General features: G+C 36.2%; 68 protein-coding genes and 1 other RNA gene (1 of these 69 cut by a window edge). 8 read left to right on the forward strand and 61 right to left on the reverse strand.

Annotation, left to right across the window (positions count from 1 at the left end; all coding sequences use genetic code 11):
- Positions 1-85: 85 nt before the first annotated feature.
- The 7 genes from COL05_RS24545 to COL05_RS24575 all read right to left on the reverse strand — a co-directional run bounded on the left by COL05_RS24545 (position 86) and on the right by COL05_RS24575 (position 4,253).
- Positions 86-268 (reverse strand): DUF3921 domain-containing protein, encoded by a 183-nt coding sequence (locus COL05_RS24545; RefSeq protein ID WP_000376898.1) that lies wholly within the window; start codon positions 266-268, stop codon positions 86-88.
- Between the two features lie 61 nt (positions 269-329).
- Complete coding sequence (locus COL05_RS24550) at positions 330-1,469, reverse strand: THUMP domain-containing class I SAM-dependent RNA methyltransferase (protein ID WP_000521234.1); 1,140 nt, start codon at positions 1,467-1,469, stop codon at positions 330-332.
- A 181-nt stretch (positions 1,470-1,650) separates the two neighbouring features.
- Positions 1,651-2,041, reverse strand: an RNA gene (gene rnpB, locus COL05_RS24555) — RNase P RNA component class B.
- An 87-nt stretch (positions 2,042-2,128) separates the two neighbouring features.
- A complete protein-coding gene (gpsB, locus tag COL05_RS24560; protein ID WP_098670489.1) occupies positions 2,129-2,464 on the reverse strand; it encodes a cell division regulator GpsB in 336 nt (111 codons plus the stop codon).
- 97 nt (positions 2,465-2,561) lie between these two features.
- On the reverse strand, positions 2,562-3,116 hold the full coding sequence (locus COL05_RS24565; RefSeq protein ID WP_098670490.1) for an SLOG family protein: 555 nt from the start codon (positions 3,114-3,116) through the stop codon (positions 2,562-2,564).
- A 56-nt stretch (positions 3,117-3,172) separates the two neighbouring features.
- The gene (locus COL05_RS24570) at positions 3,173-3,628 is read right to left on the reverse strand and encodes a CotD family spore coat protein (protein WP_098670491.1); all 456 of its coding nucleotides are present in this window, start codon (positions 3,626-3,628) and stop codon (positions 3,173-3,175) included.
- 154 nt (positions 3,629-3,782) lie between these two features.
- Positions 3,783-4,253, reverse strand: coding sequence for a YppG family protein (locus COL05_RS24575; protein ID WP_098670492.1), 471 nt, complete (start codon positions 4,251-4,253; stop codon positions 3,783-3,785).
- A 177-nt stretch (positions 4,254-4,430) separates the two neighbouring features.
- Between COL05_RS24575 and COL05_RS24580 the strand changes: the two genes are divergently transcribed.
- Positions 4,431-4,622, forward strand: coding sequence for a YppF family protein (locus COL05_RS24580; protein ID WP_098670493.1), 192 nt, complete (start codon positions 4,431-4,433; stop codon positions 4,620-4,622).
- 24 nt (positions 4,623-4,646) lie between these two features.
- Here the strand turns inward: COL05_RS24580 and COL05_RS24585 are convergent, their stop codons facing one another.
- Positions 4,647-4,991, reverse strand: a complete 345-nt coding sequence (locus COL05_RS24585; protein ID WP_098670494.1) for a YppE family protein — start codon at positions 4,989-4,991, stop codon at positions 4,647-4,649.
- Positions 4,992-5,006: 15 nt separating this feature from the next.
- Positions 5,007-5,249: a hypothetical protein gene (locus COL05_RS24590; RefSeq protein ID WP_142337651.1), complete on the reverse strand. Its 243-nt coding sequence runs from the start codon at positions 5,247-5,249 to the stop codon at positions 5,007-5,009.
- An 85-nt stretch (positions 5,250-5,334) separates the two neighbouring features.
- Between COL05_RS24590 and COL05_RS32030 the strand changes: the two genes are divergently transcribed.
- On the forward strand, positions 5,335-5,511 hold the full coding sequence (locus COL05_RS32030; RefSeq protein WP_098670496.1) for a phage portal protein: 177 nt from the start codon (positions 5,335-5,337) through the stop codon (positions 5,509-5,511).
- Between the two features lie 242 nt (positions 5,512-5,753).
- On the opposite strand, the gene COL05_RS24600 is transcribed toward COL05_RS32030, so the two are convergent.
- A complete protein-coding gene (locus COL05_RS24600) occupies positions 5,754-6,779 on the reverse strand; it encodes a DUF2515 domain-containing protein (protein ID WP_098670543.1) in 1,026 nt (341 codons plus the stop codon).
- Positions 6,780-6,882: 103 nt separating this feature from the next.
- Here COL05_RS24600 and recU point away from each other — a divergent pair, with 103 nt between their 5' ends.
- Complete coding sequence (gene recU, locus COL05_RS24605; protein WP_098670497.1) at positions 6,883-7,485, forward strand: Holliday junction resolvase RecU; 603 nt, start codon at positions 6,883-6,885, stop codon at positions 7,483-7,485.
- Positions 7,486-7,550: 65 nt separating this feature from the next.
- The gene (locus COL05_RS24610; protein ID WP_098670498.1) at positions 7,551-10,247 is read left to right on the forward strand and encodes a PBP1A family penicillin-binding protein; all 2,697 of its coding nucleotides are present in this window, start codon (positions 7,551-7,553) and stop codon (positions 10,245-10,247) included.
- On the opposite strand, the gene COL05_RS24615 is transcribed toward COL05_RS24610, so the two are convergent.
- The 10 genes from COL05_RS24615 to panB form a co-directional block, all read right to left on the reverse strand.
- Positions 10,231-10,782: a YpoC family protein gene (locus tag COL05_RS24615; protein WP_098670499.1), complete on the reverse strand. Its 552-nt coding sequence runs from the start codon at positions 10,780-10,782 to the stop codon at positions 10,231-10,233. The genes COL05_RS24610 and COL05_RS24615 overlap by 17 nt on opposite strands.
- Positions 10,783-10,785: 3 nt before the next feature.
- The gene (gene nth, locus COL05_RS24620; RefSeq protein ID WP_098670500.1) at positions 10,786-11,433 is read right to left on the reverse strand and encodes an endonuclease III; all 648 of its coding nucleotides are present in this window, start codon (positions 11,431-11,433) and stop codon (positions 10,786-10,788) included.
- A gap of 15 nt (positions 11,434-11,448) precedes the next feature.
- Positions 11,449-12,156 (reverse strand): DNA replication protein DnaD, encoded by a 708-nt coding sequence (gene dnaD / locus COL05_RS24625; RefSeq protein WP_098670501.1) that lies wholly within the window; start codon positions 12,154-12,156, stop codon positions 11,449-11,451.
- A gap of 121 nt (positions 12,157-12,277) precedes the next feature.
- Positions 12,278-13,465 carry an aspartate transaminase AspB gene (gene aspB, locus COL05_RS24630; protein WP_098670502.1) on the reverse strand — a complete coding sequence of 396 codons (1,188 nt, stop codon included), beginning with the start codon at positions 13,463-13,465 and terminating at the stop codon, positions 12,278-12,280.
- A gap of 18 nt (positions 13,466-13,483) precedes the next feature.
- On the reverse strand, positions 13,484-13,987 hold the full coding sequence (locus tag COL05_RS24635; RefSeq protein ID WP_071757495.1) for a cell wall elongation regulator TseB-like domain-containing protein: 504 nt from the start codon (positions 13,985-13,987) through the stop codon (positions 13,484-13,486).
- A gap of 7 nt (positions 13,988-13,994) precedes the next feature.
- Positions 13,995-14,165 (reverse strand): YpmA family protein, encoded by a 171-nt coding sequence (locus tag COL05_RS24640; protein ID WP_000358352.1) that lies wholly within the window; start codon positions 14,163-14,165, stop codon positions 13,995-13,997.
- A gap of 251 nt (positions 14,166-14,416) precedes the next feature.
- Positions 14,417-17,221 (reverse strand): ATP-dependent DNA helicase DinG, encoded by a 2,805-nt coding sequence (gene dinG, locus COL05_RS24645; RefSeq protein WP_098670503.1) that lies wholly within the window; start codon positions 17,219-17,221, stop codon positions 14,417-14,419.
- A gap of 128 nt (positions 17,222-17,349) precedes the next feature.
- The gene (gene panD / locus COL05_RS24650) at positions 17,350-17,733 is read right to left on the reverse strand and encodes an aspartate 1-decarboxylase (RefSeq protein ID WP_000490177.1); all 384 of its coding nucleotides are present in this window, start codon (positions 17,731-17,733) and stop codon (positions 17,350-17,352) included.
- A gap of 12 nt (positions 17,734-17,745) precedes the next feature.
- Complete coding sequence (gene panC, locus COL05_RS24655; protein ID WP_098670504.1) at positions 17,746-18,594, reverse strand: pantoate--beta-alanine ligase; 849 nt, start codon at positions 18,592-18,594, stop codon at positions 17,746-17,748.
- On the reverse strand, positions 18,594-19,430 hold the full coding sequence (panB, locus tag COL05_RS24660) for a 3-methyl-2-oxobutanoate hydroxymethyltransferase (protein ID WP_098670505.1): 837 nt from the start codon (positions 19,428-19,430) through the stop codon (positions 18,594-18,596). The genes panC and panB overlap by 1 nt, the downstream gene beginning before the upstream one ends.
- A gap of 409 nt (positions 19,431-19,839) precedes the next feature.
- Between panB and COL05_RS24670 the strand changes: the two genes are divergently transcribed.
- Positions 19,840-20,229, forward strand: a complete 390-nt coding sequence (locus COL05_RS24670; protein ID WP_098670506.1) for a cupredoxin domain-containing protein — start codon at positions 19,840-19,842, stop codon at positions 20,227-20,229.
- Between the two features lie 26 nt (positions 20,230-20,255).
- Here COL05_RS24670 and COL05_RS24675 read toward each other — a convergent pair whose 3' ends face one another.
- Genes COL05_RS24675 through COL05_RS24705 form a run of 7 tightly spaced genes read right to left on the reverse strand, consistent with a single transcriptional unit; the run spans position 20,256 to position 25,810 of the window.
- Positions 20,256-21,236 carry a biotin--[acetyl-CoA-carboxylase] ligase gene (locus tag COL05_RS24675; RefSeq protein ID WP_098670507.1) on the reverse strand — a complete coding sequence of 327 codons (981 nt, stop codon included), beginning with the start codon at positions 21,234-21,236 and terminating at the stop codon, positions 20,256-20,258.
- Positions 21,221-22,414, reverse strand: a complete 1,194-nt coding sequence (locus COL05_RS24680; RefSeq protein ID WP_098670508.1) for a CCA tRNA nucleotidyltransferase — start codon at positions 22,412-22,414, stop codon at positions 21,221-21,223. The genes COL05_RS24675 and COL05_RS24680 overlap by 16 nt, the downstream gene beginning before the upstream one ends.
- A complete protein-coding gene (gene bshA, locus COL05_RS24685) occupies positions 22,401-23,546 on the reverse strand; it encodes an N-acetyl-alpha-D-glucosaminyl L-malate synthase BshA (RefSeq protein WP_098670509.1) in 1,146 nt (381 codons plus the stop codon). Before bshA ends, COL05_RS24680 begins: the two co-directional genes overlap by 14 nt.
- Positions 23,543-24,247 (reverse strand): bacillithiol biosynthesis deacetylase BshB1, encoded by a 705-nt coding sequence (gene bshB1, locus COL05_RS24690; RefSeq protein WP_098670510.1) that lies wholly within the window; start codon positions 24,245-24,247, stop codon positions 23,543-23,545. Before bshB1 ends, bshA begins: the two co-directional genes overlap by 4 nt.
- 11 nt (positions 24,248-24,258) lie before the next feature.
- On the reverse strand, positions 24,259-24,654 hold the full coding sequence (gene mgsA, locus COL05_RS24695) for a methylglyoxal synthase (protein WP_000684765.1): 396 nt from the start codon (positions 24,652-24,654) through the stop codon (positions 24,259-24,261).
- Between the two features lie 14 nt (positions 24,655-24,668).
- Positions 24,669-25,469, reverse strand: a complete 801-nt coding sequence (gene dapB, locus COL05_RS24700; RefSeq protein WP_098670511.1) for a dihydrodipicolinate reductase — start codon at positions 25,467-25,469, stop codon at positions 24,669-24,671.
- Positions 25,469-25,810: a nucleotide pyrophosphohydrolase gene (locus COL05_RS24705; protein ID WP_001992677.1), complete on the reverse strand. Its 342-nt coding sequence runs from the start codon at positions 25,808-25,810 to the stop codon at positions 25,469-25,471. The genes dapB and COL05_RS24705 overlap by 1 nt, the downstream gene beginning before the upstream one ends.
- A gap of 382 nt (positions 25,811-26,192) precedes the next feature.
- Between COL05_RS24705 and COL05_RS24710 the strand changes: the two genes are divergently transcribed.
- Positions 26,193-27,074 (forward strand): YitT family protein, encoded by an 882-nt coding sequence (locus COL05_RS24710; protein WP_000203308.1) that lies wholly within the window; start codon positions 26,193-26,195, stop codon positions 27,072-27,074.
- Positions 27,075-27,102: 28 nt separating this feature from the next.
- Here the strand turns inward: COL05_RS24710 and COL05_RS24715 are convergent, their stop codons facing one another.
- The 29 genes from COL05_RS24715 to COL05_RS24855 form a co-directional block, all read right to left on the reverse strand.
- A complete protein-coding gene (locus COL05_RS24715; protein WP_098670512.1) occupies positions 27,103-27,744 on the reverse strand; it encodes a uracil-DNA glycosylase in 642 nt (213 codons plus the stop codon).
- Positions 27,745-27,844: 100 nt separating this feature from the next.
- Entirely contained in the window at positions 27,845-28,525 is a 681-nt protein-coding gene (locus COL05_RS24720; RefSeq protein WP_000499536.1) for a zinc metallopeptidase, read from the reverse strand.
- A gap of 104 nt (positions 28,526-28,629) precedes the next feature.
- Entirely contained in the window at positions 28,630-29,418 is a 789-nt protein-coding gene (ypjB, locus tag COL05_RS24725; protein ID WP_098670513.1) for a sporulation protein YpjB, read from the reverse strand.
- A gap of 107 nt (positions 29,419-29,525) precedes the next feature.
- Positions 29,526-30,212: a lipoprotein intramolecular transacylase Lit gene (gene lit, locus COL05_RS24730; RefSeq protein WP_098670514.1), complete on the reverse strand. Its 687-nt coding sequence runs from the start codon at positions 30,210-30,212 to the stop codon at positions 29,526-29,528.
- 25 nt (positions 30,213-30,237) lie between these two features.
- Positions 30,238-30,828 (reverse strand): lipoprotein heptaprenylglyceryl N-acetyltransferase LhaT, encoded by a 591-nt coding sequence (gene lhaT, locus COL05_RS24735; protein WP_142337652.1) that lies wholly within the window; start codon positions 30,826-30,828, stop codon positions 30,238-30,240.
- A 122-nt stretch (positions 30,829-30,950) separates the two neighbouring features.
- Positions 30,951-31,718, reverse strand: a complete 768-nt coding sequence (gene qcrC, locus COL05_RS24740; RefSeq protein ID WP_000554603.1) for a menaquinol-cytochrome c reductase cytochrome b/c subunit — start codon at positions 31,716-31,718, stop codon at positions 30,951-30,953.
- A 43-nt stretch (positions 31,719-31,761) separates the two neighbouring features.
- Positions 31,762-32,436, reverse strand: coding sequence for a menaquinol-cytochrome c reductase cytochrome b subunit (gene qcrB / locus COL05_RS24745; protein ID WP_000932700.1), 675 nt, complete (start codon positions 32,434-32,436; stop codon positions 31,762-31,764).
- Positions 32,437-32,949 (reverse strand): menaquinol-cytochrome c reductase iron-sulfur subunit, encoded by a 513-nt coding sequence (gene qcrA, locus COL05_RS24750; RefSeq protein WP_001290418.1) that lies wholly within the window; start codon positions 32,947-32,949, stop codon positions 32,437-32,439. It lies immediately after the preceding gene.
- 143 nt (positions 32,950-33,092) lie between these two features.
- On the reverse strand, positions 33,093-33,548 hold the full coding sequence (locus COL05_RS24755) for a YpiF family protein (RefSeq protein WP_061677797.1): 456 nt from the start codon (positions 33,546-33,548) through the stop codon (positions 33,093-33,095).
- 153 nt (positions 33,549-33,701) lie between these two features.
- Positions 33,702-34,238 carry a ReoY family proteolytic degradation factor gene (locus COL05_RS24760; RefSeq protein ID WP_098670515.1) on the reverse strand — a complete coding sequence of 179 codons (537 nt, stop codon included), beginning with the start codon at positions 34,236-34,238 and terminating at the stop codon, positions 33,702-33,704.
- Between the two features lie 73 nt (positions 34,239-34,311).
- Positions 34,312-35,574, reverse strand: a complete 1,263-nt coding sequence (locus COL05_RS24765; protein WP_098670516.1) for a tetratricopeptide repeat protein — start codon at positions 35,572-35,574, stop codon at positions 34,312-34,314.
- 350 nt (positions 35,575-35,924) lie between these two features.
- The gene (gene hisC / locus COL05_RS24770; RefSeq protein ID WP_098670517.1) at positions 35,925-37,037 is read right to left on the reverse strand and encodes a histidinol-phosphate transaminase; all 1,113 of its coding nucleotides are present in this window, start codon (positions 37,035-37,037) and stop codon (positions 35,925-35,927) included.
- Positions 37,038-37,157: 120 nt separating this feature from the next.
- The gene (gene aroB / locus COL05_RS24775) at positions 37,158-38,243 is read right to left on the reverse strand and encodes a 3-dehydroquinate synthase (RefSeq protein WP_098670518.1); all 1,086 of its coding nucleotides are present in this window, start codon (positions 38,241-38,243) and stop codon (positions 37,158-37,160) included.
- Positions 38,243-39,415, reverse strand: coding sequence for a chorismate synthase (gene aroC, locus COL05_RS24780; RefSeq protein WP_098670519.1), 1,173 nt, complete (start codon positions 39,413-39,415; stop codon positions 38,243-38,245). The genes aroB and aroC overlap by 1 nt, the downstream gene beginning before the upstream one ends.
- 273 nt (positions 39,416-39,688) lie before the next feature.
- Positions 39,689-40,135 carry a nucleoside-diphosphate kinase gene (gene ndk, locus COL05_RS24785; RefSeq protein ID WP_000415885.1) on the reverse strand — a complete coding sequence of 149 codons (447 nt, stop codon included), beginning with the start codon at positions 40,133-40,135 and terminating at the stop codon, positions 39,689-39,691.
- Between the two features lie 124 nt (positions 40,136-40,259).
- On the reverse strand, positions 40,260-41,222 hold the full coding sequence (hepT, locus tag COL05_RS24790; protein ID WP_098670520.1) for a heptaprenyl diphosphate synthase component II: 963 nt from the start codon (positions 41,220-41,222) through the stop codon (positions 40,260-40,262).
- A gap of 58 nt (positions 41,223-41,280) precedes the next feature.
- Complete coding sequence (gene menG / locus COL05_RS24795; protein WP_001187667.1) at positions 41,281-41,994, reverse strand: 2-heptaprenyl-1,4-naphthoquinone methyltransferase; 714 nt, start codon at positions 41,992-41,994, stop codon at positions 41,281-41,283.
- 29 nt (positions 41,995-42,023) lie between these two features.
- Positions 42,024-42,773 (reverse strand): heptaprenyl diphosphate synthase component 1, encoded by a 750-nt coding sequence (locus COL05_RS24800; RefSeq protein WP_142337653.1) that lies wholly within the window; start codon positions 42,771-42,773, stop codon positions 42,024-42,026.
- Between the two features lie 212 nt (positions 42,774-42,985).
- Positions 42,986-43,555, reverse strand: coding sequence for a GTP cyclohydrolase I FolE (folE, locus tag COL05_RS24805; protein WP_098670522.1), 570 nt, complete (start codon positions 43,553-43,555; stop codon positions 42,986-42,988).
- Positions 43,556-43,675: 120 nt separating this feature from the next.
- Positions 43,676-43,948 (reverse strand): HU family DNA-binding protein, encoded by a 273-nt coding sequence (locus COL05_RS24810; protein WP_001043860.1) that lies wholly within the window; start codon positions 43,946-43,948, stop codon positions 43,676-43,678.
- Between the two features lie 299 nt (positions 43,949-44,247).
- On the reverse strand, positions 44,248-45,726 hold the full coding sequence (spoIVA, locus tag COL05_RS24815) for a stage IV sporulation protein A (RefSeq protein WP_000416519.1): 1,479 nt from the start codon (positions 45,724-45,726) through the stop codon (positions 44,248-44,250).
- A gap of 243 nt (positions 45,727-45,969) precedes the next feature.
- Entirely contained in the window at positions 45,970-46,683 is a 714-nt protein-coding gene (locus COL05_RS24820) for a hypothetical protein (RefSeq protein ID WP_048527031.1), read from the reverse strand.
- Positions 46,684-46,747: 64 nt separating this feature from the next.
- Positions 46,748-46,951: a DUF2768 domain-containing protein gene (locus COL05_RS24825; RefSeq protein WP_001288997.1), complete on the reverse strand. Its 204-nt coding sequence runs from the start codon at positions 46,949-46,951 to the stop codon at positions 46,748-46,750.
- 267 nt (positions 46,952-47,218) lie between these two features.
- Entirely contained in the window at positions 47,219-47,470 is a 252-nt protein-coding gene (locus tag COL05_RS24830) for a stage VI sporulation protein F (RefSeq protein ID WP_000369753.1), read from the reverse strand.
- A 114-nt stretch (positions 47,471-47,584) separates the two neighbouring features.
- On the reverse strand, positions 47,585-48,607 hold the full coding sequence (locus COL05_RS24835) for an NAD(P)H-dependent glycerol-3-phosphate dehydrogenase (RefSeq protein ID WP_098670523.1): 1,023 nt from the start codon (positions 48,605-48,607) through the stop codon (positions 47,585-47,587).
- A gap of 18 nt (positions 48,608-48,625) precedes the next feature.
- The gene (der, locus tag COL05_RS24840) at positions 48,626-49,936 is read right to left on the reverse strand and encodes a ribosome biogenesis GTPase Der (RefSeq protein ID WP_001125893.1); all 1,311 of its coding nucleotides are present in this window, start codon (positions 49,934-49,936) and stop codon (positions 48,626-48,628) included.
- A 124-nt stretch (positions 49,937-50,060) separates the two neighbouring features.
- Positions 50,061-50,246 carry a capping complex subunit for YIEGIA gene (locus COL05_RS24845; protein WP_061677809.1) on the reverse strand — a complete coding sequence of 62 codons (186 nt, stop codon included), beginning with the start codon at positions 50,244-50,246 and terminating at the stop codon, positions 50,061-50,063.
- Positions 50,243-51,136 (reverse strand): YIEGIA family protein, encoded by an 894-nt coding sequence (locus COL05_RS24850; protein WP_098670524.1) that lies wholly within the window; start codon positions 51,134-51,136, stop codon positions 50,243-50,245. Before COL05_RS24850 ends, COL05_RS24845 begins: the two co-directional genes overlap by 4 nt.
- Positions 51,129-51,740, reverse strand: coding sequence for a YphA family membrane protein (locus COL05_RS24855; RefSeq protein ID WP_098670525.1), 612 nt, complete (start codon positions 51,738-51,740; stop codon positions 51,129-51,131). Before COL05_RS24855 ends, COL05_RS24850 begins: the two co-directional genes overlap by 8 nt.
- 116 nt (positions 51,741-51,856) lie before the next feature.
- On the opposite strand from COL05_RS24855, the gene COL05_RS31075 reads away from it, so the two are divergent.
- On the forward strand, positions 51,857-51,991 hold the full coding sequence (locus COL05_RS31075) for a YpzI family protein (protein WP_000513900.1): 135 nt from the start codon (positions 51,857-51,859) through the stop codon (positions 51,989-51,991).
- A 318-nt stretch (positions 51,992-52,309) separates the two neighbouring features.
- On the opposite strand, the gene COL05_RS24865 is transcribed toward COL05_RS31075, so the two are convergent.
- The 4 genes from COL05_RS24865 to COL05_RS31525 all read right to left on the reverse strand — a co-directional run bounded on the left by COL05_RS24865 (position 52,310) and on the right by COL05_RS31525 (position 55,834).
- Positions 52,310-53,359 carry a type 2 isopentenyl-diphosphate Delta-isomerase gene (locus COL05_RS24865; RefSeq protein WP_098670526.1) on the reverse strand — a complete coding sequence of 350 codons (1,050 nt, stop codon included), beginning with the start codon at positions 53,357-53,359 and terminating at the stop codon, positions 52,310-52,312.
- Positions 53,360-53,371: 12 nt separating this feature from the next.
- Positions 53,372-54,520, reverse strand: coding sequence for a 30S ribosomal protein S1 (gene rpsA, locus COL05_RS24870; RefSeq protein WP_098670527.1), 1,149 nt, complete (start codon positions 54,518-54,520; stop codon positions 53,372-53,374).
- Positions 54,521-54,854: 334 nt separating this feature from the next.
- On the reverse strand, positions 54,855-55,532 hold the full coding sequence (gene cmk / locus COL05_RS24875) for a (d)CMP kinase (protein WP_098670528.1): 678 nt from the start codon (positions 55,530-55,532) through the stop codon (positions 54,855-54,857).
- Between the two features lie 128 nt (positions 55,533-55,660).
- Complete coding sequence (locus COL05_RS31525) at positions 55,661-55,834, reverse strand: DUF5359 family protein (RefSeq protein ID WP_098670529.1); 174 nt, start codon at positions 55,832-55,834, stop codon at positions 55,661-55,663.
- Positions 55,835-56,014: 180 nt separating this feature from the next.
- Between COL05_RS31525 and ansA the strand changes: the two genes are divergently transcribed.
- Positions 56,015-56,989 (forward strand): asparaginase, encoded by a 975-nt coding sequence (gene ansA, locus COL05_RS24885; RefSeq protein WP_098670530.1) that lies wholly within the window; start codon positions 56,015-56,017, stop codon positions 56,987-56,989.
- A 37-nt stretch (positions 56,990-57,026) separates the two neighbouring features.
- Here ansA and COL05_RS24890 read toward each other — a convergent pair whose 3' ends face one another.
- Positions 57,027-57,502: the end of a YpdA family putative bacillithiol disulfide reductase gene (locus tag COL05_RS24890; RefSeq protein WP_098670531.1), read on the reverse strand. The gene runs 505 nt beyond the window's last position; the window shows 476 of its 981 coding nt (coding positions 506-981); its start codon lies off the right edge, out of view; its stop codon occupies positions 57,027-57,029.

The following is a 57,502-nucleotide window of genomic DNA, read 5'->3' on the forward strand; positions in this document are numbered from 1 at the left end:
ATTTTGAGGTGGGGGTCTTACTGCCCATTAAAGCGGGATAAATACACGAAAAAAAATTTTCCTTTCGAAAAAGGAAAATTTTCTTCTATATTAATGACTTTAAATACCGTTTATCAATCGCTGTTTCATGTGAAAGAGCTGACAAATATTCTTCTTGTGCTTTTTGTATTTCATCTACAATCACACCTTGACTATCCACTTCTTTTCCGAGCTCATCATACGTACGGTGAATAGCCTTTTGAATCATTGATAATTGGAAACTATCCATATTAGTTCCTCCTTTACGCATTACATAATAGCCAGTATATGCGCGCTGGAGAAGTTTTATACTATGAATTACGCGGTGGACGTTTTCCGAAGTACTGGTAGTAATCTGTACGGATAAATCCGTTAAACAGTTTACGTTTCTTCGATGCATCTTTTCCGTAGCACTTCTCAAATGCTTCGTAACTTGTTAATACATACGCTGACCATGTATCTAATGGACGGAATACTTGTCCCATTTCTTTGTACAATTGTTCAACAAGTGCTTTTTCACTTAAACGTTCTCCGTATGGAGGATTCGTTACAACATAGCCATAATCCTCTTTTGTTGTGAAATCTTTTACTTGCATTTGTTTAAATGTAATTAAATCGCCTAAGCCTACTTCTTCTGCATTATCTTGAGCAACTCGGATCATACGATGATCAATATCTGATCCAATGATTTGTAATGGTTGATCATAATTCGCTAAATCTTCAGCTTCTTGACGAGCTTCACGCCAGTTTTGTTTACCTACCCAGCCCCACTCATCTGATGCAAAGCCACGGTTAAATCCTGGTGCGATATTTTGTCCAATTAATGCTGCTTCAATCGGAATTGTACCTGATCCACAGAAAGGATCAACGAAAGGACGATCTGGCTTCCAGTTTGTTAATTTAATTAAAGACGCAGCTAATGTTTCTTTTAAAGGAGCTTCCCCTTGATCCACACGGTATCCGCGTTTATGAAGTCCAACACCACTCGCATCAATTGTCAATGTTGCAATATCCTTAAGCATTGCAATCTCAATACGGAATAACGGACCATCTTCTTCAAACCAAGTTGTACGTTTATATGTTGTTTTTAATTTTTCAACAACAGCCTTTTTAACGATACGTTGGCAATCTGAAACACTGAATAACTCAGATTTTAAAGATTTACCGATAACAGGGAACTCACCATTCTCTGGGATATAATCTCCCCAGTTTAATGCTTTCGTTTTCTCAAACAGCTCATCAAATGTTGTCGCTTTGAATTCGCCAACTTTAATTTTCACACGGTCCGCAGTACGTAACCATAAGTTCGTGCGACAAATCGCCTTTTCATCTGCTTCAAATGTTACTTTGCTGTTTTCTACTTGGCATTCATAACCAAGATCACGAACTTCTCGGGCAACTAACGCTTCAATACCCATTGCCGCCGTTGCGATTAAAGTAACTTTTCCCATTTGCATTCACCTCTTATGTATATTCAAACAATGATTTAATAGCCGTTTATCCTATTAATCATTACATTTTACAAAAAATTTTCTCATTAACCATTTTAACTCATACATTATAACTTCATACAAATAAAAAGCCCTCCTCTAACAAAGGAGAGCTGAGTTATTTCATAGTTGGTTCATAACGTTCTGTAAGCCATGTTCTGTTCCTTTGTACTGCAAACGGCCCACGCCTCGTACTCCGGTGGCAATCATCTATCTACAGGTTATACAACCTGTCCTTTCCCATCGTTCATTTCCTTGGAAAAGATTCCCCTACCATTATTTGGGTTTCTCGCTCGTGGGGTTTACCTCGTTCCACTCCTATCATTTCTTCAAGGACTTCGTCACTGTGGCACTTTAAAGGTAGTCAAACCATATCCGAAAGGACTTAGGTTTTTTCCCTGCCGTTAAACCAGCCTTACAGCCAGAATACCCTAGCTTATGAATTGGCTAGGCACGAACACTACAGCCATCTCAGGCCGTGCGAGCATGGACTTTCCTCTACAACGTTGGCGTTGCAGCGATTACCCAAACGTTATGACATCCATTAGTATAGTGGAAACAAAAAGATTTTGCAATGTTTTTTTCTATGTAAAATGCTTTAACTTTTTTCCCACTAGAAATTATTCGTATAACTTACTTCCAAATACAGCTTTTTCTAAATTAGATAGACGTTTTAAAATATCCGTATTCGTGCTGTTATATACGGGTTGTGCAACTGGTTGTTGTACAGGTTGTTGTGGAATTTGCGTTGCCGCTAGTTTTTGTTCCTCTAGTTCACGCTTTAAACGAGCATTTTGTTGCTTTAATTGCTCAAACTCCTTGTGGAAAGCTTCATAGTCTTTAATGATCATATCAAGAAACTTGTCTACTTCTTCTTGTTGATAACCTCTCATACCTGTTTTAAATTCTTTTTCTAAAATATCTTTTGCCGTTAATTTAATTTTATCCGAAATCATTTTCTTCACCTCAAATTTTTGCCAAAACTTTCATTAACTAAATTTTTTCAGAAACAATGCTTTTTGTCAATCATATATACGAGTACTATATTACATATTACTCAGCATTATTCCACTGTTCCTCTTCTATTATATCTTGTAAATCAGAAAAAAGAATGAAATAACTGTGATAATTTTCTATTTCTCCTTTTTTCTTTGCTGCTTCTACAATATATTTAGGACTCCCTGGTTTTTCTTCATCATATACAGCTAAAAGGGCATCACTTTTTTCAATAAAAAATTGATTTTTTAATTTAAATTGCTCTGGACTTTCGTACTTCCGTTTCGTAATACTATCAATATGATCTGCTTGAGAGAGAATAAATTCGTAATATTCACGGTTATCTTCCTTCCAATTTTCTTCTTGTTCTAAAAAAGGAGTAAAAATACCTAATTTTAAATCTGGGTATTCTACTTGCATTTCAAAAACAACTTCAGCAGCCCATAATTCGACCCCTAATTGCCCACTTATTATCACCCATTCCAAACCTTCTTCTACAAAAGCAGTTAATTTTCGGTGCAATGCCTTTTTTATACATTCCACCCCTGGATGATCATTTTTAAATATACCAAGTTCAAACGGTTTATACCCCGTTACAGCAATCACTTTCATACCAACACTCCAATTACAAAAAAAGAACTAGCATTTCGCTAGTTCTAACATATCATTTACTTTTTAAATATTCCACCAACGTTTGGTCCAATATTCGGACCTACGTTTGGTAAAAATGGTGATACATTTGGCCCTACCGGTGATACGTTATTCGGTAAGAATGGTGATACATTTGGTCCTGGACCGAATGGAGATACGTGATGTCCGTGATGTCCATGATGTCCTTGACCACATGGTCCACATCCGCCGCCAAATCCACCAACAGATCCACCAACAGATCCTGGATTACCAGGGTCTACAACATTTACATTCGAGTTTGTTTGTGGGAAGAAGTTTTGGTTTTTAATTTGCTGATGATGTACATGTGTTGTATGCGTCGGGAAAATGTGTGGCACCACCGTTGTTGAAAAAGAATGTGTTACGCATTGTTTCGTCGGATGAATGACAGGAGCAGTTGTACAGATAGGTCCTACAGGCTTATGCCCTCCAAAACAAGGATGACAATGATGCATAGTTTTTTCTCTCCTCTCTCGTAAAAAAATCTGATTACACTTTACAGTATGAGAAAAGAGGGAAAGCCGTTTGTTATATATACCCATTTATTACAAGGAAATTTGTCTAGTCCTTACTTCATACACCATACTTTTTATAGACAATCCTCCAAAATTACTTACCAAAAAATCCTCCAACTTGCTTTACAATACCTGTTACTTGATTCATCGCATTCATCATTTGTCCGGCTGTATTCATCATTTTATTTACATCATAGTTCCCATCTGACGTTTTAAATTGGGAAACAAAACTAGAAAACTGACTCGGTTGCTGTTGTTGTTTTTGCTTATTCTGTGTCGGATACGGTTGTTTTGGCGGGTAAAACATCGCTTGTTGATTTCCATAAGGGGATGGCGGCATATAATATTGCGAATTCATATAAGGTTGTTGTTGATTCATATAAGGCTGCTGCGGTTGTTGTTGATTCATAAACGACACTTCAAATGGTTGATAATAATTTTGATTTCCATAATAAGGCTCGAAAGGATACATATTATACCTTAAATATGTATCTGGATTATATTGGTACATATTTTGCTGTGTATATGGATTAGCTTGCTGATATACGTTTGGTTGTTGAAACATGCATTCTCTCCTCCTTCACATAAGTTTCTACATATATAATATGTACCTGTAAAATAATATGTGTGACGGAGTATCTGTCTATTTTTGTCGGAAGTTTAAATTTTTAAAAAATTAAAAAAGAAAACCCTTCCATGCTATGATAATGAAGAAGAAGATTCTCATGGGGGAGGAATCAACATGGTATTAGGGGATTTAAAACAAGCGTTTTCTCAAAAAAAGGGGTATTACACAGAAAATGTAAATGAATTATTAGACTTTGCGAGACATTGGTATCTCGAAGGAAAAATATGCATTTCCGATTACCGAGCGTTAATAAAAGAACTAGAAATAAACGGGGCAACAAAACCTACAACAGTGACAGAAGCATAAAAAACAAGAGGGTTTCCCCTCTTGTTACTTACATTGCTCAATTATATTTTGCAAAGTATACGAAATGGCTTGATGCGTTTCAAAGAATCGCTTACCTTTACCTTTATTTACAAAGCATTGCAACACATTTGTTTGTAAATTATCGTATACTTGATCAATTTGCTGTACATGTATATACTTCGGTTTTTCTTCCTTAATCCATTTATAAGCCAATTCTTTCCACACTGCTAATTCTTCATCTACCATATTTACAAACGGTTTCATATCCTTATAAAAATCGTATTCAACCATTTCTCTTTTTTTCACATTTGCTTCATTATTATACTGCATAAGTTTTTCCGAAGACTGTACTAACGCTTCATACACCATTTTATTCCCACCTTATTATGCACTCACTACGACGTTTTGAAATGCTTTTACCCAGTTCCCTTTTTCTTCGTGATGCACTAATTTATTTTCCATATGCTCAATATGCATTTCTGTTATTTCTATCTTGTTGCATATTTTTTCACTCTTATCCTTCAATGCATGATTCATTCTAATCCCTATATTCATTTCCAGCAAATCGAGAGAACTTAACATTTGATCCATTCTTTTCATTACATCTTCCTTCTGAACCATCGCCATATACAAAACGCCTCCTTCTTTGCTTTTCCTTTGTCATGTAATTTCGCCGAATGATTTCGCACTCCTGCCCACATGACAAAACTAGTTGTTATTCGTCAAAGAAATCATTTTGCATGTCATTTATAGAAATGGTAACAATACAAAAAGGAGGTGCATGAAAATGGCAAAGAATAAAAACGAAAAAAAGAAAAAACAAGACAAACAAAATAAACCCGAAACTGGTAATCCAAAGTTAGATGGTCCAAACTTCCCTGCTACATAAAGTGAAACTTTAATCAGCCCTCACCTAAATTCTTTGCTTTCACTGAATTTTGAGTCAGGGTCTTACTGCCCAGCAAATAGCGGGGTAAAGTGAAAATGTAGCACTTTTACAAAAAGTTTATTTCTGAAGTATCCTTAATCTCTTATATTCATTACATTTTGAGATTGAATCTTTACTCGTTGCAGGATTACTTCACATTAAGAAGTCCCGTCTTCACAAATGAAGACGGGACTTCTTTTTTATTATATCATGAACTCATCTATCCTTTTAACAAAACGATTTACGATAGAAGCAGCATAGATTTGCTCCCTCTTTCTTTTATACCATTCCGTTATATCAACTTCTCCCTTATACTCTTTTAGCAAAAACAGCTCTTTTATTTCCGTATCTCTACAAAACCAATCTCTCATACTGATTTCCTTATGTGCAACAACAGGATAAACCTCTCTAAGGGCTGGTGTACAAGATTTTCTCGCTTCTCTTACATAATGTTCATAATCTGCTCTTGATCCTGTGTGTATCGTTTGTGATGCGAACCTATGGAATAAACGTTTGTAATTCGGATGGAACAGTAACGCCGCTAATTTCTTTCCTAGTTCTATACGCTTTTGTAACGTTTCAAATTGATAAACTGAAAAACCATACATATTCCCTTCGACGGTTGGAAAAATAACGGCACTAATATGAAGCATTTCTTGCAATTTAAAAAGTACCGTATGAAATACATGCTTTTTAAAATATGCATTCTCAATAATTGGTTTTTGAATTTTATTTTGTTCATTTATAATAAGCGCTATCATGAGCCTATTTATATCTTTTTTCTCCCAAAAATATAACCATTCTTTCTCCATAAAAATTGATACGTTGAAATATTGTAACAAGTAGAATAGTGGCGCCTGTCTCCTCTTACTTTCTTCGTATAACAATAGCTGAGGAAATGCATCTAAAAAAATAATCCAATTTGCTTCTTCATAAGTTAGAAACAAATGTTTTTTTACTGTTTGAGGTAAAACAGTAGCATAATATCTCCCTTCTAGATCAGTCATATTCCATCCCGCATTTCTCGAGACCATACTTGCTAAAAAAGCCCATCTAATTTCACTATTTCTTACATAATATTCTTGATAACACTGCGTTCGAGAAATGTTGTCCATATTAGCTATTTCTATTTCCCTATTAATGTTGTAAACGATTGCTTTCTCTTCTTCTGTACAGACCATATTTTTACGATATTGTTTAATTTTTTCATAATCATTCCATGTAAACATAAAGAAGTCATCATACCTTTCTTGAAAAAGGTCACATCTTTTTTCATTTTTTGTTATAATCACCTTTGTAAGTAATTCTTAGCAAGTTGGGAGTGGACACACTATGACCATTCGTTACCCAAATGGAAAACGGTACAATCAAGCTTCACAACCTCATAAAACACCAATTAAAAAACATACTTACAGTAATAGAGGTATGTCCCTTGAAGAGGAATTGAATGAAACGAATGAATATTACTTAACCCATAATATTGCATGCGTACATAAAAAACCTACACCTCTTCAAATTGTAAAAGTGGATTACCCCGCTCGAAGTGCTGCAGTGGTAAAAGAAGCGTATTTTAAACAACCTTCTACAACAGATTACAACGGTGTATATAAAGGGAAATACATCGATTTTGAAGCGAAAGAAACAAAAAATAAAACCAGCTTTCCACTTCAAAACTTCCACCTTCATCAAATTGAACATATGAAGCAAGTAATCGCTCATAATGGAATTGCATTTGTTATTATTAAATTTACACTTTTTGATGAACTTTATTTATTAGAAGCAAAACATATTATTGCATTTTGGAATCGTCAAAATACAGGTGGAAGAAAATCGATTACGAAAGAAGAAATAGAAGAGCATGGATCTTTATTATCATGCGGTTATCACCCTCGGATTGATTATATCCGTGTACTAGACACGGTTTATTTTTCGTGATAGAGTCATCACTAAGGCTCTTTTTTCGACTTTTGGGGAGAGAATGAAAGGTAGGAGAAAGTATAATGTCAGATAATTATCGTTCTCGTACAGAACGAAATCATGTAAAAAATCAAAAGCAAGAAACAAATACAGAGAAAAAACCAAAGAAAAAAGGCTCCTTTTTTAAAAAATTCCTTATAGGTTGTCTACTTCTTGGTATCGTTGGTCTTGTAGCTGGCGTGTCCGCTTTCTTTGTTATGGTGCAGGATGCTCCAAAATTAGAAAAATCAAAACTTGTCAACCCTTTATCAACAAAGTTTCTTGATAAGGACGGGAACTTTTTCTATGAATACGGTGCTGAAAAACGAACCCACGTTACGTATGATCAAATTCCAAAAGTAGTTGAAAATGCATTCCTTGCAACTGAGGATTCACGTTTCTATGATCATAATGGAATTGATTTTAAACGAACTACAAAAGCAGTAATGGAAAATGTCACTGGAGGATTTGGATCTCAAGGTGGTAGTACGATTACACAACAAGTAGTTAAAAACTATTTTCTAACGATGGACAAAACTGCAAAGAGAAAAGTGCAAGAATGGTACCTATCTTACAAATTAGAGCAACAATACTCTAAACATGAAATTTTAGAAATGTACTTAAATAAGATTAACTTAGGTAACCGTTCGTACGGTATTGCAACAGCAGCAAAAAAATATTATGACAAAGATTTAAAAGACTTACAGTTACATGAAGCTGCTATGCTCGCTGGTTTACCCCAAGGTCCAAACATTTATGATCCAACCAAAAAGGAAAATGTTGAACGAGCAACAAATCGTCGTAATGTCGTATTGTCATTAATGAATCGACATGGTTATATAACAAAAGCTGAAATGGATAACGCAACGAAAATCCCTGTAACTGAGGGTCTTCAACCATCTTCAGAAGTAACAGAGATGAAGTATCAAGCATTTTTAGATGCTGTTGTAAAAGAAGTTGAAAAAGAATACCCCGATGTAAATATCGGTTCAGATGGTTTAACGATCCATACAACACTTGATCAAGATGCTCAAGATTATGCTGATAAAATTATGGATGGCAACCTTATTAAGTATCCGAACGATCAATTCCAAGGATCATTCGTATTTATGGATACACAATCTGGAGAAGTTCGAGCAATTGGAGCTGGGCGTAAAGAAAGTAAGTCTACTTTCAAAGGTCATAATATGGCCACTGATTTAAAACGCCAAGTTGGTTCAACAATGAAACCAATTTTCGACTACGGTCCAGCAATTGAGAATTTACAATGGTCTACATATCATCAATTAAATGACTCAGAATATACGTATTCCGATGGTAAAAAAATACGAAATGCAACAAATAGTTACAAAGGTGACGTTTCACTACGTGAAGCTTTGAAAAAATCATTAAACATTCCGGCTTTAAAGACAGCTCAAGCGGTTGGTCTTCCTAAGTCACAAGCGTTTGCTGAAGGTTTAGGTATGACATTTAAAGATGGCAAAACATATGAATCAACAGCAATTGGTAGTAACGATAGTTCTCCATTACAATTAGCGGGGGCATATGCAGCCTTTGGTAACGGTGGGAACTACAATAAACCGCACTTCGTAAAAGAAGTTATCTTCCCAGATGGGAAAAAGAAAAGTTTTAAACCGAAAGAACAACGTGCGATGCAAGACTACACAGCTTACATGGTGACTGACGTTCTTCGTGACGTAGTAAAACCTGGTGCTGGTGGTACAGGTCCAACAGCATACGTTCCAGGTATAGATGTAGCAGGTAAAACAGGAACTCAAAACTTTGATGCAGACGTGATTAAAAAATATGGTATTCCAGCTGATGCAAACAGAGATAGCTGGTTCGCTGGATATACACCGCAATATACAATGGCTGTTTGGACTGGTTACGAAAAAGATGGTCCAGAAAATTACATTGGCGATCGCTCTACTAAAATTGCGCAACAAATGTTCCAAGTAATGATGAGCAAATTCGCTACAGATAAATCACGTTTCGAACGTCCTTCTTCTGTACAAGAATTAAATGGTGAATTATACGTAAAAGGTGCTAAGAAAGATGCAGTGAAACAAATTAAAGTAGATGCACCTAGTGGTCTTAACGTTACTTTCGATGGGGCTAGCACAGTTACACTAAACTGGTCTGGACCAGCAGAAGTTGATGCGTATGCAGCAAGCTATAAAGCAACTGACGGTTCAAGTGGTAGTTTATCAATAAATGGTACGACAGCTACTCTTGGTGGTATTAAACCAGGCGTTACTTACAGCTTCTCTGTAGTAGCGAAAAAAGGTACTGGAACAAGCCCAGCAGTTGGAGCATCCTTCACTGCGCCTGGCGGAACTCCAGATGCGAAGAAAACTGAAGAAGAAGCTAAGAAAAAAGCCGAAGAAGAAGCTAAGAAAAAAGCTGATGAGGAAGCTCAGAAAAAGGCTAATGAAGATAAATTAAAACAAGAAGAAGCTAAGAAAAAAGCTGAGGAAGAGCAGCGTAAACAACAAGAGCAACAGCAGCAAGAACAACAACGAAAACAACAAGAAGAAGCTCAAAAGAAAGCTGATGAGGAAGCTAGAAAAAGAGCTGAAGAAGAAGCTAAGAAAAAAGCTGAAGAAGAAGCTAAGAGAAAAGCTGAAGAAGAAGCTAGAAAAAAAGCTGAAGAAGAAGCTAAGAAACAACAAGAGCAACAACAAAATACAGGTGAAGATACACCACACGCAAACGGAAATGTTGTTACAACAGAGTCTTAATACAAAAAAGAAGTCCTTTTCNNGAAAAGGACTTCTTTTTTGTTATCATTTTCTTTACATATAGCTTTTCTATTTCAATATACAACTGCGCTAACTGAATATAAGAATGATAATTATTCGGTTTCTTTATAATGAACGAATAGCGCTCTATAAAATTCACTGGTTGTACTTCCAACATACTCGTGTAATCTTCCATTTTGTTCAAACTATGAATAGGTTGCTCATTTAACCAATATACAATTGATAACAAATGCGCTGCAAAAAGAATCATTGGGCCTTCCGCTTCTTGCTTATTTCTATTTCGAAATAGTGTAGCAATGTCTTCATGCTTACTTTTCCATACATTCAATAGTACTGGAATACTTTTTTCAATTTCATTCCACGGCTCATATTGTCTTTCCATATCATATATAAAATAAGTATGTTGTATGATTTCTTCAAAAGACTGTTCTGTATAATATGCAATCGAATGTATACTTTCTTTAAAAAATGGTAAGCATCGAAATTCTTTCGGTATTTCTATCACTCGTTCCATCCTTTATTTCCCCTTCATTCGCTTCTTTCCTTCACGACAAATTTCTAGTAAAGGGCATTCTTCACATTGTGGTCGTTGTGCTTTACAGTGATAACGTCCAAAGAAAATCATACGGTGATGTGTAACGCCCCATTCATCCATTGGAACTTTCTTCATTAATGTCTTTTCTACTTCTAACACCGAATCTTTCCATCTACAAATCGCTAACCGTTTACTCACTCTTTCTACATGCGTATCAACAGCAATTGCCGGGATGCCATACGCTACCGAAACAACTACATTTGCTGTTTTTCTCCCTACTCCTGGTAATTTCGTCAACTCGTCACGGTCTTCTGGAACTTTTCCATTATAATCATCCAGCAACATCTGACACAATTTTTGAATGTTTTTTGCTTTATTTCTATACAACCCAATAGAACGTATATCTTGTTGTAACTCTTCTAAAGATACACTTAAATAATCTTCTGGTGTTTTATATTTTTGAAATAAATTTTTCGTCACTTTATTTACAAGTGCATCTGTACATTGTGCAGATAGTGCTACCGCAATTACTAATTCAAAAGGATTATCATGAATTAATTCACAATGTGCTTCTGGATACATATCCGCCATTGTGTCTAAACAATAGCGAATTTGCGTTTTATTTAACATATACTTCCTCCTATATTACTGCTCTAACCAATTATAAAAAGGCACTTTCCCAGTAAATTTCGTCTCTTGTTTTGTCGTTTGCTGCGTTCGTTGTTGATTTGCTCTAAACTTTCGTCCTTGATTTTGGGCTTGATCTACTGTTTTAATACCATTCTTTTTCCACTCAAATAAAATACGATCAATATATCTGAAATTAAGCTTACCACTCATTACAGCTTCCCTAAGGGCCGCTTGAATTAAATTCGGATGATGTTGATCTTGATCTTCCCACATTCCCAACGTCTCACATTCAAATGGAGAAAGTGGTCTTCCAAATTCCCTTTCAAACACTGTATATAAATTTACTTGCAATTGTTTTATTTCTTTTTGTTCTTCCTCTATTGATTCATTCATTAAGAAATGCAATATTTTTTCCCAGAGCGGTTGTAAAGAATAACTTTCACACATCATCGCTTCTGACTTTTGTCCACCTTCTAATGATAAAAAACCTTTTTGAATCAATGCCTGAATGACTTCCATACATTTCATTTCACTAATCGTCATCCGTTCTGAAATCTCTGACGGAGTTGGAAACGAATTGCCCGACTCTAAAAATGTATGTACATGAAGTACAACCATAAATTCAGTTTCATTTAAACCTAATTTTTTATAATGCATCATAAGTAATTTTGGAATTGCAATGCTTCCCTGCTCAAACCATTGTAACATCATTTTCTTTTTCATCACCAAACACCTCGCTCTCTAGTATAACACACCTTTCGCTATTTCTTTTTGCCACAATTCGTCAAAAAAACCTCCCTATTATGTAGGAAGGTTTTTTGTATTGCGTTAATAAAATATACAATTAAGCTTGCACTTTACTTTTCATAAACGTATGAATGCGTTCTAATGCTTTCTCTACTTGTTCAAGAGATGTCGCATATGATAAGCGAACGTTATTTGGAGCACCAAATCCTGTACCTGGTACAAGAGCCACTTTTTCTTCTTCTAATAGAGCTTTTGCCCAATCATCAACGTTTTCGTATCCTGATAAAGCTACGGCTTCTTTTACATTAGGGAATAAGTAAAATGCACCTTGTGGTTTAATGCAAGTAAAGCCAGGGATTTGAATTAATTTATCATAAATAATGTTTAATCTCTCTTCAAATGCTTGACGCATTGTTTCTACAGGTTCTTGTGAGCCTGCATATGCCGCGATTGCGCCGTATTGAGCGATTGAAGTAGGGTTTGACGTACTATGACTCGCTAAGTTCGTCATCGCTTTAATAAGCTGCTTATTTCCTGCTGCATATCCAATACGCCATCCTGTCATAGAATGAGATTTAGATACACCATTAATAATAAGTGTTTGTTCTTTTAATGCATTAGAAAGCTGGGCAACCGAATTATATTCTGCTCCACCATAAATTAATTTTTCATAAATTTCATCTGAAACGATTAAAATATCATGTTCTAAACATACTTCTCCAAGCTGTTGTAATTCTTCTTTGCTGTAAATCATTCCTGTTGGATTGCTCGGTGAATTAATAATAACTGCTTTCGTTTTCTCTGTAATTGCCTCACGCAGCTGCTTCGCTGTAATTTTGTATTCATTGTCTTCAAGACCTTCTACATAAACGGGCTTACCACCAGCAAGCTTTACTTGTTCCGGATAACTTACCCAGTAAGGCGTTGGGATGATAACTTCATCTCCTTCATCAAGTAACACTTGGAATAATGTATATAATGCATGTTTTGCACCGTTACATACAATAATTTCAGACGGATCATACGCAATTCCTTGATCGCGAGTAAACTTCTTCACAATTTCTTGTTTTAACGCTTGTAATCCACCTGTTGGTGTATACTTCGTATGTCCTTCTAACATCGCTTTATGTGCAGCATCCATAATATGTTCTGGCGTATTAAAGTCAGGTTCTCCTGCCCCTAATCCAATTACATCATGACCTTCTGCTTTTAATGCTTGTGCCTTTGCTGTAATTTCTAAAGTTGCCGATGGTGTTAAAGCAGCTACTCGCTTTGCTAATTTCATTTGTAGTTCCCCCTACATCTATTTTTCAATGCTATATCGTTTTAAAAACTGACCATCTTGAAATGCAAGATTGTAGTAACTATAACGATTGTCATCATCAATATATGTAACTTCCCATAGTGGTATATTGTTTTCAACGCCTAATTTCACTTTTAAAATTTCTTTAGGCTTACTTTTGGGCTCTTTACTGTCATCTCCGACTTGTTCAATCGTTCTTTGTAAAGCCTCTTTTTCAGAAATACCTTCACTCTTTTTCCTTACTATAGCTTCCCCTTTTTTCTCAGGCACCCAAACGATAAGTTGTTCTCCTTTTTCATCTGTACCTTGTACGACTGTATATGAAGATTCTCCGTTATAATAATCCACAGATTTTACTTTTGTAAGCTTTGCCTTTTCTTTGGCAATTTCTACAGATTTTGCCTCTTTAGGGATTTTCTTTTCCATTGCTTTATTATAAACATACGCCCCATATATTCCGCTAGCAACGATTACGATAACGATTGCAAAGATCCACTTTTTCATTGTATCACTACGTTCTGTAAATCGTAAATACAGCTGTTTCTTTATCTTTTTCGTCTAATGCTAATCCGAACATGAGGTCCTGCTCTTTTAACGTACGATTCAAACTATCAACAATTTTATACAAGTCAGACGAATATTTAATACGCGTCGTTGATAGGACTTCGATTTTCTTATCCATGAAAAAACTCCTCCGTTACACAAAAATTTCTAATTATAGAAGAACGCAATGCGGTTACAATAAGAGTACATTCTTTACAACCCCTGCTTCATCACCCATCTATTATAGCAGGACATGTACAGCAAAAAAAGGTTTCAAGTCGAAAACCAATACATTTTGTATACAAGAAGTAAGAAAAATAAAATTCCTCCTACCCACATTTTTTACGCCTGAAGTGTAAACGTACTTCAGGCGTATTTTTTCTTCCAATTTTATTCAGTTGGCTGTCCCTTTACTTGCTCTAATAATTCTTCTAGAGGGCCTTCATAGAGCGGGACAATTGGGATTGATTGTAAAAAACGTTTTCCGTAGGAAGCGCTTGTCAAACGACGATCTAATACAAACACCGTCCCGGTATCTGTACTTGTTCTAATAAGACGACCAAATCCTTGTTTGAATCGCAGTATTGCTTGCGGGAGTGCCAACTTAGCAAATACGTCCTCTCCTTGATTTTTTAACCATTCTCCTTTTGCTTCCATCATCGGTTGATGAGGAGGCGTAAAAGGAAGGCGGACAATAACAAGACAACTAAGGGCATCTCCAGGTATGTCTATCCCTTCCCAAAAACTACTTGTTCCTAACAAAATTGATTTATCAAACTCTTGAAATTTACGAATAAGACGACTTCTGCTCTTATTATTCACACTTTGCGTTAATAATAAATATCCTTCTAATTCCTCATCATCTTTCAAATTCGTATATGCTTCTTTCAACATTTCATATGAAGTGAACAAAACAAGCATTCTACCTTCTGTAGCTTTCGCTATTTTTGCAATATGTGCCGACACAGATGCAATATATTCTTCATTACTTGCTTGTTTAATAAAAGGCACATCCGTTGAAACCATTAATTTCATCTGCTCTTCAAAACGAAATGGTGATGGGACCTGTAATGTATTTGGAGCAAAATCATATAGACCTAGCTCTTCTTTTATATAGTCAAATGAATCGTTTACTGTTAACGTTGCAGATGTGAAAATAACACTCTTTTTCTCTGTTAAAAATTCATCAGCAAATCTTTCACCAATATGTACAGGCTGCCCATATAAAACTGTTGAATGAATTGTTCCCTTTGTTTCAGTTTCCATCCATGTCACATATGAATTTTTTTCTAAAATGAGTAACTGTAAAGATTGTGCCATCTTTCTCAACAACTCAATTAAATGCATAAATTCACCTGTAACAACATGCATCTCCCACTCTAATTTACTTTGCAATATTTCAACTTGCTTCTCAAGTGTAGTTAATAATTTTCTTACATCATATACAAAACGATTTGTTAACTCGGTAATACTATCCCATAGCTTACCTTTCTCTACTTCCGTGTTATATCGATAAATGAGTGGCATGTTGCTTATCCCTTGTTCCTGCTTTGTTTGTTTAAAGATGAAAGCACGTAACATTTGGAATAACTCATCCGCATCAAATTTCAATTCCTTCAAACTATGACTTACCATACGGAAAGTTGAGCGAGAGGCTTGTTCAGATTTTTTCATCATTTTATATACTTTTGAAAGTACATCATCTGTTTCTAACGTACCAAGACGAGATAAAACTAGCTGAAAATACATACAGGAAAACTGTTCACCTAATGTTCTACTTGCCGCTTCCTCAATATGATGCGCCTCATCAAAAATAATATGTTCACACGAAGCAAACAGTGGTTCTTCACTTGAAAAATCTTGAAATAATAACGCATGATTTGTAATAACGATATCTGCAAATAATGCTTTATTCTTTGCTCGTTGATAAAAACAACGACTAAACCAGTTACTTTGCATTCCGCCTGGACTATGTACATCACTACAAATACGGTTCCAAAGTAACTTTCCGCCCTCAGGAATATTTAATTCATCACGATCGCCCGTTTCCGTTTGCAATAACCACACTAAAATTTTTGCCTTTGTGAGCGCCATATCATAATTTTTCTCTTCCTCTTGCAAAGCATATTCAAATTTATGTAGACAAAGATAATGTTTTCTTCCTTTCAGAAGAGCTACTTCAAATGAAAATGGCATTATTTTCTGTAATAACGGAATTTCTTTTTCTAGTATTTGTTGTTGTAATTGTACAGTTTGGGTACTTATGATGACAGGTTCTTCTTTTTTCTTTGCAAAATAAATACTCGGAAGTAAATATGCAAGAGTCTTCCCTGTTCCTGTTCCCGCTTCAATTAGTGAAAACCTAGAATCTCTTAGTGCTGTATATATTTCCTTCATCATAATCTGTTGGCTTTCTCTTTTTTCAAACTTCGGCATATTTAACTCAAGTTTATCAATAGTCTTATGCAAGAAAGCATCAAATTTTAATGAGCATGTTTCACTGAGGTTTAAAGAATAATTCCGTTTTCGAAGCGCAATATTTCGATACACTTCATATCCTTCTGCCCCTTCTTTACCATGCATCATTTTCTTTAAAATATTTTCAGAAAGTACATCCGCTATATCACTTTGAAAAACATCACTCAATTCATAAAGCGATTGCAAGGTTACAAGTGGTAACTTCTCAATTTCATTTAAAAATTGTAAAAACAATTCCGCTGTTGCAAGAGCATCACTATCCGCACGATGCGGTTGGTCGTGCTCTAGTTCGTGTTGTTTAGCTAAATCACGTAATTTATAACTATCAGCCGTCGGCAAAAGAATTTGCGCCAACTCAACTGTATCAACTTTTGGACAATGTATCTCTGTATATCCAGCCTGCCTTAATTCTTCCGTTAAAAAATTCCAATCAAAGTGAACGTTATGTGCAACAAAAGCTGCACCTTGTAATAGCTCAACAACCATCGGGGCTACATCTTGAAATAACGGGGCTTGCTTAACCATACTCTCATCAATCCCTGTTAACTCTGTAATAAATGGCGGAATCTCTCTCTTCGGATTAATAAAAGATGAAAAAATCTCTAATATCTCTCCATCTTCCACTACAACAGCTGCAATTTGGGTAATTTTATCTTTCCCATCCTTCCAGGAGTTCCCTGTCGTCTCCAAATCCACAACGACATAACGCTTACTCATATATGTAACACCTCAATTTCTTACCTATCAAACAGAAAATTATATAATGTTACTATACCACGTTTTATCTCATCTTAATGAAAAGATGCACAAAAAAGCTATCTCCGTAATAGAGATAGCCTTCTTACTTATAAAATCGTACCTGCTTTTTCAGCACCTAACATTTCAATAATTTGATTATTATCGTCTAATACTGCAATTTTAGGCTCTTGTTTATGGATATTTTCTTCTGCCACTAGACCGTAGCAAATAATAATAACTTTATCCCCTGGTTGCACAAGCCTTGCAGCTGCACCATTTAAACACACAACACCGCTACCGCGTTCTCCCTTAATAACATATGTCTCTAAGCGAGCACCATTATTGTTATTTACAATTTGTACTTTTTCATTTTCTACAATATTTACTGCATCCATTAAATCTTCATCAATTGTAATACTACCTACATAATTTAAATTTGCCTCTGTTACTGTTGCGCGATGTAACTTCGCTCTCATCATTGTGCGAAACATAGATGCTCCCCCTTATTTAACCGTTACTGTTATATTGTCAATTAATCGTACATTTTCAAATTTAACTGCGATTGCTAAAATGATTTGCCCTTCAATTTTATCCATTACTTGTAGTGAAGGATATGCATATAAATCAGCATAATCTACAGTACCTTGCGTATGCATCTCAATATACTCTTTCACAAGTGTTGTAATGATTTCTGCATTACGTTCCCCTGCCTCAATTCTTTCTTTCGCTATACATAGACTACGGTATAAATGAGGAACTTCTTCACGCTCTTCTTGTGACAAATACACGTTACGAGAACTTTTCGCTAATCCATCTTCTTCCCTTACAATATCTACTGGTACGATTGTAACCGGAATATTAAAATCAGCAACAAACCCTTCAATGACAGCAACTTGCTGTGCGTCTTTCATACCGAAATAAGCACGCGTTGGTAATGTAATATTAAATAGTTTCATTAGTACAGTCGCAACACCAGCAAAATGACCCGGTCTTTGTTTGCCACATAATACATCGGTACGCTTTACAACTTCAACTGTTGTCGTTTGTTCTGCTGGATACATTTCTTCCACGCTCGGATAAAATAAATAATCTACACCGTTTTCTTTTGCTACATTTTCATCCCTATCAATATCACGAGGGTATCGATCTAAATCTTCATTCGGTCCAAACTGTAGCGGATTAACAAACACGCTTAACACTACAATTTCATTTTCTTCTCTTGCCTGACGTAATAAAGTCGCATGGCCTTCATGCAAATAACCCATCGTTGGGACAAAACCAATACTTTTTCCACTTGCACGCAGTTCGTTTGTAATTTGCTGCATCTCTTGCACTGTAGTTACAATTTTCATTATTGGTTTCCTCCGTATAACGCTAAGCATTCTTCCTCTTTCATTGTGAATGAATGTTTTTCTTCTGGAAATTGTCCTGTCTTTACTTCAGTAACATATTGTGAAATTCCTCTCACAATCTCCTCTTGAACAGACGTATATTGCTTCACAAATTTTGGAACACGATTTACGCCATATGAAATAAGATCATGATAAACGAGTACTTGCCCATCTACTTTTTGCCCTGCTCCAATTCCAATCGTCGGAATTGTTAGTTGCTTCGAAATTAATTCTGCTAACTGCATTGGCACACATTCTAACACAAGCGCTATCGCACCAGCTTCCTCACATCTCTTTGCATCTTCTATTAACTTTTTTGCACTTTCAGCATCTTTTCCTTGCACTTTATACCCACCTAGTACTCCTACAGATTGAGGAGTTAAGCCTAAGTGCGCTACAACAGGAATCCCCGCATTTGTCAAGTAATGAATCGTTGATATCACTTCTCCTGCACCTTCTACCTTCAATGCATGAGCACCGCTCTCTTGAACGATGCGACGTGCATTCACCATCGTATCTTGAGGCGACACATGGTACGACATAAATGGCATATCAGTTACAATAAACGTCTCTTTTGCCCCCCGGCGTACAGCTTTCGTATGATGAATCATATCCTCTACTGTTACAGGTACTGTTGAATCATAGCCGAGCACAACCATCCCCAGAGAATCTCCAACTAGAATCATATCAACTTCAGCTTCTTCTGCTAACTTAGCAGATGGATAATCATACGCCGTTAGCATTGTAATCGGCTCACCTTGCTCTTTCATCTTCAAAAAATCTGTTTTTGTTTTCAAAAACTACTCCTCCTTTATGCAGGAGAGAGGAGATGGCCGAAATCATATAAAAAACCCCTCTGGCCATAAAAGGGCAGAAGGGTTGTGTGTTAGTCGGCATTATTCATCCCTCTGTCCCAGTCCGTTATTGGATCAAGGCAGAATCCAAGTTATTATTTTTCGTATTGCTTTGAATGATGGTGCAGTTCGCTCTGATACTGCCCATATTCGAACTAATTATAGCAAACTCCAAAAAGGAATTACTACATTTTTTTGAAAAAATAATTTTTAATTCCATTACGGTATGTGAAATTTTTACACATCACTCTATTATAGAAAGACAAATAGCTTAATTTACATGCATAGTATAACTCTTCAAATAATGATGCAGGTTAATGGAGGAAACATACTTATAAAAGGAGAATTGCGAATGTCTATGAACAAATGGTTATTTCGACTTACCGGTTTTCTTATGATAATTGTAGGGATGATAACGTTTAGCTCCTTCCATGTATTTGCTTCAGTTAACGTCGTGACACAACCTATCGATTCAACGAAAGTAATTGAGGTTGAACTGAATGATGATTACTTTAACCCTAATGTCATCACGATTCCGATTGAACAATCCACAACATTACTTTTGAAAAACAAAGGTAAAAGCGAGCACACCTTTACAGTAAAAACACTCGGAATTGACGTCGTAGTCGAGCCCGGAAAAGAAAAAAATATTACCGTGAAACCTACAAGTGCTGGTACATATGAATTAATATGTCGGTACCATCTCCTTAAAGGAATGGAAGGCAAAGTAATCATCAAATAAAAAGAAGTTCCTAATAGGAACTTCTTTTACTTAATTTCGATATCCGCAGAATGAATATGATGTAATTTTCCTTCATGGTCCTCGAGGAGCAATACTCCATTCTCTGTAATTCCTTTTGCTATCCCTGTAATTGTCTCTCTCATCGTTCGAGCGGTAATTTCTTTCCCGATGCTTACAGCATAACTTTCCCAAAGGATTTTAATGACAGGGAAACCATTTTGTAAATACGCTTCATATAATTTTTCTAGTTGTAAAAAGATTTGTTGCATAAGCTCTGCGCGAACAATTGGCTTACCAGATTCAATCGCTAAAGAAGTAGCAATATGCTGAATTTCCTCATCAAAATGCTCTTGCTTTTGATTCGCATTAATGCCAATCCCCATAATGACAGCATTAATTTTATCAGGATCAGCTTGCATTTCTGTTAATATTCCTACAGCCTTTTTACCTTGAATTAAAATATCATTTGGCCATTTTATTCCTACGTTTACACCCGTGCACTTTTCAATTGCTTGTGCAACGCTAACAGCTGCTAACAAAGTAAGTTGTGGCGCATGATGAACCGGGATTGATGGACGTAAAATAATACTCATCCAAATTCCTGTTCCTTTCGGTGAATACCATTTCCTGCTTAAACGACCTCTGCCCGATGTTTGTTCTTCTGCCACAACAATCGTTCCTTCTTCTGCACCTTCATAAGCAAGTTTTGCTGCAATATGCTGCGTAGATTCAACAGATTCCTCGAAATATACCGTTCTACCAATATGTTTCGTTTGTAACCCTAACTGAATTTCATTAGCAGTTACTTTATCCGGCTTACCTGCAATTCGATAACCTAATCGACGCACAGCTTCAAGTTCATAGCCCTCATTTCGAAGGTCCTCCATATGTTTCCACACAGCGGTTCTTGAACAACCAAGCTTATCACTAATCGTTTGGCCAGATACAAATTCGCCATCCGCTTCTGAAAAAACTTGCAATAACTGCTTTCTTATAGTAGATTGCATTCTTGCAGCCACTCCCTTATACACTCTTTCTCATTCACTACATTTCCTTGTACAATTGCTTCTTCAATTTTTTGAATCATTTCAGCAACCCACGGACCTGGCTTTTTATTTGCCCAGTTTAATAAATCATTCCCAGTCACATTCATTTCTTGGCGATTCTTGATTGGCAATGCTTCAAACAACGTTTGTACTCGTTTCACAGATGTATGATCATAGCTTTCAATCATCGCTTCATATACTCTTTCTGCCATTTCAGCGATATGAATTCCCGTTTTATAAAGAAGAACTGTATCCCAATCCTTCTCCTTTCTCGTACGGATTGTTAATAAAACTGCGACGATATCTTTTATTTTTTTATTCGAAAACTTCCATTGACGTAAAAAGACAGATGGATGTTCTTCCCCGATGCAATATAAGAAAAATGCCCATGCCTCAATGTCTGTTTCAAAAGAATCCCATTTATACTGCGTAGCTTGTAACAATCTCTCTTCTGACATTTGTAAATATGGCAGATGAGAAAAGAGCTTCGTTTCTACTAATTGTTGCAAACCCTTCACGCAGTATGTGCCAGTTAACAGTTTCTCAAACTCCACTGTAATTCGCTCAATTGCTATATGTTCGAGTAAATGTCCATATGTTTCAATTGCCTGTTTCGTTTTCATTTCTAAAGAAAAACCTAACGTACTTACGAACCGAATACCACGCATCATTCGCAGGGCATCTTCTTGAAAACGATCCGCAGCATTTCCAACTGTCACAATTTCTCTCTTTTGAATCGCTTCCTGTCCAGCAAATAAATCAACCATTTCGCCTTCTTCTGTCATGGCAATTGCATTCATTGTGAAATCACGACGTTTTAAATCCTCTTCTAATGAACGAACAAATTGAACACTACTAGGTCTTCGAAAATCTTCATATTCGCTCTCTGTTCGAAACGTGGTTACCTCATAAGGTTCACCATTTTCTACTACAATTACAGTTCCATGCTCAAGACCAACAGGAATATGTCTTGGAAATATAGCCATCACTTCTTCTGGTAAAGCAGATGTCGCAATGTCAATATCTCCAATCGGCCTATCAATAATAAGATCTCGTACGCTTCCGCCGACAAAGTAGGCCTCATGCCCTTGTTGCTTTAAAGTCTCAATAATAGAACTAGCTTTTTTAAATCTTTTCATTTTTGTCATCCCTTAGTACATCATAGTAAATTGTTTCATATTGTGAGACGATTTTTTCAGAGCGGAACTGCTCGTAAACACTTTCTCTTGCTCGCTCTCCCATATTACGGTGAAGTTCTTCATCCTTTAATAACTGAATGGCTTGATTTGCCACTCCCGTCGTATCGCCAACTTCACATAAATATCCTGTTTCCCCATGTTGAATGACTTCTGGAATACCTCCAACCCTTGTTCCGATACAAGGTACACCACACGCCATCGCTTCTAATAAAACAAGACCAAAACTCTCTTTCTCTGATAGAAGCAACATTAAATCACTCATCGCGAGTAGCTCCGCAACATTATCTTGCTTCCCTAAGAATAAGACGCGATCTTCAATATGTAAATTTTTCACCAACTGTAAAATCGTGCAAAATTCTGGTCCATCTCCAACAAGAAGCAACTTCGCATCTACTTCTGTAACAATTTTAGCAAATGCCTGCACAACATCTTGCACACGTTTCACTTTACGGAAATTTGAAATATGAATGAGTATCTTTTCACTTTCACTTATACCGTATTCTTTCTTTAATTGAGTCATATCACGCTTGAAATATACACGTTCGTCTATAAAGTTATATACCGTTTGAATGTCTTTATTTGGTTTTATAAGCTCATGCGTTTCGTTAATTAATGAATGCGAGACAGCCGTCACAACATCGGATTGCTCAATGCCAAAACGTATTAAATTATTTAACGAAGGGTCGGAACCTAACACAGTAATATCTGTACCATGCAAGGTTGTAACAATTTTAATACGCTCTCCAATCATTTGTTTTGCTAAATAAGCACAAATGGCATGTGGTATTGCGTAATGCACATGTAAAATGTCTAGGTTTTCTCTTTGTGCAACCTCTGCCATTTTACTCGCTAACGCTAAATCGTACGGTGGATATTGAAATACAGAGTATTGATTTACCGTCACTTCATGAAAATAAATGTTTGGATACACTTTATTTAACCGGAATGGTAAACCCGATGTAATAAAATGAATTTCATGCCCGCGTTCCGCTAATTGCTTTCCTAATTCTGTTCCAACAACACCAGAACCACCTACAGAAGGATAACATGTAATACCTATTTTTAATTTCATTTACATCCCCCTATTAAATCAGCATGTAATAAAACTGGTTTCTTGCTCATAAATCCTTCGGCATATAAGACTCCAACTTCTTTTCCAAACATTTTCTCACGAGCGACTACAGTTTCAACGTAACCTTCTGTTAACGGCGTTTTCACACCATCACTCCCTGTTGAAAACTGACTTTCATACGCTTCTAGTGCTGCCACCTTTTGCGATACGTATTCACTAATATCTATACAGAAATTCGGTTTATGAAAACCATTAATCATATAATGATAAAAAGAATCCACACGATGTGGCGGAATCTCTGGCATATATTTACGAATTCCAGCTGAAAAAATAGCTTCTTCCACAAGTTTTGCACAATTTGCATGATCTGGGTGACGATCTTCATAATACGGCGCAAAAACTAGTTTTGGTTTATATGTACGAATCACCTTTACAATTTCACGTATATACTCTTCTTTCATATACAAACCACGGTCTGGCATCGCTAAATTCAGTCTCGTTTTTACTCCCATTATACGAGCCGCCGCCTTAGCTTCTTCTTTTCTTAACTCTATCGTTCCATTAGAAGAAAGATCAGCTTCTGTTAAATCACAAATACCTACTTCATACCCTTGCTTCGTATATTTAGCAATGGTACCAGCCATGCCGATTTCAACATCATCGGCATGAGCACCAAACGCTAATATATGTAATCCACTCATAATTGTTCCCCTCATTTTCTTAACTTGCGGTAATCTAAATCTCCTCGCTCTAATGCGTGCATTAACATTTCAGCACTTGCCATATTCGTTGCAAGTGGAATCGCATATACATCACATAAACGAAGCAACGCATTCACATCCGGTTCATGCGGCTGTGCTGTTAATGGATCGCGGAAGAAAATTACCATGTCTAAATCATTTTTTGCAATCATTGCACCAATTTCTTGATCGCCGCCAAGAGGACCAGATTGATATCTCGTTACAACTAAACCGGTCGCTTCCATGATACGAAGCCCTGTCGTTCCTGTTGCAAATAATTCATGTTGTTCAAAAATTGGTTTATATGCGTATGCAAACGAAACCATGTCATTTTTCTTTTTGTCATGTGCGATTAAGGCAATTTTCATCCGTTGTCTCCCCTTTAGTCGATAATATTTTCTAAACCGTACACAAGATGATCTAGATTCATTACTGTCTCAATTGATAGTTTTACACCAGACATAAATGATGCACGATTGAATGAATCATGGCGAACCGTTAACATTTGTCCGTCCCCACCAAACATTACTTCTTGGTGTGCAATAAGTCCTGGTAAACGTACACTATGAATGTGAATGCCGTCTACATTTGCACCACGAGCACCTTCTAGTTGCTCTACTTCATTCGGATGACCTTGCTGCTTTGATTCACGATTTTGACGAATTAATTCTACTGTTTTTACCGCTGTACCAGATGGTGCATCTAATTTTTGATCATGATGCAATTCAATTACTTCAACATCTTGGAAGTACTTCGCTGCCATTTGTGAGAATTTCATCATAAGAACTGCACCAATAGCAAAGTTTGGAGCGATAATTGTTCCTACTGCTTTTTCTTTCGCATTCTCTGTTAATTGCTTTAGTTCTTCTTCTGTAAATCCAGTTGTACCAATAACAGAACGAAGTCCACGCTCAACTGCTAATGTAACGTGTTGTTTCCCAACTTCTGGCGTTGTTAAATCTAACAACACATCAGCCTCTACTTCCTCTAAACAAGTATGTAAATCTGCGTAAATAGGTGCATCTAGCGCTGGCATGCCCGGTAAATCAGAGATTTTCTCTCCACCATGCTTATAATCCACTGCTGCTACTAAATTAAAATGTTCTGTTCTTTCCATAAGAAGGACTGCTTCATGTCCCATACGACCTCTTGGTCCAGCGATAATTACTTTAATTTCTTTCATTATTCTTTCTCTCCCTCATCAATACGTGTCCAGCGATCTTTATCACGAGTATTAAATTTATTCATTACAATGTTATGTGCTGTTTCTAAATCAATATTTAAACTATTTGCCATACAAATCATAACAAATAATACATCTCCAAGCTCTTCTTCAATACTACGTTCTGTTTCAGTTGTTTTCTTCGGCTTCTCACCATAATAATGATTCACCTCTCTTGCAAGCTCCCCCATTTCTTCTGTTAAACGAGCCATCATTGCAAGTGGACTAAAATAACCTTCTTTAAACTGACCAATATATGCATCTACTTCTTTCTGCATATCCTTCATCGTTTTCGCTTCCATACAACTCACCTCTAATCCTTCCTCTTTCATGTTAGCCAATTCATCGCGATTTGACAAATATTATTCCCCGCCAAACACCTATTTGCTACCCTTTTTTGGATACACTATAATAAAGTGAAACTTTCTTTTGCGATTTTGGCAAAAGATCAGCCTAAACCAATCGGGTTCCTACGGCTGGTTCGCCCTGCTTCCTTGCTTTATCCCCTACCAGCCGTTGGAACGGGGTAAAGTGAAACTTCTTTTGCATGCTTTTCGCAAAAGATCAGCCTAAACCAATCATTTTTTATAGCCTTCACTATTTTCACTAGCAACTAGAAATTTATCATTATGTTTTACCGTTTCAGCGGAGCAATGCCATTTACATAATTAGGGGGATTTCTATATGACATCAAATTTGAAGATTCGAAATATCATTTTCATTTTAATCGGTTCCGCTATTTTTTCTTTCGGTATTGTAAATATCAATATTGAAAATCACCTTGCAGAAGGTGGGTTTACCGGTATTACACTATTATTGTATTTTCTATTTAAGTTTGATCCTTCTTATTCAAACTTAATTTTAAATATCCCTATATTTTTTATTGGTTGGAAGTTACTTGGAAGAACGACATTTATTTATACACTAATCGGCACCTTCAGCGTATCTTTATTTCTATGGATTTTTCAACGTTACGAGGTTCTCAATTTACATGTAAACTTACAAAACGATATGACACTTGCGGCTTTATTCGCAGGGGCATTTATTGGTATCGGTCTTGGCATAATATTTAAATATGGCGGGACTACTGGCGGTGTAGATATTATCGCGAGACTCGCTCATAAATATGTTGGCTGGAGTATGGGGAAAACGATGTTTATGTTTGATGCTATCGTCATTATTGTCTCTATTCTTACATATTTATCATACCGCGAAGGCATGTATACGTTAGTTGCTGTTTTTATCGGGGCGAAAGTCATTGATTTTATGCAAGAAGGAGCCTATGCGGCGAAAGGAGCAACGATTATTTCAGATAAAAATGATGAAATTGCTGCCAAAATTTTATCTGAGATGGAGCGCGGAGCAACTTTTTTAAAAGCTGTTGGATCGTATACAAAAGTGGAACGGAACGTATTGTATTGCGTTGTCGCTAAAAATGAAATCGTGAAATTAAAAAATATTATTACTTCTGTAGATCCTCACGCCTTTGTTGCTGTAAGTGACGTGCATGATGTAGTTGGTGAAGGTTTTACATTAGATGAAAATAAAAATCCGTTACATACATAAACGCAACTAGAAAAGCTCTTTAGCTTTTCTAGTTTTTTATTACATATTTTTTAAGTTTGTCTAAATCCTCATAAATAAGCTCCAATAAACTCCGATTATAAAAAATGGAAGCAGGATGAAAAGTCGGAAAGATATGATATTCTTGCTCTGACCATGTAAACGCTGCACTTTGCATATCCTTTAATTTTTGAATGGGCTGTTTTAATAATTGTCCGTGCACATCTGTTATTTTTTTATTTTTTCCTGTTAAACGTTGAAGACCGATATTTCCAAGGGTGACGATAAGCTTCGGATTTATTTTCTCTAATTCATAATCTAACAAAGGCGCATGGGCAAGTATTTCTCCTTGATTTGGCGTTCTATTATATTTTTTCTGTATGATTTCACCAGTTCGTTCTTTTTTCTCTCGCCACTTATAAGGTCTACTTCGGACAGCGCTCGTAATATATACTTCTTCCCTTGTAACGTCAATACGTTCTAAAAACCCCATTAATTGTTTTCCCGCTCTCCCGCTAAACGGAATTCCATTATGAATTTCTGTTTCACCAGGCGCTTCTCCTAACAACATAAATTTTGGACTTTCAGGACCTTGTCCACTTAAAAAGCCTTCTAGCTGATAAGGAGCACTACGTTCTTTCACTTGTTTTACTAAATGACTTGGATATTTCATTTGCCCCACCACCTTTCCACATTACTTCTATTATTGCTACTTGCCATATATTATATAATTCAATTCATAAAACAAAAAAGACTATCAAAATTGATAGTCTTTAGTCATCGCTACGCTGCATACCAGTATAAATCAATACGAGACGTAATAATTCAAATACCGCTACAGCTGCAGCTGCTACATATGTTAATGCTGCCGCATTTAATACTTTACGAGCTTGCCCATATTCATCTGTTGATACGATACCTAACGCTTCAATTTGTTGCATCGCACGCTTTGATGCATCAAACTCAACTGGTAATGTAACAAGTTGGAACACAACACCTGCTGCCATTAAAATGATACCTAAAAATATCATGTTGGCCATCGATGCAAAAATACCGATCATAATAAATATCCAAGAAATATTCGATCCAAAGTTCGCAACTGGCACTAACGAATGACGAATACGCATAAAATTATAATCTTTTGCATCTTGAATTGCGTGTCCTACTTCGTGTGCTGCAACTGCTGTACCAGCAACTGAATGACCGTAATAGTTATCTGTTGATAATCGAACTGTTTTGGCAGTTGGATCATAATGGTCTGATAAATGACCTGGTGTTTCTTCTACAGCTACGTTGTATAATCCATTTTCATCTAAGATTTTCCGAGCCACTTCTGCTCCTGTCATACCTGATGTTGAATAAACTTGTGAATACTTGCTATAGGCACTACGTACTTTTGACTGTGCATACAACGGTATGATCAAAATGATCGCGAAGTAAATTAAATAAAACATCATGAACCTCCATTGAAGTTTTAATTATAGTACTTCTCATTCTATTTTCTTCTGCCACCATTGTCAATGAATAAACCTTACAATCCGAGTCTTTATTTATTACATTATCTATTCTTAGAATGTACATTACTTTTTCTTTTTTCTCTCTCTCCTTTATACTTTCTCCACCCAACATAAGTTAATGTGAATAAAATAAGACCTCCAGTAATTGTCATAAACCAAATGAGAGAAGGTGCAATTTCATCTTTTTTTACTGTGTGAAATATTTTTTGCAAATCCCCTTTAATGATTCCTAATTGCATTTGCCCACCTTTCGTTTTTAACATAACGTTACGAAATTCATCCAAATAAGATAAATGAGCGTTTACACGTTGCACTTCGTTTTCTGGTAGGGCAATCATTAAGCTTGGATAAATAATGTTAAATTCATGTAAGAATGTGTTTAACGTTTGTTGAAACTGTCCCGTATCTTCTTTCGACATCGCTTTTTCCATTTGAGAAAAGGCATCCATCACTTTTCCTTCTCTTTCCATCCAAAGTGGTTGATACTTTGATACTTGTGCATCAACAGCGAGCTGCAGGGCTAACACATTATCAATTTTAACTTGTTTACTTAAAGCTTCTTCCGCGAGAGATTGTTGCGCCTTGTCGTAAGCTAACGAAATAACTCTAACTTGATCTGGCGTTACTTCTTGCTTCTTTTCATTCCCTTTTATGACAAACTGCTCCGAGAAATGCTGTAATACTTGTACTGCTTTTTCATCTTCATTACGCTTCACTAATTGTAAGGAGTCATCTAACAACCCTGTTAGTTCACTCCACTCTTCAGCATATATACGTAACGGAAACATTATAATTAGAAATGCTATCAATCCAATTAATGTTCTCTTCATCACGGTCCCCCCTATAACTACTAGTACAAAATATGTTAATTGGGACAAGAATAGAACAGAACTGGACCGAAAAATATATTATCGTTTTACAAACAAAAAAATTCTCTTTAAACAGAGAATTTTTCCTTTGAAATCTTTTTCTTTTTTACGAAATATCTATACAAACTGAAACAAATTATGCTACCGCATAAAATAAATAATAAAATAACACACGCAGCATGCATAAAGAATTCTTCTGGTAACATTAATATAATCGGATCTGTTTCAATATCAAACATCCAATAATCATTGCTGAATAAAAGCTTATGGAACAACACAAAACTCTTTTCAAAATTAATAGCGATCGGTAACATAAGCGCGATTGGAAAGAGAATTGTTAAAATCGATCCGTGTAGTAAAAACTTTTCATTTTTCTTTTTTAATAAATACATGCCGCCTGCTATTGCGATCATAATTGTCACATACATCACATATTGAATCTTTACTAAAATATTTTTTACATCTACAAAATGAATACGGCCATTTGTAGACATATCTAATGTTGGAAACTGTAATGCTCCGTCATAAAACGGAGATAAATATGTGATCAGCACATCATAATTCCTTTTAATATCAGCCTTCGTCATATCCGCTAAGTCTGGGATGTTTAAAAAATCAATTTCAAAATAATATAGCCATTTTCCGTATACCACCGCCGTTGTTGCGAGTGCAAATATAGAAAATGCTATGCTATATGAAACAACTATCGTAATCAATCGATCCAATATTTTTGTACCACTCTTATTTTTCTTCATTTTTTCCCCCTACATGTTCTAACGATTATAAAGAAAACTGTTTTCTGTTCTCACGTAAGCAATAATAATATGTAATACAAAGCACTGCAATACTTAGCCAGAACGTAAAATAACCAATTTCTCCTACAAACAAATGCATAATTCCATATCTCGGCATTTGCCAAAATAAATAATCAATTGCATCATTATGTAATGTCCATATAGCGGCTACCGCAAAATGCCATTTTTTCATTCGATAAAACGGTGCATATATCACTGCTTGTACTGCCATCGCAAAATGCGAAAGCATTAACATATACCCGATAAGGCCAATAGGACCTTTTACATAGATCATAATTGCATTTACAACAACAGCCCATATACCATATTTTATTAAAGTAACAATCGCTAGCGCCTCTATTAATCCCCAATTTCTCTTTATTAAAAAAGCGATTAAGACAAAGACAAAAAAGAGACTTGCCATAGGACTATCGGGTACAAATGGCCAAAATATAGGTGAAGTTTCTTTTAATTGATTTCCATACCATATAAATCCGTATATTGTACCTAATATGTTAACAATTAATAAAAATAATAATACGGAGCGTTGTCTTAACATTGCATACAAGTAAATCAAGCTGTTTGTCCAACACCTTTCAAACAAAGTCATTCTTTCCTCAAACTCTACTCTATTATATAGTAAACTTTCTTTCATCAAAATAAAAAGCTGACTACAATTTTTTTGCAGTCAGCTTTTTATTATTTTTTATTATACTTTGCAACGAATTCCGAAAGCTTCTTCAGTTCCTCATCTGTACCTTTAAATACCCCTTTAGGCATTGAACCTTTTCCCTCTTTCGCAATCTTAGCAATTTCTTCTGGCTTTAAAGTTAAGTTTTGCAGTGCCGGTGCTGCTGCCCCGCCTTGTAAATTGTCACCGTGACATGTTAAACAAGTATTTTTTTGCATTAATTTATAACCATCATCATTTTTATCAACTGGTGCTGTTTTTACAATTGCTCCTTGTTTTTTTGCAGCTTCCCAGTCGTGGTGTGCTACAGATTCCCAAGTTAAAAAGATAATGGATGCAATTGCTAAAAGCATAAACCCGGTTGCTACAGGACGCTTCAACGGGCGTCTTTCTGGACCTCGATCAAGAAATGGGGCTAACAGTAATGCGCCAAACGCAATCCCTGGCATAATGAATGCTCCAATTACAGTAAATGAGCCAGAAGCATAAGAATACTTTAATAACTGATACAAGAATAAGAAATACCAATCTGGAAGTGGTATATACCCAGCATCAGTTGGATCCGCCATTCTTTCAAGCGGTGACGGATGCGCCACTGTTAAACATAAATAACCGATTAAAAAAACTGCACCAACCATCCATTCTTTTAACAAGAAGTTTGGCCAAAATGCTTCTGTTTTCCCTGGGTATTCAGAATAGTCTTTTGGAATATTTGGTTTTCGAGCTACTGGTACCCGAGAATCTCCTACAAACTTCATCCCTTTGCCGCGATGCATAATCTCCCTCCTTTAGTTCTTTCCCCTTTAATTTAGCAATCTCTTATAGTGGACCGGAAATACCTTGTTTGCGAATCATGATGAAGTGGAAGGCCATTAAACCTAGAAGTGCTGCTGGTAAGAAGAAGACGTGAATAGCAAAGAAGCGAGTTAATGTTTGAGCGCCAACAATTTCGGAATGACCAGCGAGTAATGTTTTAATGTAAGGACCAATGAGCGGCGTTTGCTCTGCAATTTGAATCCCTACTTTCGTAGCAAATAACGCTTTCATATCCCACGGTAATAAATATCCGGTAAAACCAAGACCTAACATAACAAAGAAAATAAGAACACCAACAATCCAGTTTAGCTCACGAGGCTTTTTATACGCACCCTGGAAGAAAACTCTAAGTGTATGTAAAAACATCATTACAATTACAAGACTAGCACCCCAGTGGTGCATACCACGAACAATTTGCCCGTATGCAACTTCATTTTGTAAATAATAAACCGATTCCCAAGCATTTTTAATATCAGGCACATAATACATCGTCAAAAACATTCCAGATAAAATTTGAATTACAGTAACGAAAAAGGTAAGTCCTCCAAAGCAATAAACGAATGCAGAAAAGTGATGTGCCGGGTTTACATGTTCAGGTACTTCATGATCAGCGATATCACGCCATATTGGTGTAATATCTAACCTTTCATCTACCCAATCATAAATTTTATTTAGCATCTACTTTGCACCCCCTCTTGGCTTCGCTTTTCCTAGATACAGCGTTCCATCTTTCACTTTAGATTCGTATACATCAAGTGGAGCAAGGGGCGGCGTGCCTTTAATGTTTATCCCGTCTTTTGTGTAACGACCCCCGTGACATGGACAAAAGAATTGATTCGGATGTGCTTTGTCCGAATTCCAGTTAACTGTACATCCTAAATGTTTACATACTGGAGAGAACGCAACAATGTCTCCGCTTTCATCTTTATGAACCCACGCTGATTTTGGCTCTTCAGACTTGTACCAACCATCAACCTGCTTCACCTTAAAGTCGAAACGTTTCGGCTCTGTTGTAATATCCTTTACTTGCGCAACAGCAACCATATCCGTTCCCGCTTCTTTTCGTAACACCGGATCAAGCGCAAATCGCGTCATCGGCATTAAAATACCCGCTGCCATAAAGCCTCCTACCCCTGTAAGGGTGTAATTTAAAAACTGTCTTCTTGACACACGATGTTCTTTCTCGCTCACGAAAATTTCCCCCCTCTATCAGAAATTGTCCCCTCGTGATAAATTATATAAAAAATAAAAACTAGGACACTATCATGATATAATACGCTCATGCACAGGTCAATATCATACTACTCATAATAATAAGAACTTTCTGTTTATTGCTACTTTCCCCATTTTTCTTCTAACATTACCATTATATTTTTTATATGCGCATGAATAACTTCTCTTTTCGCTTGATCACTAAATTGTTCTAACGCTAATGAAGGAAACCAAAATAAATCTCCCTGCAATTCTTGCATATCTTCTTTCCATGAAAAATCACTTGTAACATAAGCAATATGTTTAAAACCTTGCTCTTGTAAATGATTTGTCCATTCTTGCAAACGACCTTTTTCGTTTTTTTGACTTTCTACTAAATACGTAAATGCAGGTAGCAAAAGCACTCTTCCTTTATATTCTCTTTCCAGCTCCATACTCAGCAATTCGATAAATTCACCTTGTTCTACTACCATTTTCATTTCTTTTGCTGCTGAAATTGATAAAAGTGGTATAACACCTGTATCTACATACTCTCTTGCTTGCTCAAACTGTTCTACATCTTTTACAATCCATTTCAAATTACTTCCCTCCTTCTTCTGGAAATGACAGAACTTTCACTTTATATATATTAAACCATACTAAAAGAGGTAAAAAAAGAAAAACTACCTATATTAAGGTAGTTTTTCTTAAAAAGTCTGAAATTTGTAAAATTTTATGAACCCAAATGAATTCTATAACATCTTTAACTCCGCTGTTAACTTATGAAACGCTTCCTTGTCTTGCTTATCCAGCGCTTCATCAATTTGCTTCAAAAGACGTTCCCTTCTAAAAGAAAATACACTTTCTTCTAAAAATCTTTCTGCAAGTAAACGATCTTTTTCATTTACTTCAATATGCTTTGGTAAATACGGGTTTTCCTCTAATACAGCTACATAGTTGGAATTTTGAAACGATGATTTAAAATTGAGTTGAATATAAATATCCTCATCTCGATTTAAACGAATATCATGAAACGATTTTTCAGCATCTGTTGTCATAACATTTTGTTTAAAAAAGTGAAACGGTGTATCTTTTACACAATTCGCGGACATCACTAAGCCACGCGGACAATATTTTGCATGCTCTACGAAGTGGACTTTATGCATCAATTGGTCGTGACTCATTAAATAATTCAAAATCCATACACATTCACGCTGTTTCAGTTGGTAATTATTCAAAAACCATTTTACAAAATCCTTCTTCTCGTTTACAGAAACAGGGGTATTCATAGTAATTAAGTCCCTCCTCTGTCTTTCTCTTTTCTTTTTAGATTCAAGAAGCGGCATTCAGTTTCCTTCCAACTTATGAAAAATCCTCTAAATTATATAACAATTCTTCAATATGAATTTGTGTCGGGTCTAGTTGTATTAACTGAGTAAATACTTCTTTCGCCTCTTTTCGCATACCTTCTTCCAATAAGAAATAACCGTACTCTTCCAAGAAGTCTGGATGATTCTTAAAAGAAGTATATGCACTTTCATAGTGTTTTAATGCATCCGAATACATTTCTAATTGTTTTTTTGCAAATGCAAGATCCCAAAGTAGTTGTGTATCTGGTTCTCCGCTATCAATTGCGCGCTCTACAACAGCGATTAACTCTTCATACTTTTCTTGTTCCTTTAAGATGTACGCATATTTTAATGTTGCACCTAAATGTCCTGGATCTAACTCAAGCGCTTTTTGAAGTACTTCCTCTGCTTCCACTATTTTTCCTAATTTCGCCGCAATGTTCGCTAATTCTACATAAAATGGTACAGAAAGCTCATCTACTTTAATTCCTTCATGAAGTGTTTCATAGCTTTCTTGAAGCATCCCTTCCTTTTCATAGCTTTTCGCTAAATACATGTAAAGCGATGCATACTCAGGATCTAATTCTTTCAGTTCTTGCCAAGCACCAATTGCTCGTTGATATTCTTCACCTTGGTATAACGTGAAGGCATATCCAAATAATGAGTGAATATCTTTTTGTTCCTCTAAACCTGCTTCATAATAAGAAATCGCTTCTTCCCAATTTCCAATCGCACTTAACGTTTCTCCAAGGCGAAGTGCAATGACAACACCACCCATTACTTTATGTTCCGCTAATAGCGACTCATAATGAGCGATTGCCTTTTGTTCTTCCCCTTTACTACTATATAATTCTGCTAATCCAAACGTAATAACGGGCTCGTCAGGCATCATTTCTTTCGCCTTTAATAGTTTTTGTTCTGCTACATCATCAAAACCTTGCATTTGGAATAAATCCGCAACAAGTAATAACGATTGAACATATAAATCATCATTTTCCGGAATATCATGAAGTACTTCAATCGCTTCATCTTCTTTGTCTAGATCAATATATAATTCTGCTAAAAACACAGTGAATTCACTTTCTTCTGGATACAATAAACGCAAGTCTTCTGTAATAGATAACGCCTCATCCGTAAATCCCAGTGTATGATAATAGCGAGCGATATCATACTTCTCTTCATCATTCGCAATTTTTAATTGTTCTTTTAATAGTTGTAATCCTTTTTCCGCTTCACCATTTTCAATATATGAAACAGCTTGTTCAAACTTTTGCATAAACGTCTCCTTTAGTTCTAAAAAATATTCTTTTCTATTCATTTATCCCGATTGGTACGGGCTAATAATGAGTGAGGGGATGAGCATCCCCTCACTCATTAAAGTTTCACTTTATCATAAGCAACTAGGTGTAACAACGCAACCTTTAGAAAGGGCATACTTCTTCTTGTACTTTCACTCATAACGATTCGAATATGACACCGATACCGCATTACTACTTTCTATTGTACCGTTTTCTTTCATTACCGTGCAAATAACTTCCCTTATTAATTATTAGCCTGCACGAACTCTTTACAGTTCTTCTTTGTTTAAATAAAAAAGACTCCTATATTAGGAGCCTTTACAAACTCTTAAGAGTATGTTTCTTCTTTCTTTACTTGCTCGTTTACAAGCTCTTTCAATAGCTCTATAATTTCATCATTTTCTTCTTTCAAACCGACAGTAATACGAATGCCATCATGTATACCAAATGCAGCACCAGAACGAACGATATAGCCTTTCTTCATTAATCGTTCGAAAGCCTCATTACCAGGAATACCGAGCTTTAAGAAAATGAAATTTGTTTGAGATGGATAATAGAATACGTTATATTCCTTACAAAATGCGTAATATTGATTTAATCCTTCTTCATTCTTTTTCACACATTCTTGTAAAAATGCTTGATCTTCTAACGCAGCGAGTGCTACAGATTGCGCTACAGTCGATGTATTAAATGGTAACCTTGCTACTTCTAGTTGTCCAATTAACTGCTCATTACCAACCGCATATCCGATACGGAAAGCGGCTAAACCATATGCTTTTGAAAACGTGCGTAAAACCATAAGGTTTTCATACTTTTCAAGAAGTGGTAATGTTTGCGGATAGTCTTCTGCCCCCGCATATTCATAATATGCTTCGTCCATAATAACGAGCGCTGACTTAGGAACTGATTCTAAAAATGAAAGTAATTTTTGTTTCTCTACATATGTACCTGTTGGATTATTTGGGTTACAAATCCATACGATCTTCGTTTTATCATCTACTTGCTGTAACATCGCATCTAAATCGTGAATGCCCTCTTTAAGTAGTACTTCACGAACTTCTGCTCCTTCAATCACAGCATGGTGATGGTATTGCGAGAATGTTGGATTCGCCATTACAACATTTGTTCCTTCGTGTAGTAATGCACGGCTAATCATTTGAATGACTTCATCTAATCCACTACCAAATAAAAGTTGTTCCGCTTTAACACCTAAACATGTTGCTACTTTTGTTCGAAGTTCAAAAGCATGCCCATCTGGATAAAGAGCGTATTGACTCGCTAAAGAAGTTAATGCTTCTGTTACACGTGCTGAGCAACCGAATGGATTTTCGTTCGATGCTAATTTCACAATTTTTGATAACCCATATTCCCTTTTTACTTCCTCAATGTTTTTCCCAGGTACATATGCTCTCAAAGTTAACAATTGCTCTTTCACTCTCATTTTTCTTCCCCCAGTCGTTTTATTCAATTCGATTACAATAAGGTTATAATCTCTCACTGCAATCGTTTATCTTAACCGTCACTATTACGAGGATACCTTGAAACAAGCACTTCTTAGCTCTTAAACCATATCCTTTTGAAATGCCTCTAACGCAATATGAACAGTCTCATCTGGAATAGATACGACATTCACTACCCCATATTCCTGCATAAGCACCATATGAATTGCTCCAGCATTCGCTTTCTTATCTTGTTTCATCAATTGAACGAGACGCTCTACATTCAAATCACTTGGCATTTTTGGATATCCGTACTTTAAGAACCACTGCTTCATCTCTTCATAAGAAAGATTAATATTGTATACTTGCTCACTTAAAAACAAGGCAAATAACATTCCAACTGCTACTCCGTCACCGTGAGTAATATTTCCATATCCTAGTTCTTTTTCAAGAGCATGGCCTAACGTATGTCCAAAGTTCAAATGAGCACGTACACCTTTTTCTGTTTCATCTTGCGATACAATGTTTGCCTTTACAGGAATGGCCTTCGTTAATATATGGATTAATTTCTCATCACGAAGATCTGATAATGTTTGCACTTCTTCTTTTAGCCAATTATACAGTTTTACATCACCAATAAGAGCATGTTTTATCACTTCTGCATAACCTGAACGCCACTCTTTTTCAGGAAGAGACTGTAAAAACGGCGTATGGTATACAACTGCTTCTGGTTGATGGAATGCCCCTATCATATTTTTACCTAACGGGTGATTAATTGCTACTTTCCCACCTACTGCGCTATCGTGGGCTAATAAAGTCGTTGGAACTTGAACAAAGCGAATTCCACGCATAAACGATGCAGCAACAAAGCCAGCTAAATCTCCAATCATCCCGCCTCCAAGTGCGATAATTAAAGAATTTCTATCTAATTTATTTTCAAGAGCTGACGTATGAGCCGCATAGAAATTTTCAAAAGACTTCTCTTTTTCACCACTCGGTACGACAAATGAAAATACTTTTTGCTCTACTTGCAATGCATCTACAACTGTCTGTAAATGTAAAGATGCAACAGCTTCATCTGAAATGATCATGATGTTTGATACAGATGGCTGCATATTTTGAACGATTGTTGTCAAATGTGACAACGATTCTTTTCCTACATGTACATCATATTCTTTTGATTTCGTTTGAATATGTATGTTTCCCATTAAAATCCCCTCGCATGTTCATTATGTTTCTCAATATTTTCACGAATAAGGTCCATACGATCTAATCCGAATTGTTCTATTAAAGCTGTCGCTAATTCCCAAGCTACAACCGCTTCTGCAACGACACTAGCGGCTGGAACAGCACAACTGTCTGAACGTTCAATGCTTGCTGTAAAAGGCTCTTTCGTATCAATATCAACACTTTGAAGAGGTTTATATAGTGTAGGTATCGGTTTCATCACACCGCGCACAACAATTGGCATGCCAGTCGTCATTCCACCTTCTAAACCACCTGCGTTATTTGTTCTTCGTGTATATCCATGCTCTTCATTCCAAAGAATTTCATCATGAACTTCACTTCCTGGTCTATGCGCTGCTTCAAAACCAATTCCAATCTCGACACCTTTGAAGGCATTAATGCTCATAATTGCGGCTGCTAATTTTGCATCTAGTTTTCGATCATAATGCACATAGCTGCCTACTCCAATTGGCATTCCTTCCACAATTACTTCAACGATGCCACCAATTGAATCACCATTTGATTTCGCATCATCAATTGCTTTTATCATTTGATTACCAGCTTCTCCATCTAAACAACGTACGGGTGATGCTTCTGTAACACTTTTTAATTCTTCAATTGAACGATACGTAGTCTCCTTAGCCTGTACACCGCCAATTTCAATTACATGCCCCGCTACCGTAATACCAAGCTCCGCTAATATTTTTTTAGCAACCGCACCAGCAGCAACACGCACTGTCGTTTCGCGAGCTGAAGAACGTTCTAATACATTTCTCATATCTCTATGACCATATTTAATCGCACCATTTAAATCAGCATGTCCAGGTCTTGGTTTTGTTACTTTCCTTTTTATTTCTTTTTCTTCTTGTTCTGTTAACGGCTCTGCACCCATAATTTTTGTCCAATGTGCAAAATCACGGTTTTCAACAACAAGTGCAATTGGAGAACCTAATGTCTCTCCATGTCTAACACCACTTACAATTTGCACTTGATCTGTTTCAATTTGCATGCGTCTACCACGCCCATATCCCTTTTGCCTTCTAGCTAACTCTTCATTTATGTCAGCCGCAACTATTGGTAGTCCTGCCGGTACACCTTCTATAATCGTCGTAAGTTGTGGACCATGAGATTCACCAGCTGTAATATATCGCATACGTTATTCCTCTTTTCGTATATGTATTTATCTCGCTATATTAAGCAATGATATTATCCTTCATTACTCTAAAAATATGAAAGAAATTATATAATACATCAGCCATTCGCTTATTCCCCGATAGGCCGTTTACTTTACATATCAATATATCATAACAGCTTAAACTTCGTAACTAATTGAAACAAAAAAAGTGCAAGAAGAATACCCCTATTCTCCTTGCACTTTCTACTATTATCACAGTGATTAAAGCGTTTACAAATTATTTCAAAATAATTAGTAAATCCATTCATTCATTAATTTTGAGTAGTCAACTAATTCTTCTTCTTTAAAGAAAATAGCAATCTCGCGCTCTGCACTTTCTAACGAATCAGAACCGTGGATAATGTTTTTCGCAACAGTTACACCGAAATCTCCACGAATTGTTCCAGGAGCTGCTTCATGTGGTCTTGTTTTACCCATCATGTTACGAGCTGTATCTACTACACCTTCACCTTGCCATACCATTGCGAATACAGGGCCAGATGTAATAAAGTCTACTAATTCACCAAAGAAAGGTTTCTCTGTGTGCTCAGCATAGTGTTGTCCAGCAATTTCCGGAGTGACTTGCATTAATTTTGCACCAACTAATTGAAAGCCCTTCTTCTCAAAACGAGCTACAATTTCCCCAATGAAAGCACGTTGTACACCGTCTGGTTTAACCATTAGAAATGTTTTTTCCATAAAAAATCTCTCCACTTCTGAATTATGTATGTAATTGTATATCCCCACACACATATTAACACCCTTATCACAATTGTGCAATAGTTTTGAAATAGAGAGATTATTTTATTTTTTAGAAAAAACACTAAAATTTTCGTTTTCCAATATACTTTGCTACATTTTGTAATGCATACTTCGCTTGTCCACGTGGAAGTGGTTTTATAATTTCTAATGCTTTATGTAAATAACGTTCACTAAACGCAAATGCTTTATCAATAGCAGCACTATTCTTTACAGCCTCAATAATTTCTTTCATTTCATCCGCTGTTGTATTTTCATGTACAGATTTAATTTTCTTGCAAAGAACCGGATCTTCCATAGCATATAAAGCAGGAAGCGTAATATTCCCTTGTAGTAAATCTCCACCAGCAGGTTTCCCAAGTTTCTCTTCTGTGGAAACGAAGTCTAAAATATCATCAATGATTTGATACGACATCCCTACGAAATATCCATACCAAAACAGACGATTTACCGTATCACGATTCGCGCCAGCAGCAATTGCTCCTAATTGGCAACTCGCAGCAATTAATAATGCTGTTTTTCGCTTTATTCTTCTTAAATACGTTCTTAAATTTTGGTCATAGTCATACTTATCTTTAATTTGTTCAATTTCACCTTTACACACTTCTAAAATGGTATGCGATAGCGCCTGATGCGCCTCAGGAATTTCAATATTTGTTATACATTCAAGAGACTTAGCGAATAAATAGTCCCCTGTATACATTGCAATACGATCTCCCCATTTCGCATTCACAGTTGCGCTACCACGTCGTAAAAATGCAGCATCAATAACATCATCGTGAACAAGAGAAGCCATATGAATAAGTTCTAACGCAACAGCTACATGCTTAATGGCGTCTAACTTATAATTTCCAAATTTACCCGCAAGCAACACAAATACAGGACGAATTCGCTTCCCACCAGCTTCAATAAGTTGTAATGCCGCCTCTTCTACTAATGGCTGTTCAGAAGCAACTGTCTTTTTTAATTCTTTTTCTATCACATTAATATCCGATCGTAAAAAAGAGTACATAAGTTGTAACTTCATATTGTTCACCTTAACCTAAAACTTCTTTTTTCTTTTTTCTTTTTTCTTTTTTCTTTTTCTATTTCGATTCTGGTTTCATACCTAAATGCATCGCTGCTACCCCAAAAGTAAACGGCTTCACTTGTACACGTTCAAGTCCAGCTTTTTCGAACATATTAGCCAATTCTTTCATACCAGGGAATGTACTAGCAGATTCTTGTAGCCATGAATATTCTTTATAACTTTTCGCAAATAACTTTCCAAATAACGGCATGATATATTTAAAGTATAAAATATATCCTTGTCGAAAACCAATCATTGTTGGCTGAGATGTTTCTAAACAAATTACTTTTCCACCTGGTTTTACTACACGCGTCATTTCTTTTAATACGTGCATATAATCCGGTACGTTACGTAAACCAAATCCAATTGTTACATAATCAAATGTATTATCTTCAAACGGAAGTTCCATTGCATTCCCGTGTAGAAGTTCTACTTGTTTTAATTGTAACGCTTCTACCTTTTGCTTTCCGACAGATAACATATTTTCACTGAAGTCTAAACCAACAACCTTGCCCTGTTCACCTACCGCTCCAGCTAGCGCAATTGTCCAGTCCGCTGTCCCGCAGCATACATCAAGCGCTTTACTACCTGGTTTTACATCCATAATGCGCATCGTCTCTTTACGCCACGCTTTATGTCTTTGAAAACTAATTACAGAATTCATTACATCGTATTTATCAGAGATTTTCTCAAATACATCATGTACTCTTTCTTCTTTTGATTGTTGCATGCTCGTACCTTCTTCCAATGTAAAATTGCTTATGTCTTCGATTTATCTCTTAACACAGAGTTTATTTCGCTTATATCTGTGTGATTTTCTAAAAATTGATTTTCTTTCTTTCTCAGTTCCATCATCCATCTATTCATAACTTTTTCTGCGTCCGCTTTATCGTTCAAAATCTCTTGAACAGCTTGAAAAACAGGTGAATGTTGTTTATCAGCGTATAGTTCACATTCTTTTTGAAGACGATTTTTCCCTAATACATACGTTATAAACGGCTTCCAATGCGATAAATGAAAATGATCACATGTTTTTTGTAAGAGTGCAGAATCAATCGTTACTACACTTTCCATTATATCGTCCATCGTTTTATGCGCTTTTTGATATAACATTATTTTGTGTTCATTAATTTCTTTAATTCCTTCAGCAAGCGCACGAATTAAAACAATATCACGATTCATAGACAATAAGTAATAATATAACCCGCTATAGTAATCACCAGCAAGCACTGTTAACTGGCGACGTTTATGCGATTCATTTGCTTCTTCCCCTGCCTTATTTGATACTCTTTCATGTGTATCAAGCGCAATTTGAACAAGCATAATCGTTACTACATAATGCTCAATTTGTTCTATATGTAATTTTGCACTTTTTAAAGCACCATATAACAATGCTATTTTCTCTTCATCAATATATGGTTCTTCAATATAGTTTATAAAATAAGGATGGCGTAATTTCTCCATCAATTTCTCTCTTATACCCGCATACCCTCCGTAGATGTCACACACAAAAATCACCCTTGTTTTCTAATTCATAAAACTTATTATAACACATACATTCTATTTTCTATAACCAAAACTTGGCTACTCTTTCCAAACTTCCATCGAATGAAATAACATCTTCCATTCTTTTAAGTAATCTTTCTATTCTCACTCTGCCTTCCTAAAACTATATCATTTATTTACAAAAAAAAAAAAGAAAAGCAGTTTCCCACTTTTCTTTACTTCGTTTTAATAAAAGATAAAATTTCACTACGTGCCGCAGCATCATTTTCTAGTACACCACGTACTGCTGTTGTTACTGTTTTTGCACCCGGCTTTTTCACACCGCGCATCGTCATGCACATATGTTCTGCTTCTACTACTACCATTACACCGTGCGGCTCTAGTACTTCCATAATAGAATTCGCTACTGTTGATGTAATACGTTCTTGTAGTTGTGGACGACGTGCAATTGTATCTACAGTACGAGCTAATTTACTTAACCCTGTCACTTTTCCGCCTTGCGGAATATATGCAACGTGAGTAACTCCATAGAACGGAACTAAATGATGCTCACACATCGAATAAAACGGTATATCTTTTACTAGTACAAGCTCCTCGTGATCTTCTCCGAACACTTTATGCAAATGTTCTTTCGGATCTTCATGCATACCTGAGAACACTTCAGCGTACATTTTTGCAACACGCTTTGGTGTATCAAGTACTCCCTCACGATTTGGGTCATCCCCGATTGCCTCTAAAATAAGGCGTACTGCATGCTCAATTTGTTCTAAATTAACTTTTGCCATCCGCTAGCCCTCCCGAAAACCTAAAAGTGATACGAACACATTCTAGCATATTTATGTTTTTAAAAGCAAAAAGAAGAGTTTCCAAAAAGGAAACTCTTCTTCCCTGTTAATATGTAAGGATTATTTAACCGCATCTTTTAACGCTTTACCAGGTTTGAATGCAGGTACTTTACTTGCAGCGATTTCAATCTCCTCACCTGTTTGTGGGTTACGACCTTTACGAGCCGCACGCTCACGAACTTCGAAGTTACCGAATCCGATCAGTTGTACTTTATCACCTTGTTTTAAAGCTTCTAAGATAGAATCAAAAACAGCGTCTACTGCTTTTGTTGCGTCCTTTTTAGAAAGGGAACTTGCTTCTGCAACAGCATTGATTAAATCTGTCTTGTTCATGCCATTCACCTCCTCCCAAAGATAAGACTGTATAATGATCATAAAATGAGTCTTACTTTCATTTGTAGGCAATTTTTGCAAATTCTATACTACAAAGATGTAGATAAATCATTATCAACGCCTATATTATACGATTCTCCTTTATAATTCAATATTTTTAAGGAAATTGTTACTCTTAAAATGTGAAAATCTGATGAAACTTGACAATTTACAACAATATATTAGATAATGACTGTTTATTTTTCTATTTTATATGCAAAAATTAAAAAAATCCCTCTACGATGAGAGGGATTTTTTTCTTATAATATAATCGCAATTAATCCGCCAGATCCTTCATTAATAATTCTTTCTAGCGTTTCTTTTAATTTATATCTCGCATTTTCCGGCATTAAAGATAGTTTCGCTTGAATGCCTTCTCGAACAATAGAACTTAGCGAACGTCCAAATATATCAGAATTCCAAATTGATAATGGATCATCTTCAAAATCTTGCATTAAATAACGAACTAATTCTTCACTTTGCTTTTCAGTACCAATGATTGGCTCAAACGTAGACTCCACATCTACTTTAATCATATGAATAGATGGAGCTACAGCTTTTAATTTCACACCAAATCTTGAACCGTGACGAATAATTTCTGGTTCATCTAAGCTCATGTCAGCTAACGCAGGCGCCGCTACACCATATCCTGTTTGCTTTACCATACGCAGAGCATCCGCCACTTGATCGTATTCTATTTTCGCATGAGATAAATCGAGCATAAGCTTTAATAAATGATCTTTCCCTCGGATTTCTACCCCTACAACTTCTTTTAAAATTTGATCATATAATTCATCTGGTGCATATAAATCAATCTCCGCTACGCCTTGCCCCATATCAATACCAGCTAGGCTCGCTCGATCAATAAATTCATACTGACTAAACTGCCAAACGACACGATCCACATCACGAAGACGTTTTATATCCTTCACAGTCTCTTGAACGGCTTCTTGATAACTTTGGCGTAACCAATGCCCTTCATTTAGCACCATTACCCAGCTCGGAAGGTTTACATTCACTTCTAAAACAGGGAACTCAAATAACGCCTCTCGAAGTACATTGTACACATCTGTTTCTCTTAAACTTTCAACACTCATCGCAATGACTGGGATATCATATTCTTCAGATAAGCTTTGGCGCAATTGCTCTGTATCTGGATGATATGGCTGTACAGTGTTAATGATCATAATGAAAGGTTTTCCGACTTCTTTTAGCTCATTTACGACGCGTTCTTCTGCTTCTATATAATCTCTTCTTGGAATTTCACCAATCGTTCCATCTGTTGTAATTACAACACCAATTGTTGAATGTTCTTGAATTACTTTACGTGTTCCAATTTCTGCAGCTTCATGGAATGGAATAGGCTCTTCATACCAAGGAGTATTAATCATGCGTGGGCCATTCTCATCTTCATAGCCTTTTGCTCCTGGAACCGTATATCCGACGCAATCTACTAATCGAATATTCACTTCAAGACCTTCATCTACTTCAATAGAAACCGCTTGGTTTGGAACAAATTTCGGTTCCGTCGTCATAATTGTACGGCCAGCAGCACTTTGAGGCAGTTCATCCTGTGCCCTTTGACGGTCAGACTCATTCTCAATATTAGGGATAACTACAAGTTCCATAAATTTTTTAATGAATGTTGATTTCCCTGTTCGAACAGCTCCTACAACTCCAAAATAAATATCACCGCCTGTGCGTTCCGCAATATCTTTAAAAATATCTACCTTTTCCAAGTGATTCCCTCCCTCAATATTTTTGGGAATAATTCCACGTTTATAGTCAACTAATACCTTCTCTAACGTTGCCTATAATATCTGATATAATATAATGGTATTCTAGAAGTTCGGACAATATATCATATAATTTTGTCCAATTTCATATGACTATTAAAAAAATACCTTTTGTTTGCATCGCAAGTTGTGTAACATAAAAAACCTTTCTTCTAGAACTTATTCACTAAAAGAAAGGTTCATGACTTATGATTTTAAAAAAATTGGTTCTCCATCCTTTACCGTATACGGCAAAGAATACGCAGGTACAAACGGAGAATCTTTCGAAAGGATATTTCGAATATCTTCTCCCTCCTTAAATTGTCCTTCATTCTTTTTCAACGCTTCATATAAGTCGATTCTATAATCAACAAAAAGTTCTCCTTTTTCGTTGATTACAAACGGTAGTCCTTTACCAGAATAAGGACTTGTCACTTGCGGTACATCTTTATATCCTAGTTTTTTGAAATCTAATTCATACACACCATCTGAAATTACCTTTTTAAAAGGTGGATATTGATGTTCATCTCGATACATTCGAAGCTTTAAAGATAATTCCTGAATTTGTTCAGCCATCCTAACATCAATTAACTTTACTGTCGGGTTTGTTTCAACGTCTATTAATACGTATTGATATACTCCTCCACTTTCATATGCGTTCCCTGGCGCTTCTTGTATGTAACGCGGAGAAATTTTTTGAAAATCGATTGGATACTTTTGATAAATAGGCGTATTCATATCCCGCGTCTTAATTGGCAATATCCCACTATTTTGCTCCTTAAATGTCGCAACAGCTTTTTGAACGACCTGTAGCTGATCTTCATAAGGAACAGCATTTTGTTTCATATTTTCTTTTGGATACAGACATCCTGTTAAAAGGCTGATACAACAAAATATTAAAATAATATGGATTTTTTTCACTAGTAATCACCTTTTCATACTAATATAACTTGCTCCGTATGTAGCATTTTCGAGACCATCCCCTTTACTGCTGTACAGGTCCACTAAATACAACAAGAAAAATAACAATTCCTGACACAACCATAAGGGTGTAGGCTACCAATGCTGTAATCCCTTTCAAAATTTTATTCTTTATTTTATATCTGCTTAGCAAAATAAAACTTACTGCAAAAAACATAAAGCCAATTGCCCCTAAAGCAAACCACATTTTTATAAGCCCTTCCGACATATACACACCCCTTTTTATTAATCTATTTTTATACTATTTTAACAAATTAAAATCTTTAAACAAATACAAAAAGAACATTTTACTACAAATTGCGAATATGTAACTTTAATCAATAGGTTTTTCAGCATTTCCCACTAATCTACAAAAACATAAAAACCGAAGCGAGTGTATCTCTCGCTTCGGTTGACCAAATATGCCCAAAACAGCTCTATTCCCATACTTTCATGGCTATCATATGCAATCTACAAACTCTTTGTTTCTCATATTTTATTTTTTAAACATTTTGCTTAACGAGCCAAAATCTGCCGGCATATTATTGTTAATAATCGCTTTTACAATTTGATCCTCTTGTTCTTTCGGCACTTCACGTCCTGCCATAAGAGCCACTTGATGAATTAATTGACGAAGCACAGTCTCATCACGTAAATTCGCATTTTGTACAGATGATGCTAATTTAAAAATATCTTCTTTATTCACTTTCGCTTCTTTTTCAATGTTATTAAAAATGTTATTATCCATTCTTTTCACCCTCTCCTCAAGTTACTCTTCATCCTATGCAAAAATAAAAAAATGGTGAAAAGACCCAAAAAATAAAAAGCGACAGAAGTACAAATGTACTTCTGTCGCTTTTCTTTACAGTAAGTCAGGTATAGCTTCCACTTCGTGTTTTCGAACACGCCCCATTAATGAGCCTACTGCATCTTTTACATTATTCCCATTAAATAGCACGTCATATAAAGCTGCTGTAATCGGCATTTCAACTTCCATTTTCTCTGCTAATTCATGAGCAGCTTTCGTTGTTCTTACACCTTCTACAACCATACCCATACTTTCTAACACTTCTTCTAAAGAGTGTCCTTTTCCAAGCATATTTCCAGCACGCCAATTTCGGCTATGAACACTTGTACAAGTTACAATTAAGTCTCCCATACCAGTTAGACCAGCAAACGTTAACGGATTTCCGCCCATTTTTCTTCCTAAACGAGCAATCTCCGTTAAACCACGTGTCATTAATGCCGCTTTCGCATTATCACCTAATCCAAGTCCATCAGTTATCCCCGCAGCTAATGCGATAATATTTTTTAACGCACCACCAAGTTCAACTCCAACGATATCTGGATTTGTATATACACGGAAGTAACTATTCATAAACAAGTCTTGTACTTCCTCAGCCGCTTCCATACGCTTCGCCGCTGACGTAACCGTCGTCTCTTGACGTAAACCAACTTCTTCAGCATGACTCGGTCCAGACAGTACAACAACGTCTTTAATTAAGTCCTCTGGAATTTCTTCCTCAATCACTTCCGAAATACGTTTTGACGTACCAGGTTCAATTCCTTTACTTGCATGAATCCAAGTAGTCGGACCCGCTACATATTTCTTCATATCTTGCAGTACTTCTCTATACGCTTTCGTTGGTACTACAAGAAGTACTACATTTACATCTACTAATGCTTCTTCTAAAGAAGAGTAGGCTACGATTGTGCTTGGCAATGTAATTCCCGGAAGGTATCGACTATTCTCATGTTTTGTATTAATCTCATCCATAAGTTCAGAACGATTTCCCCAAATACGTACATCATGCCCATTGTCAGCTAATACCATCGCTAACGCTGTTCCCCAGCTACCTGCTCCAACTACTGTGATTTTTGTCATAAAATCACATCCTCTCCATTAGTCTCTTGCTCTAGCGATAATGTGAATCGGCGTTCCTACAAAGCCAAATGATTCACGTAAACGATTCTTTAAGAAACGCTCATATGAGAAGTGCAATAATTCTGGATCGTTTACAAACACAACAAATGTTGGTGGTTTTACTGCAACTTGTGTTGCATAGAAAATCTTCAGACGACTACCGTTATGTGTTGGCGTTGGATTCATCGCTACCGCATCCATAATTACATCATTTAATACATTCGTTTGAATACGGATACTATGGCTCTCATTTACTTCATCGATAACTGGAATTAACGTTTGTGTACGTTTTCTCGTTTTCGCAGATAAGAACACAATCGGTGCGTACTCTAAAAATTGGAAATGAGCACGGATATTTTCTTCAAATGCTTTCATTGTTTTCTCATCTTTTTTCACTGCGTCCCATTTGTTTACAACGATAACGACAGCTCGTCCTGAATCATGAGCGTATCCAGCGATTTTTTTATCTTGTTCAATAATTCCTTCTTCACCATCTAAAACGACTAAAACAACGTCAGAACGTTCAATCGCTCTTAATGCACGAAGTACACTATACTTTTCTGTACTTTCATACACTTTCCCTTTTTTACGCATACCAGCTGTATCGATAATTACATAGTCTTTTCCGTCTTTACTATATGGTGTATCGACAGCATCACGAGTTGTTCCTGCTACATTACTAACAATTACACGCTCTTGACCAAGAAGAGCATTTACAAGTGATGATTTCCCTACGTTCGGACGCCCAATTAAAGAGAAACGAATTGTATCTTCATCATATCCGTCTTCTTCAATCTTTGGAAAATGCTGTGCAGCTTCGTCTAACAAGTCACCTAATCCTAATCCATGTGTACCTGAAATTGGGAATGGCTCACCAAATCCTAATGCATAGAAATCATAAATGTCACTGCGCATTTCCGGATTGTCCACTTTATTTACTGCAAGTACAACTGGTTTATTTGAACGATATAATATTTTGGCAACTTCTTCATCAGCTGCTGTTACACCGTCACGACCATTTGTCATAAAAATGATAACATCTGCTTCATCAATCGCTACTTCAGCTTGTTGACGAATTTGTGTCAAAAATGGCTCGTCTCCAATATCAATTCCACCTGTATCAATAATGTTAAATTCATGATTTAACCATTCTCCAGCGCTATAAATACGATCGCGCGTTACACCTGGAATATCTTCTACGATTGAAACTCTCTCTCCAACAATTCTATTGAAAATAGTGGATTTCCCTACGTTCGGGCGGCCTACTATTGCTATTACTGGTTTCGGCATATACTTTCATCCTTTCAACTTGCTTCTGTTTATTATGTAAAAAACCCTTCTTTGTGCAAGAAGGGATTTGCATTCCAGAATATTTCTCAACGTATCAAAACACCTCACATTATAACACACGTTGCTAATGTTTCACAATAATATATACATTCTCTTGTAAGCGATGCGCAATACCGTCTAAAATTGCTTCTAAATTATTTGCAACAAATTCTAATTCCTCTGTCGATTCACAAGTAAACAAAGGGGCACCACCAGCAAATTTCTCTGGTGCTGTTGTAATAACCGCTAAAATTACACTTTCTAACATCATCCCTTATCTCCCCTTCCTTTCGGGGCTTCCGATGACATATGAACAGCACTTTCTAACGTCGGCACATTCCCTATGACACCTATCGCTTTCTCCGCATCTTGATCTTGTGGCAAGACAAAGATTCCGACCCTTCCATCCTCTAAATCACGCTTCGCTAACGGTACAAGCGCCGGGGTACCAGAATCTCTATAAATCCCTAAAGCAACAGAAACATCATGTAAAATAGCCTGTCGTTGTCCTAAGTTGGAGATTGTCACCATAGCATCAATTGTTTTCGGCTTTAAAATAAAACCCATCCCATACTTCATAATTTCCTCTTGTCTTGCTGGCAATCCAATATTCATAATGTAAATATTATCAATATATAGCCCCGCTCCTTCAAACCGAAGCGGAACATGCTCGATATCAACAAGATCATGTAACCTTCTGCCAGACATTAATTTTTTCGCAATAAAAAATGCGATGATCGCCATAATTACTCCAGCAATCCACGAACGAAACCCTATATATGCAAACGTCGTCACAAACGACGTTAACATCGCCAAATAGTTGCGACTTTCAAAAACTAATGCAATTCCTTCAATGTATGTATTCCCACGCGGTACGAGCTCATAACCATCTAATTGTTGCAATGTATTTCTTTCCATATTACGCACATCACGAAACTGTGTTGCTGCCAACGTAAGAAACGTAATAGCAGAAAAATCTTTTTTCAAAATGGACGGAATTGCAATTGCTCCTAAAGCGGCTGCAATTAATCCCATCGCAATATGAATAATTTTCCCATGGAGTCTTGTTGGATATTGCCGTGTATCCGTCCGGAGCATTAGCACTCTCGTTACTGTCCCTGCTATTACGCCGCATAAAATGGCCGGTGTATATTCAATCATGTATTACCCTCGCCTTTCTTTTACGTGTTTTTCTCTTGAACTGTTCCGTATATACTGACGCTTTTGCAATCCAAAACAAAATTGCCATGAAAAATGTAGCAACGGCGACGATATCAAAAAACGCTAAACTTCCGTAATTATAAGGGAAATGTAGTTTCCGAAAAATAAGTGTCACTAACAATTCACCCTGCAACATCCCTATATAAAGAGAACATAATCGTAATATGCGGTCCTCGTGTAATAAAACCGAAGCATACACAAGAGCGCTGCTTAGCAAAAACACCCTGTCCACCACAATCCAAATTGGATCATATACTTCTAACAAATGAAAACTTGTATATAACATTGCAATAATAAGTGCCGAAAGTAAGCTATATAATTTTTTCCAAATAGAATAAAGCGTGATTCCTACAAAAGCGATAATACAAAGCAAAAGTGCATTTACTGATACCGTGAATGAAGCAATCGTTACATGTAACGGAGAGCAAATAATAAAAATCAATATACAGGCGCTTATCTTCCACCGAATAGAGTCCTTTTTCATAAAAAAAGTTACGACAATCCACCCTATCCAAGCTATAAAATAAAAAGTACTCCCTTCCATCATTTCACCTCCTATGTTTTCCATTATGGGAACTTTTTATGAAAGTTAATCCACTTTCTTCGCGCATAGTTTTTTCATATAACAGCAACACTTTTAATAAGGAGGTGCTATTCATTATGGGTAAAGATCGTCAAGAACGAAAACTAAGAGAATCACGCCGTGTTGAATCTGACCGTGACCAATCACTACAATATCCAGGGGCTACTGGACTGGATACACCAGAGCAAGCTCGCAAGCAGAATCAGCACTAATGAATACAAAAAGACGGTTTCGATATTGTACGAAACCGTCTTTTACATATTTCTTTATATTTTATTTTTATATCGAAATAACATTTCCTATACAAACCTTTCTACGCTTTATTTTTATCCACGCCCTTTTCTTTTGACACAATTAAACCTCCTTCAATAATTCAATAGCACATTATTTACATTTTTCAGTCACAACTTTCAGAAGATACTTGTTTATATATAGGAATATTTTCATTTTTTTAGGATATCAATTTCATTCCTCGCTTTATATTACTAAAACGAATAGAAAACAAAAAAACCAACCAAACGGTTGATTTTTTATCTTCTACTATAATGCGTCGTATCAATACCACGCTGCGTTAACCAATGATATGTTTCGCCCTTTACAACAAGAGGTACAGCCTGTAACTCTTCTATCGTCTTCGAGCCGAGAGCTGTCATAATAAATTTCAAATCTGTATGCAGAAGATCAATTTCATCCACTAACTTCTCGATACCATCTTGTATTAAAATACGTAAAAAGTAACCAGCAAACGCAGTTGTATTCGCCCCTAATGCGATTGCTTTCGCTACGTCAAGCGCTGTTTGTATACCCCCAGATGCAATAAAAGAGAGGTTATTTTTTGTAGAGGTTGCTTCAATAATCGAGGTAGCTGTTTCTATGCCCCAGTTATTAAAATAAGAAAGCATTCGCTGTCTTCTTTCATTTTCAACAGCAGCAAAATTCGTACCACCTTGTCCGCCAATATCAATTGCCGTTACACCTACGCTCGCTAACTGTTGCATTGTTTCCTTACTCACCCCAAATCCAACTTCTTTCACAATGACAGGAACTTTACTATTTAAAACAATTTTCTCGATGCGCCGAAGTACACCAGTAAAGTCACGGTCTCCTTCTGGCATCGTTAACTCTTGTATGACATTTAAATGAATTTGCAATGCATTCGCTTCAATCATATCAACAGCACGCTCTGCCTGTTCGATAGTTGCCTCACTACCTAAATTAGCAAAGAAAATACCATTTGGATTTACCTTTCTGATAATCTTATAAGAAGCAGCCTCACTTTCATCTTTTAACGCCGCCATTTGCGAGCCTACAGCCATAGCAAGGTTATGATGTTTCGCTACATATGCTAATTGCTCATTAATATGTAACGTTTTCTCTCCTCCACCACCAGTCATCGCATTGATAAAAATCGGCGAACTTAGTGAAAGTTCGCCGATTTTTGTTTCACATGTTATTGTTTCATAATTTGAATTTGGCAAGCTTTGATGCACAAAATCAATATCATGAAAGCCATGCGTACGAGACTGACCAGTAGAAAGAGCGTATTCAATATGATCTAATTTACGTTTTGCCCTTACCACTTGTACCCCTCTTTATTTCTTTAATTTTTTCAGTTGCTCACCAATAATATCACTTAATTGGAAAGTAGCAGAATCAGCATTTGGTTCATACTGACTGTAATCTTCAGTTACATTATTTTCCTCAAGCGCTTCTTTTATACTTAAGGAAATACGTTTCTCTGCTACATGGACTTCAAGCACTTTCACTTTCACTTCTTGTCCCATTTCTAATACTTCATTTGGATTTTTCACGTGACGATTTGCAATTTGAGATACGTGTACAAGACCTTCAACGCCAGGTAAAACTTCTACGAATGCACCGAATGTAACAAGACGTTTTACGACCCCTTCACGAATATCTCCAGCTTTTAGTTCGCCAGCAACATTTTCCCAAGGTCCTGGTTGAGCTGCTTTAATTGATAAAGAAATACGTTGTGTATCAGCATCAACAGATAACACCTTAACCTTTACCTTTTGACCTTGCTCCAATACTTCAGAAGGTTGCTCTACACGTTCGTGTGAAATTTGCGAAATATGAACTAAACCGTCCACACCACCAACATTAACAAACGCGCCAAAATCAGTTAATCGTTGTACTGTCCCTTCAACAACGTCTCCTTCTTTTAATGAAGAAATCGCTTCTTTTTTCTTAGAATCTAGTTCTAACTCTACTACTGCTTTATGTGAAAGGATTACACGATTTTTTTCGCGGTCTAATTCAACAATTTTCACAGCTAACGTTTTACCTTTATAGTCAGTAAAATCTTCTACATAATGTACTTCTACAAGTGAAGCTGGGATAAAACCACGAACACCAAGGTCCACAACTAATCCACCATTCACAATATCTTTTACAGTAACATCAAACACATGACCAGAAGTGAATTTCTCTTGTAATTCTACCCATGCTTTTTCTGCATCAACAGCACGTTTAGATAAGACAAGATCATCTTCTTCTAATTTAATAACCTTTAATTCTAGTGTTTGATCTAATTCTACAACATCGCTTGCTTTTTCAATATGAACGTTAGCTAATTCACTAATTGGAATTACGCCATCTGTTTTGTATCCAACATTTACAAGCACTTGTTTCTCTTCAACTTTCGTTACAGAACCTGTAACAACGTCACCAACTTGTAATTCTTTTGAATCCATAACTTCTTCATTCATTTTCTCTACCATGGAAATACCTCCCTACAGAATTGACAAAGCATTTTTTTATGTATATACGAAATGAAAACAATTGTTTTCATTTGCATGTTTAAGAATTTATCATCACATACTCAGGTTTCATACATTTCACTAGAAAATATATTAAACCTATATAAATAGTATACAGCAAAATCATCTTGAAGAAAGTATGTTTTGAAATATAATAGCGAATATATTCTGAAAGTTTCATCTCTCTTTTACTAACTTCTTACAAATCCGATCATTTGTCAAGGAAAGAGACTCACAATTCACGTATCCTTTACATTTCTATAGAAACAAAAAAGAAAGAGGCTATCCCCTTTCTTTATTTTGCAAACACCCCTGAAACAATACTCATAATCTTTTGGACAACTTCCTCAATTGATAAAGAAGTTGTATCTAATTCCAATGCATCATCAGCCTTTTTGAGAGGAGAAACTTCGCGTTCTGAATCTAATTTATCACGCTGAGCGATTTCTTCTTTTAACTGCTCTAAATTAGAATCGAAACCTTTATTCATATTTTCTAAATGTCTTCTTTCGGCTCTTTCTTCAACAGAAGCAAGCATAAAGATTTTCACTTCAGCATCTGGTAACACATGTGTACCAATATCACGACCATCCATTACAACGCCGCCTTTTTCCGCTAACTCTTGTTGACGACGTACCATTTCTTCACGAACAAGGCGATGTTTTGCCACAATCGATACTCGATTCGTAACCTCTGGTGTACGAATCACTTCCGATACATCTTGTCCATTTAAAAATACAAGTTGTGTATCTTCTCCTTGTTGAAACTCAATTTTCACATTTTTTACAACTTCCATTAACTGCTGTTCATTTTCAATGTCCACTTTTTGCTCAAGGGCTGCATATGTAATCGTACGGTACATTGCACCTGTATCAATATAAACGTAAGAAAGCTTCTTCGCTACAACTTTCGCAACTGTACTTTTTCCAGCAGCTGCTGGACCATCTATAGCAATTGAAATTTGTTTATCCATTGTAACACCTCATTTTTTCACTTATAAAACAAAACGAAAAGCAGGTATTCTCCTGCTTCTTCTCATTTGCTTCACGTCATTAAATCCTCAATTATTGTAGCATAATCCTTCATAGAAGAAAATGAAAACTACCTATTCACCTGTAAGATTTCTACTTTGTTTTTTACCATAACACCTTCATAATAAACAATTTTAGATAAATATTTCACTGACGACTTATGTATAAATAACAGTTGCACAACAGAAAGACAAATGAATTGTATTATCAATATACGAATAAGAATTCTTTCCATCTTTTTCAACGTAATGGCTCCCTCCTATACTATATTTGCCCATTTCGGTTCTTGATTTTATACATCGCACATATAGCAGTTAATTTTATTGTCATTTTCGGGGCATAGTTTTATACATTTCCATTGTCGAATTTACTCAAAACATGTTATGTTCTAAATGTATTTTTTTACTTGAAAGGGGTATAAGCATTGAAAAGAATCCTAGTTTTACACACAGGTGGAACAATTGCAATGGAGGAAGACAAAGAAACTGGGGTCGTACAACCAGGTGAAAAAAATCCTCTTTTAAAATTCATTCCTGATTTAGAAGGCGATGTTGATTTAATCGTTGAAGATGTGTTCCATCTACCATCTCCTCATATGACACCGAGCGAAATGTTACAGTTACAAGTCATCATTGATGAAAGAGTAAAACAAGACAACATTCATGGCGTAGTCATTACGCATGGTACGGATACATTAGAAGAAACTGCCTATTTCTTAGATTTAACAGTACAGGCCACTCTCCCGATTGTTGTGACAGGTGCAATGCGCTCTAGCAATGAATTAGGTGCTGACGGTCTATATAACTTCTTATCGGCTGTAAAAGTCGCTAGCAGTAATGAAGCTGCTGAAAAAGGTGTGTTAGTCGTATTAAACGACGAAATTCATTGCGCTACAAATGTAACGAAAACACATACAAGTAATGTAGCAACATTCCAAAGTCCACAATACGGACCAATTGGTATGGTAACAAAACGTGGTGTTGTATTCCACCATGCTTTAGTACATCACGAAACATATTCAGTAAATAAGATTTCTAAAAATGTAGTCGTTCTAAAAGCGTACGCTGGTATGGACGATACATTGTTAGCAGCAATTGAAAATCTTCCAGTAGACGGGATTGTTATCGAAGCACTTGGACAAGGTAATTTACCTCCACGAACACTTCCTAGTCTAGAACGATTAATAAACAAAGGTATTCCTGTCGTATTAGTTTCTCGTTGTTTCAACGGCATCGTTCAAGATGTATATTCATATGAGGGTGGCGGCAAACAATTAAAAGATATGGGGATTGTATTCACATACGGTTTAAATGCTCAAAAAGCACGCATTAAATTATTAGTTGCATTAGAAAATACAAATTCTCATGAAACAATCCAAAATATGTTTATGCACGATTAAAAAAAAAGCTGTCGAAGTTTACTTCGACAGCTTCTTTTTACATTTCTCTTGTTGCAATGGTTTGTGCAATCGCATCTCCATGAAATCGACCGTTCTCAATAAATATTTCATTTGCATTATTTCCAGCAGCAATTACACCTGCAATGAAAATATTTTCAGCGTTCGTTTCCATCGTATCCTCTGCATAAATCGGACGTCCTGTTTCTTCATCTATCCGAACACCCATCTTCGTTAAGAAACTATGATCAGGATGGTAACCCGTCATCGCAAACACAAAATCATTTTGGATTGTAAATGCCTCGCCCTCAACTGTATACGTTAACGTATGTTCAGTAATTTCTTTCACATGGGCCCCGAAATTCATGTGAATTGTGCCGTTTCGTACTAATGCCTCAAACTCCGGCAAAATCCACGGCTTTATACTCGGTGAATACTCACTTCCGCGATATAGTACCGTTACACGCGCACCGGCTTTAACAAGTTCTAACGCAGCATCTACACTCGAGTTTTTCC

The sequence above is a fragment of the Bacillus sp. AFS059628 genome (assembly GCF_002571225.1).
In the GTDB taxonomy this organism is placed as follows: domain Bacteria; phylum Bacillota; class Bacilli; order Bacillales; family Bacillaceae_G; genus Bacillus_A.

Excerpts from the sequence above, each read along its gene's own strand:
- hepT (WP_098670520.1), bottom strand. The coding sequence starts at position 41,222 with ATGAAGTTACAACTTATGTACTCTTTTTTACGATCGGATATTAATGTG.
- cmk (WP_098670528.1), bottom strand. The coding sequence starts at position 55,532 with ATGGATAAACAAATTTCAATTGCTATAGATGGTCCAGCAGCTGCTGGA.
- lit (WP_098670514.1), bottom strand. The coding sequence starts at position 30,212 with ATGAAGAAAAATAAGAGTGGTACAAAAATATTGGATCGATTGATTACG.
- ypjB (WP_098670513.1), bottom strand. The coding sequence starts at position 29,418 with ATGAAGAGAACATTAATTGGATTGATAGCATTTCTAATTATAATGTTT.
- aroC (WP_098670519.1), bottom strand. The coding sequence starts at position 39,415 with ATGCGATATATTACAGCTGGTGAATCTCATGGTCCACAACTTACGACG.
- COL05_RS24760 (WP_098670515.1), bottom strand. The coding sequence starts at position 34,238 with ATGAATACCCCTGTTTCTGTAAACGAGAAGAAGGATTTTGTAAAATGG.
- bshB1 (WP_098670510.1), bottom strand. The coding sequence starts at position 24,247 with ATGAGTGGATTACATATATTAGCGTTTGGTGCTCATGCCGATGATGTT.
- COL05_RS24545 (WP_000376898.1), bottom strand. The coding sequence starts at position 268 with ATGGATAGTTTCCAATTATCAATGATTCAAAAGGCTATTCACCGTACG.
- COL05_RS24570 (WP_098670491.1), bottom strand. The coding sequence starts at position 3,628 with ATGCATCATTGTCATCCTTGTTTTGGAGGGCATAAGCCTGTAGGACCT.
- COL05_RS24810 (WP_001043860.1), bottom strand. The coding sequence starts at position 43,948 with ATGAACAAGACAGATTTAATCAATGCTGTTGCAGAAGCAAGTTCCCTT.
- COL05_RS24705 (WP_001992677.1), bottom strand. The coding sequence starts at position 25,810 with ATGGAAGCGAAAACGATGAAGGATATGCAGAAAGAAGTAGATGCATAT.
- panD (WP_000490177.1), bottom strand. The coding sequence starts at position 17,733 with ATGTTTCGCACAATGATGAGAGCGAAGTTACATCGCGCAACAGTAACA.
- aspB (WP_098670502.1), bottom strand. The coding sequence starts at position 13,465 with ATGAAATTAGCAAAGCGAGTAGCTGCTTTAACACCATCGGCAACTTTA.
- nth (WP_098670500.1), bottom strand. The coding sequence starts at position 11,433 with ATGTTAAATAAAACGCAAATTCGCTATTGTTTAGACACAATGGCGGAT.
- mgsA (WP_000684765.1), bottom strand. The coding sequence starts at position 24,654 with ATGAAAATTGCCTTAATCGCACATGACAAAAAGAAAAATGACATGGTT.
- COL05_RS24680 (WP_098670508.1), bottom strand. The coding sequence starts at position 22,414 with ATGAAAAGATTTAAAAAAGCTAGTTCTATTATTGAGACTTTAAAGCAA.
- COL05_RS24855 (WP_098670525.1), bottom strand. The coding sequence starts at position 51,740 with ATGGAAGGGAGTACTTTTTATTTTATAGCTTGGATAGGGTGGATTGTC.
- bshA (WP_098670509.1), bottom strand. The coding sequence starts at position 23,546 with ATGAAATTAAAAATAGGTATTACATGTTATCCTTCTGTAGGTGGTTCT.
- der (WP_001125893.1), bottom strand. The coding sequence starts at position 49,936 with ATGCCGAAACCAGTAATAGCAATAGTAGGCCGCCCGAACGTAGGGAAA.
- COL05_RS24550 (WP_000521234.1), bottom strand. The coding sequence starts at position 1,469 with ATGGGAAAAGTTACTTTAATCGCAACGGCGGCAATGGGTATTGAAGCG.
- COL05_RS24600 (WP_098670543.1), bottom strand. The coding sequence starts at position 6,779 with ATGTTTACATGGAATGATTATGAAAAAATTAAACAATATCGTAAAAAT.
- COL05_RS24590 (WP_142337651.1), bottom strand. The coding sequence starts at position 5,249 with ATGGCGATGGTTCAGAAGGAAGATGTAATGAAAAGAATGGATCAAATG.
- COL05_RS24580 (WP_098670493.1), top strand. The coding sequence starts at position 4,431 with ATGGTATTAGGGGATTTAAAACAAGCGTTTTCTCAAAAAAAGGGGTAT.
- rpsA (WP_098670527.1), bottom strand. The coding sequence starts at position 54,520 with ATGGTAGAGAAAATGAATGAAGAAGTTATGGATTCAAAAGAATTACAA.
- panC (WP_098670504.1), bottom strand. The coding sequence starts at position 18,594 with ATGAAAATTGTAACTACAGTGCAAGAGATGCAGCAAATTACAAACGAA.
- hisC (WP_098670517.1), bottom strand. The coding sequence starts at position 37,037 with ATGAGAGTGAAAGAGCAATTGTTAACTTTGAGAGCATATGTACCTGGG.
- COL05_RS24835 (WP_098670523.1), bottom strand. The coding sequence starts at position 48,607 with ATGACAAAAATCACAGTAGTTGGAGCAGGTAGCTGGGGAACAGCGTTA.
- folE (WP_098670522.1), bottom strand. The coding sequence starts at position 43,555 with ATGGCAAAAGTTAATTTAGAACAAATTGAGCATGCAGTACGCCTTATT.
- COL05_RS24830 (WP_000369753.1), bottom strand. The coding sequence starts at position 47,470 with ATGGATAATAACATTTTTAATAACATTGAAAAAGAAGCGAAAGTGAAT.
- COL05_RS24585 (WP_098670494.1), bottom strand. The coding sequence starts at position 4,991 with ATGGTGTATGAAGCGTTAGTACAGTCTTCGGAAAAACTTATGCAGTAT.
- qcrC (WP_000554603.1), bottom strand. The coding sequence starts at position 31,718 with ATGCATCGCGGCAAAGGGATGAAGTTTGTAGGAGATTCTCGGGTACCA.
- COL05_RS24850 (WP_098670524.1), bottom strand. The coding sequence starts at position 51,136 with ATGATTGAATATACACCGGCCATTTTATGCGGCGTAATAGCAGGGACA.
- COL05_RS24675 (WP_098670507.1), bottom strand. The coding sequence starts at position 21,236 with ATGCAATCTACTATAAGAAAGCAGTTATTGCAAGTTTTTTCAGAAGCG.
- COL05_RS24825 (WP_001288997.1), bottom strand. The coding sequence starts at position 46,951 with ATGTCGGAAGGGCTTATAAAAATGTGGTTTGCTTTAGGGGCAATTGGC.
- menG (WP_001187667.1), bottom strand. The coding sequence starts at position 41,994 with ATGCAACAATCAAAAGAAGAAAGAGTACATGATGTATTTGAGAAAATC.
- ndk (WP_000415885.1), bottom strand. The coding sequence starts at position 40,135 with ATGGAAAAAACATTTCTAATGGTTAAACCAGACGGTGTACAACGTGCT.
- COL05_RS24670 (WP_098670506.1), top strand. The coding sequence starts at position 19,840 with ATGTCTATGAACAAATGGTTATTTCGACTTACCGGTTTTCTTATGATA.
- dnaD (WP_098670501.1), bottom strand. The coding sequence starts at position 12,156 with ATGAAAAAGAAAATGATGTTACAATGGTTTGAGCAGGGAAGCATTGCA.
- COL05_RS24845 (WP_061677809.1), bottom strand. The coding sequence starts at position 50,246 with ATGATGTTAGAAAGTGTAATTTTAGCGGTTATTACAACAGCACCAGAG.
- COL05_RS24610 (WP_098670498.1), top strand. The coding sequence starts at position 7,551 with ATGTCAGATAATTATCGTTCTCGTACAGAACGAAATCATGTAAAAAAT.
- recU (WP_098670497.1), top strand. The coding sequence starts at position 6,883 with ATGACCATTCGTTACCCAAATGGAAAACGGTACAATCAAGCTTCACAA.
- dinG (WP_098670503.1), bottom strand. The coding sequence starts at position 17,221 with ATGAGTAAGCGTTATGTCGTTGTGGATTTGGAGACGACAGGGAACTCC.
- COL05_RS24715 (WP_098670512.1), bottom strand. The coding sequence starts at position 27,744 with ATGAAATATCCAAGTCATTTAGTAAAACAAGTGAAAGAACGTAGTGCT.
- COL05_RS24635 (WP_071757495.1), bottom strand. The coding sequence starts at position 13,987 with ATGAAAAAGTGGATCTTTGCAATCGTTATCGTAATCGTTGCTAGCGGA.
- COL05_RS24640 (WP_000358352.1), bottom strand. The coding sequence starts at position 14,165 with ATGGATAAGAAAATCGAAGTCCTATCAACGACGCGTATTAAATATTCG.
- COL05_RS24565 (WP_098670490.1), bottom strand. The coding sequence starts at position 3,116 with ATGAAAGTGATTGCTGTAACGGGGTATAAACCGTTTGAACTTGGTATA.
- dapB (WP_098670511.1), bottom strand. The coding sequence starts at position 25,469 with ATGAAAGAAATTAAAGTAATTATCGCTGGACCAAGAGGTCGTATGGGA.
- gpsB (WP_098670489.1), bottom strand. The coding sequence starts at position 2,464 with ATGATTTCGGATAAAATTAAATTAACGGCAAAAGATATTTTAGAAAAA.
- COL05_RS24710 (WP_000203308.1), top strand. The coding sequence starts at position 26,193 with ATGACATCAAATTTGAAGATTCGAAATATCATTTTCATTTTAATCGGT.
- COL05_RS24720 (WP_000499536.1), bottom strand. The coding sequence starts at position 28,525 with ATGTTTTATTTAATTTACTTCGCGATCATTTTGATCATACCGTTGTAT.
- COL05_RS24575 (WP_098670492.1), bottom strand. The coding sequence starts at position 4,253 with ATGTTTCAACAACCAAACGTATATCAGCAAGCTAATCCATATACACAG.
- aroB (WP_098670518.1), bottom strand. The coding sequence starts at position 38,243 with ATGGGAAACATACATATTCAAACGAAATCAAAAGAATATGATGTACAT.
- COL05_RS24765 (WP_098670516.1), bottom strand. The coding sequence starts at position 35,574 with ATGCAAAAGTTTGAACAAGCTGTTTCATATATTGAAAATGGTGAAGCG.
- qcrB (WP_000932700.1), bottom strand. The coding sequence starts at position 32,436 with ATGCTAAATAAAATTTATGATTGGGTAGATGAAAGGTTAGATATTACA.
- COL05_RS31075 (WP_000513900.1), top strand. The coding sequence starts at position 51,857 with ATGGGTAAAGATCGTCAAGAACGAAAACTAAGAGAATCACGCCGTGTT.